This window comes from Micromonospora sp. C97 (assembly GCF_018070385.1).
Taxonomy (GTDB): domain Bacteria; phylum Actinomycetota; class Actinomycetes; order Mycobacteriales; family Micromonosporaceae; genus Micromonospora; species Micromonospora parva.
Genome location: NZ_JAGPXU010000023.1, coordinates 57,098 through 99,031 on the forward strand (window position 1 = coordinate 57,098; position 41,934 = coordinate 99,031).

38 protein-coding genes (1 of these 38 running past the window's edge) are annotated in these 41,934 nt (G+C 70.7%); 7 read left to right on the plus strand and 31 right to left on the minus strand.

Annotated features, from left to right (window positions below; translation table 11 throughout):
* Nucleotides 1-826, plus strand: the 3' portion of a protein-coding gene (locus tag KBX26_RS24520; protein ID WP_030329343.1) for an NAD(P)-dependent oxidoreductase. It extends 167 nt beyond the left edge of the window; the window shows 826 of its 993 coding nt (coding positions 168-993); its start codon lies beyond the left edge, outside the window; the stop codon is at nucleotides 824-826.
* Between the two features lie 86 nt (nucleotides 827-912).
* Here KBX26_RS24520 and KBX26_RS24525 read toward each other — a convergent pair whose 3' ends face one another.
* Both KBX26_RS24525 and KBX26_RS24530 read right to left on the minus strand, forming a co-directional pair.
* Nucleotides 913-2,298 (minus strand): glycoside hydrolase family 6 protein, encoded by a 1,386-nt coding sequence (locus KBX26_RS24525; protein WP_030329344.1) that lies wholly within the window; start codon nucleotides 2,296-2,298, stop codon nucleotides 913-915.
* 207 nt (nucleotides 2,299-2,505) lie between these two features.
* Nucleotides 2,506-3,900 carry a PLP-dependent aminotransferase family protein gene (locus KBX26_RS24530; protein WP_030329345.1) on the minus strand — a complete coding sequence of 465 codons (1,395 nt, stop codon included), beginning with the start codon at nucleotides 3,898-3,900 and terminating at the stop codon, nucleotides 2,506-2,508.
* Between KBX26_RS24530 and KBX26_RS24535 the strand changes: the two genes are divergently transcribed.
* Nucleotides 3,899-4,852: a DMT family transporter gene (locus KBX26_RS24535; RefSeq protein ID WP_210866519.1), complete on the plus strand. Its 954-nt coding sequence runs from the start codon at nucleotides 3,899-3,901 to the stop codon at nucleotides 4,850-4,852. The two genes, KBX26_RS24530 and KBX26_RS24535, sit on opposite strands and share 2 nt — an antisense overlap.
* A 57-nt stretch (nucleotides 4,853-4,909) precedes the next feature.
* Here KBX26_RS24535 and KBX26_RS24540 read toward each other — a convergent pair whose 3' ends face one another.
* The 17 genes from KBX26_RS24540 to KBX26_RS24620 form a co-directional block, all read right to left on the minus strand.
* Nucleotides 4,910-5,887, minus strand: coding sequence for a carbohydrate kinase family protein (locus tag KBX26_RS24540; RefSeq protein ID WP_210866520.1), 978 nt, complete (start codon nucleotides 5,885-5,887; stop codon nucleotides 4,910-4,912).
* Nucleotides 5,888-5,901: 14 nt separating this feature from the next.
* On the minus strand, nucleotides 5,902-7,347 hold the full coding sequence (ahcY, locus tag KBX26_RS24545; protein WP_210866521.1) for an adenosylhomocysteinase: 1,446 nt from the start codon (nucleotides 7,345-7,347) through the stop codon (nucleotides 5,902-5,904).
* Between the two features lie 105 nt (nucleotides 7,348-7,452).
* Nucleotides 7,453-8,988 carry a peroxidase family protein gene (locus tag KBX26_RS24550; RefSeq protein ID WP_210866522.1) on the minus strand — a complete coding sequence of 512 codons (1,536 nt, stop codon included), beginning with the start codon at nucleotides 8,986-8,988 and terminating at the stop codon, nucleotides 7,453-7,455.
* An 82-nt stretch (nucleotides 8,989-9,070) separates the two neighbouring features.
* On the minus strand, nucleotides 9,071-10,456 hold the full coding sequence (locus KBX26_RS24555) for an acetyl/propionyl/methylcrotonyl-CoA carboxylase subunit alpha (protein WP_030329350.1): 1,386 nt from the start codon (nucleotides 10,454-10,456) through the stop codon (nucleotides 9,071-9,073).
* A gap of 2 nt (nucleotides 10,457-10,458) precedes the next feature.
* On the minus strand, nucleotides 10,459-10,896 hold the full coding sequence (locus KBX26_RS24560; protein ID WP_210866523.1) for a biotin/lipoyl-containing protein: 438 nt from the start codon (nucleotides 10,894-10,896) through the stop codon (nucleotides 10,459-10,461).
* The gene (locus tag KBX26_RS24565; protein WP_210857531.1) at nucleotides 10,883-12,544 is read right to left on the minus strand and encodes an acetyl-CoA carboxylase carboxyltransferase subunit alpha; all 1,662 of its coding nucleotides are present in this window, start codon (nucleotides 12,542-12,544) and stop codon (nucleotides 10,883-10,885) included. The genes KBX26_RS24560 and KBX26_RS24565 overlap by 14 nt, the downstream gene beginning before the upstream one ends.
* Nucleotides 12,541-13,011 carry an SRPBCC family protein gene (locus KBX26_RS24570; protein WP_210866524.1) on the minus strand — a complete coding sequence of 157 codons (471 nt, stop codon included), beginning with the start codon at nucleotides 13,009-13,011 and terminating at the stop codon, nucleotides 12,541-12,543. Before KBX26_RS24570 ends, KBX26_RS24565 begins: the two co-directional genes overlap by 4 nt.
* Before the next feature lie 4 nt (nucleotides 13,012-13,015).
* Nucleotides 13,016-13,273 (minus strand): acyl carrier protein, encoded by a 258-nt coding sequence (locus KBX26_RS24575; protein WP_030329356.1) that lies wholly within the window; start codon nucleotides 13,271-13,273, stop codon nucleotides 13,016-13,018.
* On the minus strand, nucleotides 13,270-13,731 hold the full coding sequence (locus KBX26_RS24580) for a cupin domain-containing protein (protein ID WP_081883721.1): 462 nt from the start codon (nucleotides 13,729-13,731) through the stop codon (nucleotides 13,270-13,272). Before KBX26_RS24580 ends, KBX26_RS24575 begins: the two co-directional genes overlap by 4 nt.
* Before the next feature lie 2 nt (nucleotides 13,732-13,733).
* Entirely contained in the window at nucleotides 13,734-14,741 is a 1,008-nt protein-coding gene (locus tag KBX26_RS24585; protein WP_030329359.1) for a class I SAM-dependent methyltransferase, read from the minus strand.
* The gene (locus KBX26_RS24590) at nucleotides 14,738-15,079 is read right to left on the minus strand and encodes a TcmI family type II polyketide cyclase (RefSeq protein ID WP_124861433.1); all 342 of its coding nucleotides are present in this window, start codon (nucleotides 15,077-15,079) and stop codon (nucleotides 14,738-14,740) included. Before KBX26_RS24590 ends, KBX26_RS24585 begins: the two co-directional genes overlap by 4 nt.
* Before the next feature lie 4 nt (nucleotides 15,080-15,083).
* On the minus strand, nucleotides 15,084-16,706 hold the full coding sequence (locus tag KBX26_RS24595) for an FAD-dependent oxidoreductase (protein ID WP_210866525.1): 1,623 nt from the start codon (nucleotides 16,704-16,706) through the stop codon (nucleotides 15,084-15,086).
* A complete protein-coding gene (locus tag KBX26_RS24600; protein WP_030329365.1) occupies nucleotides 16,699-17,025 on the minus strand; it encodes an antibiotic biosynthesis monooxygenase in 327 nt (108 codons plus the stop codon). The genes KBX26_RS24595 and KBX26_RS24600 overlap by 8 nt, the downstream gene beginning before the upstream one ends.
* Nucleotides 17,026-17,040: 15 nt before the next feature.
* Entirely contained in the window at nucleotides 17,041-18,099 is a 1,059-nt protein-coding gene (locus KBX26_RS24605; protein ID WP_210866526.1) for a methyltransferase, read from the minus strand.
* Nucleotides 18,096-19,316, minus strand: coding sequence for a ketosynthase chain-length factor (locus tag KBX26_RS24610; RefSeq protein ID WP_210866527.1), 1,221 nt, complete (start codon nucleotides 19,314-19,316; stop codon nucleotides 18,096-18,098). Before KBX26_RS24610 ends, KBX26_RS24605 begins: the two co-directional genes overlap by 4 nt.
* Nucleotides 19,313-20,575 carry a beta-ketoacyl synthase gene (locus KBX26_RS24615; RefSeq protein WP_210866528.1) on the minus strand — a complete coding sequence of 421 codons (1,263 nt, stop codon included), beginning with the start codon at nucleotides 20,573-20,575 and terminating at the stop codon, nucleotides 19,313-19,315. The genes KBX26_RS24610 and KBX26_RS24615 overlap by 4 nt, the downstream gene beginning before the upstream one ends.
* An 81-nt stretch (nucleotides 20,576-20,656) precedes the next feature.
* A complete protein-coding gene (locus tag KBX26_RS24620) occupies nucleotides 20,657-21,445 on the minus strand; it encodes an AfsR/SARP family transcriptional regulator (protein ID WP_051708209.1) in 789 nt (262 codons plus the stop codon).
* Between the two features lie 233 nt (nucleotides 21,446-21,678).
* Here KBX26_RS24620 and metK point away from each other — a divergent pair, with 233 nt between their 5' ends.
* Entirely contained in the window at nucleotides 21,679-22,866 is a 1,188-nt protein-coding gene (gene metK / locus KBX26_RS24625; protein WP_030329373.1) for a methionine adenosyltransferase, read from the plus strand.
* Between the two features lie 16 nt (nucleotides 22,867-22,882).
* On the opposite strand, the gene KBX26_RS24630 is transcribed toward metK, so the two are convergent.
* From KBX26_RS24630 to KBX26_RS24655, 6 genes are all read right to left on the minus strand, one after another.
* The gene (locus tag KBX26_RS24630; RefSeq protein ID WP_051708210.1) at nucleotides 22,883-23,581 is read right to left on the minus strand and encodes a response regulator transcription factor; all 699 of its coding nucleotides are present in this window, start codon (nucleotides 23,579-23,581) and stop codon (nucleotides 22,883-22,885) included.
* Nucleotides 23,582-23,711: 130 nt separating this feature from the next.
* Nucleotides 23,712-24,833, minus strand: a complete 1,122-nt coding sequence (locus KBX26_RS24635) for a ScyD/ScyE family protein (protein ID WP_051708211.1) — start codon at nucleotides 24,831-24,833, stop codon at nucleotides 23,712-23,714.
* Nucleotides 24,834-24,921: 88 nt separating this feature from the next.
* On the minus strand, nucleotides 24,922-26,997 hold the full coding sequence (locus KBX26_RS24640; RefSeq protein ID WP_210866529.1) for a multicopper oxidase family protein: 2,076 nt from the start codon (nucleotides 26,995-26,997) through the stop codon (nucleotides 24,922-24,924).
* A 109-nt stretch (nucleotides 26,998-27,106) separates the two neighbouring features.
* Entirely contained in the window at nucleotides 27,107-27,766 is a 660-nt protein-coding gene (locus KBX26_RS24645; RefSeq protein ID WP_030329380.1) for a response regulator transcription factor, read from the minus strand.
* Nucleotides 27,763-28,881: a sensor histidine kinase gene (locus KBX26_RS24650; protein WP_030329382.1), complete on the minus strand. Its 1,119-nt coding sequence runs from the start codon at nucleotides 28,879-28,881 to the stop codon at nucleotides 27,763-27,765. The genes KBX26_RS24645 and KBX26_RS24650 overlap by 4 nt, the downstream gene beginning before the upstream one ends.
* A gap of 84 nt (nucleotides 28,882-28,965) precedes the next feature.
* A complete protein-coding gene (locus KBX26_RS24655; protein ID WP_030329384.1) occupies nucleotides 28,966-29,991 on the minus strand; it encodes a methyltransferase in 1,026 nt (341 codons plus the stop codon).
* Nucleotides 29,992-30,118: 127 nt separating this feature from the next.
* Between KBX26_RS24655 and KBX26_RS24660 the strand changes: the two genes are divergently transcribed.
* Entirely contained in the window at nucleotides 30,119-31,657 is a 1,539-nt protein-coding gene (locus KBX26_RS24660) for an aminotransferase class III-fold pyridoxal phosphate-dependent enzyme (RefSeq protein WP_210861268.1), read from the plus strand.
* Between the two features lie 163 nt (nucleotides 31,658-31,820).
* Nucleotides 31,821-33,518, plus strand: a complete 1,698-nt coding sequence (locus KBX26_RS24665) for an MFS transporter (protein ID WP_051708214.1) — start codon at nucleotides 31,821-31,823, stop codon at nucleotides 33,516-33,518.
* Nucleotides 33,519-33,570: 52 nt separating this feature from the next.
* Here KBX26_RS24665 and KBX26_RS24670 read toward each other — a convergent pair whose 3' ends face one another.
* The 3 genes from KBX26_RS24670 to KBX26_RS24680 all read right to left on the minus strand — a co-directional run bounded on the left by KBX26_RS24670 (nucleotide 33,571) and on the right by KBX26_RS24680 (nucleotide 35,956).
* Nucleotides 33,571-34,137 carry a PadR family transcriptional regulator gene (locus tag KBX26_RS24670; RefSeq protein ID WP_210859445.1) on the minus strand — a complete coding sequence of 189 codons (567 nt, stop codon included), beginning with the start codon at nucleotides 34,135-34,137 and terminating at the stop codon, nucleotides 33,571-33,573.
* Nucleotides 34,138-34,202: 65 nt separating this feature from the next.
* Nucleotides 34,203-34,883, minus strand: coding sequence for a response regulator transcription factor (locus KBX26_RS24675; protein ID WP_245233539.1), 681 nt, complete (start codon nucleotides 34,881-34,883; stop codon nucleotides 34,203-34,205).
* Entirely contained in the window at nucleotides 34,880-35,956 is a 1,077-nt protein-coding gene (locus KBX26_RS24680; protein WP_030329395.1) for a sensor histidine kinase, read from the minus strand. Before KBX26_RS24680 ends, KBX26_RS24675 begins: the two co-directional genes overlap by 4 nt.
* A gap of 336 nt (nucleotides 35,957-36,292) precedes the next feature.
* Between KBX26_RS24680 and KBX26_RS24685 the strand changes: the two genes are divergently transcribed.
* A complete protein-coding gene (locus KBX26_RS24685; RefSeq protein ID WP_210859442.1) occupies nucleotides 36,293-37,756 on the plus strand; it encodes a multicopper oxidase family protein in 1,464 nt (487 codons plus the stop codon).
* Nucleotides 37,757-37,774: 18 nt separating this feature from the next.
* Complete coding sequence (locus KBX26_RS24690) at nucleotides 37,775-38,209, plus strand: SRPBCC family protein (protein ID WP_307857897.1); 435 nt, start codon at nucleotides 37,775-37,777, stop codon at nucleotides 38,207-38,209.
* Between the two features lie 78 nt (nucleotides 38,210-38,287).
* On the opposite strand, the gene KBX26_RS24695 is transcribed toward KBX26_RS24690, so the two are convergent.
* The 3 genes from KBX26_RS24695 to KBX26_RS24705 all read right to left on the minus strand — a co-directional run.
* Nucleotides 38,288-39,577, minus strand: coding sequence for a cellulose binding domain-containing protein (locus KBX26_RS24695; protein WP_030329401.1), 1,290 nt, complete (start codon nucleotides 39,575-39,577; stop codon nucleotides 38,288-38,290).
* Nucleotides 39,578-39,902: 325 nt separating this feature from the next.
* Nucleotides 39,903-41,048 carry an alanine racemase gene (locus KBX26_RS24700; protein WP_210866530.1) on the minus strand — a complete coding sequence of 382 codons (1,146 nt, stop codon included), beginning with the start codon at nucleotides 41,046-41,048 and terminating at the stop codon, nucleotides 39,903-39,905.
* The coding region (locus KBX26_RS24705) for an IucA/IucC family C-terminal-domain containing protein (protein ID WP_282102249.1) at nucleotides 41,045-41,934 on the minus strand (890 nt) is incomplete at its 5' end. The genes KBX26_RS24700 and KBX26_RS24705, both read right to left, overlap by 4 nt.

The window sequence follows — 41,934 nt, forward strand, 5'->3', positions numbered from 1 at the left end:
GATCCTCGACCGGGACCTGGTGAACGAGTGCGTCCGCGGCAAGGATCTGGTCTTCCATCTCGCCGCCGCCGTCGGCGTGCGAACCATCGTCGACAGTCCCCTGCACTCACTGCGGGTCAACCTGTACGGCACGGAGAACGTCGTCGAGGCGGCGGTCACGCACGGCGTGCCGTTCGGCGTCACGTCGACCAGCGAGGTGTACGGCAAGAACGACGCCGACGGGCTCCGCGAGGACGCCGACCGGATCCTGGGGTCCCCGCTGCTCAGCCGGTGGTCGTACGCGGCGGCCAAGGGTCTCGACGAGTTGGTGGCGCACATCCGCGCGTCCGAGACGGGCACCCCCTGCGTGAGTTACCGACTGTTCAACGTCGTCGGGCCGCGGCAGACCGGTCGGTACGGCATGGTCCTGCCGCGGTTCGTCACGCAGGCGCTCAACCACGAACCGATCACCGTGTACGGCGACGGCACGCAGCGCCGGTGCTTCGGGTCGGTCTACGACGTGGTGCCCGCGATCGTCAAGCTGCTGCAGACCCCGGCAGCGCACGGTAGGGCGGTGAACCTCGGCGGGCGTGAGGAGGTCTCCATCCGCGGACTGGCCGAGAAGATCAAGGACTTCACCGGCTCGACCAGCGACATCCAGACGGTGCCGTACGAGGTCGCCTACGGTAGCGGCTTCGAGGACATGGCCCGCCGCATGCCGGATCTGTCACTGGCCCACGAACTCATCGGCTACACCGCCCGCTACGACCTCGACGACATCGTGCGGTCAGTCGTCACCGACATGCAGCGCGCAGGCGAACGCGAGTCGCTGCTGGCCGCCCCGTAACTCCGGACTCCCGGTCGCGTCGCCACGGCAGGGACCGGCCCGGCGCGGAGAGTGTCCTCCGCGCCGGGCCGTGACATCGGATCGGGTCAGGCGGTCACACACTCCGCCAGCACACCCGGGCCGGTGCCGGTGCCCTGGAAGCCGAAGTTGGTCGACTGCCGGCCGGCGACCCGGCCGTTGTAGCTCACGTTGGTGAACTCGACAGTGCCGCTGGAGCCGCTGGCCTGGGCGTTCCAGGTGCCGGTGACTCCGGCGCCGCCGGGCAGCACGATGGTCACGGTCCAGCCGTTGATGTCCGACTTGCCGGCGGTGACCGTCACGCTCGCGGTGAAGCCCTCGGCCCACTGGTTGATCGCCACCGACGCGTAGCAGCCGTCACCGGCCGGCGGCGTCGTGTTCGGCGGGGTGACCGGCGGCGTGGTCGGCGGGGTCGTGGTCGGCGGCGTGGTGGTCGGCGGCGTCGTGGTGGGCGGGGTGGTGGTCGGCGGGTTCGGCGCGCCGTTGGCCAGGCTGAAGGCCAGATCGGGCTGGAACGAACCGGCAGTGAAGCGGCAGCCGTCCGCCTCACCCGGCGGCTTCACCCAGAGGTACGCGTCGATGTTGTTGTCGCCGGTGTTGGTCGTCGGGTACTGACCGATGCGCCGGTCGGTGTTGTCGTCGCCGCACCAGTCCCCGCTGGCGCCCCCGTTACGGCTGGTGTCGATGACCTGGCGCTTGCCCGAGATCCCCATGCCGTTGAGGGAGGAGATGACCGCCCGGCCGAAGTTCGCCTCGTTGGAGGTGGAGTTGTAGTTCGACACGTTGGTGAAGAAGCCGTCGGCGTACTGCACGCCGGCCGCCCGGAGCCGGTTGGCCGTCTCACCGGCGCTGTTCCAGGTGGAGTGGCCGCCGTCGAGGTACACCTTGGCGTTGGGGTTGCCCGACTTGATGGTGCGGGTGGCCGTCGAGATCGCCTGGTTGCGCGCGTTGATCTCACTGGTGTTCAGGCAGGTCAGCAGGGCGAGCGAGTCGGTTTCCAGGATGATGATGACGGTCTGGTTGCCGAGTCCCCTGGCGAAGTTGGACACCCACGTCTGGTACTGGTTGAGGTCCGGCGCCCCACCGGCGCTGGCCCCGCCGCAGTCCCGGTTGGTGATCTCGTAGACCGCCAGCACCGGGATCTGCTGCGCCGCGTTGGCGGCGCCGATGAAACCGGAGACCTCGGACTGCACCGTCGAGGGGTTGAAGTTGGCGAACCAGCGCGCCTGCGGCTGACTCGCGATCTTGTCGCGGATGACGGCGGCACGCGAGTCACCGGGGTTGGCGGCGACCCAGCGGACGACGGCCGAGCTCGGGTCGCGGTAGAGCGACCCGGACAGTGTGCCAGCGGATGCGCTGCTGACGGCGAGGCAGACGCCGACAGCGGTGGCGCCCGCGACGGCCGCCACACCGATGGCCGCCGATCTGCGGCGGAGCGAGGAGAGGATGGCCACGTCGTGTTGCCTCCAGATCACATAGATGTGTCCAAGTTCATGGGAGCGTTCCCAGGACGGTAGCGGAGGCGCGCGCCGCTGCCAAGACGTGGACGCCCGTCGATGGGGCAATTGCCCGCGTTTGTAGGTCAAAGGCTCATGCGGCTCAACGCGACGCGGCTGTCGCCGGACATCCAGGCAGTGGTCAGTGCGAGGTCGGGGCGAGCGCTATGACCGGCCGAGTGCGACAGCGAGTCGGCGGACCGCTTCGTCCATCAACTCCGCCGGGGCAGCCGCGTACGTGAGGCGCAGGTGGGGCGCTGGAGCCTCGGCTGCGTACCAGGGCCGGCCGGGGAAGACGATGACGCCCGCGGCGGCAGCGGCGGCGGACAACGCCACGTCGTCAGTGCCGTCGGGAAGCCGGACCCACAGGTGCAGCCCACCGCGCGGAACGCCCTGCGGGGTCAGCGACGGCACGTGCCGCGCCAGCGCGGACAGCAGCGCCTCGCGCCGGGAGCGCAGCTCGTTTCGCAGGTTACGACGATGCCGGGCCCAGGCAGGTGCGGTGACGAACTCCAACGTGGCCTGTTGCAGCGGCCCGGCGACGAAGAAGTCGTCGAGCAGCCGGGCAGCCCGCAGTCGGGTGCCAGCCGGACCGCGCGCACCGATCGCGGCGACCCGGAGGCCGGGTGCGGCGGATTTGGTCAGCGAGCGTAGGTAGATGACGTGCCCGTCCGGGTCGTCGGCGGCCAGTGGCGGCGGCGGGTCGCCGTCGATGGCCAGGTCGCGGGCGTAGTCGTCCTCGATCAGGAACGCCCCGGCGGCGCGAACCTCGGCCGCGACCGCCGCTCGGCGCTGGACGGCGAGCGTCGCGCCGTGCGGGTTGGCGTAGAGCGGCTGGCAGTAGAACAGCCGGGCGCCGGTACGGGCGAACGCGACGGCGAGCTGGTCGGGCCGTACGCCATCGACGTCGGCGGGCACGGGCACCAGTCGCAGGCCCGCTGCGCGGGCGGCGGCCAGCGCGCCCAGGTAGGTCGGGGACTCCACGAGCAGGGTGTCGCCGGGCGTGGTCAGCGCGCGCAGCGTCGACGACAGTGCGGCCTGCCCGCCGGGGCAGATCACCATGTCGTCGGGGCGCAGCCCCGTGCCGGCCTCGCGGGTGAACCAGGCGCGCAGATCCCCGCGCCCCTCGGCCGGTCCGCGCTCCCAGGAGGACGGCTGCCGGGCCGCGCGGGCCAACGCCGCGCCGAGCGGGCCGGCGGGCTGAAGATTCGGCTCCAGATAACCACCGGACAGCGGAATCGCACCTGCGGGCGGTAACGCGAGTAACGCCTGCATCTCCTCCTCGCCCGGCCGGCGGGGGCCGAGCGCCACCGTCTGCCACGACAGGTCGGGCGCGCTCCGCTGGGCTGGCCGACCGGCCACAAAGGTGCCCCGGCCCGATCGGGTCTCGATCAGGCCCTCCGCAACAAGCTGCCGGATCGCCGCTGCCACCGTCACCGGGGAGGCGTGGTGGCGGGCGGTCAGCTCGCGTACCGAGGGCAGGCGCGTGCCTGCTGCCGCCGCGTCCACCAGGCTCCGCAGATCTTGAACAACAGAATCAACAGCGTTACCGTTGCCCATGACGGTACAGAGTAGCGCTACTGCCCCGGTGACGATAACAGCGGGACGCGGCGCCGGCCTCGCCCTCGGCGCACTGGGGGTGCTCGCCTTCAGCATGTCGCTGCCGGCCACCCGCCTCGCGGTGCAGGATCTCGACCCGTGGTTCGTCGCCTTCGGCCGGGCGGTCGGCGCGGCGCTGCTGGCGTACGCGTACCTGCGGTTCACCAGAGCGCCGCGACCCACCCGGGGCCAGTGGCAGCGGCTCTCGATCGTCGCGCTCGGTGTCGTCGTCGGCTTTCCACTGTTCACGTCGCTCGCGCTCACCACGCAGACCTCCGCGCACGGCGCGGTGGTCATCACGGTGCTGCCCGCCATGACGGCCGTCTTCGCGGTGCTGCGGTCGAACGAGCGCCCGCCCCCGTTGTTCTGGATCGCCACTGTCGCTGGACTGCTGTCGGTGCTCACGTTCCTCGCCGCCAGCGGCGCGGTGCACGGCGCCCTCTCCCTCGCCGACCTGTTCCTGCTGGCAGCGGTCGTGCTCTGCGGCCTCGGGTACGCCGAGGGCGGCGCGCTCGCCCGCGAGCTCGGCGGGGCCCGGACGATCTGCTGGGCGTTGCTGATCTCCCTGCCTGCCACGGTGCCCATCACGGCCGTGGCGGCCGTCGCCCGTCCCCCACAGGCGGACGCCGTCGTCTGGTCGGCGTTCGGTTACCTCACCGTCGTCTCGATGTTCCTCGGCTTCTTCGCCTGGTACGCGGGTCTCGCCCGGGGTGGCATCGCCAAGGTCGGCCAGATTCAGCTGGCCCAGCCCGTACTGACCCTGATCTGGTCGGCGCTGCTGCTCGGCGAGACCGTCACACCCGCCTCGATCGGGGCGGCGGTGGTGGTGCTGGCCTGCGTCGTGCTGATCCAGCGAACCCGGGCCAGCACCCAGGTGACAGTGCCCGCGTCGGCGACACAGCCCGGTCGCTGACCGTCACGACGGCGGATCCTGCTCCTCGCCGGAGGCCAGCGCCGCCGGCCGGCCCGGTCAGACCGGCGCCAGGCCCAACGCGCGCACGTCGACCGCGACCTCACTGCCGTACGACTCGACGATGCGGCGCTCGAAAACGTCGGCGTCGACGGTGTATTCCTGCGGGCCCTCGACCTCCAGCACGTGCGCCGCCAGCACGCAGCCCACCTGTGCCGCCCGTTCGATGGGCAGGTCCGCGGCGAGCGCGGCGAAGAAGCCGGCCCGGAAGCCGTCGCCGACGCCGGTCGGGTCGACGATGGCGCCCACCCGCGCCGCCGGGACCAGGAACTTGCCGTCGCGCCCGGTGATCCGTACCCCGTTGGCGCCCAGGGTCACGACCCGCACGCCCACCCGGCGCAGGATGTCGTCCTCGCTCAGGCCGGTCTTCGACTCCAGCAGCGCCGCCTCGTACTCGTTCGTCAACAGATAGCGCGCACCGGTGATCATCGCCTCGATGTCGGCCGACGGCATCCGGGCCAGCTGCTGCGACGGGTCGGCGGCGAAGGGCAGGCCCAGTCGGCGGCAGGCGGCGGCACGGGCGAGCATGGTGTCCGGATTCTCCGCGGCGACGATGACGAGCCGGAGGCCACCAGCCCGGGCGGCGACACCGTCGAGGCTGATCCGGTCGGGCTCGCCCATCGCACCCGGATAGAACGACGCGATCTGGCAGAGGTCGGTGTCGGTGGTGCAGATGAACCGCGCGGTGTGTGCGATGGAGCTGACCTGCACCTCCGAGCAGTCGACCCCGTTGCGCTCCAGCCAGCTGCGGTAGTCGCCGAAGTCGCCACCGACCGCGCCGAGCAGCACCGGCCGGTGCCCGAGTTGAGCGAGCCCGAAGGCGATGTTGGCAGCGACCCCGCCGCGACGGACGACGAGGTCGTCGACGAGGAACGAGAGCGAGACGGTGTCGAGGCTGCCGGCGACGAGTTGCTCGGCGAACCGCCCCGGGAAGCGCATCAGATGGTCGGTTGCGATCGAACCGGATACGGCGATCATGCGGACGGGCCCTCTCAGTAGCGGTAGTGGTCGGGCTTGTAGGGCCCCTCGACCGGGACACCGAGGTAGTTGGCTTGTTCCTTGGTCAGCTCGGTGAGGCGCACACCCAACGCGGCGAGGTGGAGTCGGGCGACCTTCTCGTCCAGGTGCTTGGGGAGGGTGTGGACACCGACCGGGTACTGGTCGGTGCGGGTGAACAGCTCGATCTGCGCGATGGTCTGATTGGCGAAGCTGTTCGACATCACGAAGCTCGGATGTCCGGTGGCGTTGCCGAGGTTCAACAGCCGCCCCTCGGACAACACGATGATCGAGTGGCCGTCCGCGAACCGCCACTCGTCCACCTGCGGCTTCACCGTGATCCGCTCGACGTCCCCGCGTTTCGCGAGACCGGCCATGTCGATCTCGTTGTCGAAGTGACCGATGTTCCCCACTATCGCCTGGTGCTTCATGCGGGCCATGTGCTCGTTGGTGATCACACTGAAGCAGCCCGTCGCGGTCACGAAGATGTCAGCGGTCTCGACAACGTCATCGATGGTCGCGACCTGGTAGCCGTCCATCGCCGCCTGCAGGGCGCAGATCGGGTCCACCTCGGTCACGATGACCCGCGCGCCCTGACCGCGCAGACTCTCGGCGCAGCCCTTACCAACGTCGCCGTAACCGAACACGACGGCGACCTTCCCGCCGATCAGCACATCGGTGGCCCGGTTGATGCCGTCGATGAGCGAGTGCCGGCAGCCGTACTTGTTGTCGAACTTGCTCTTGGTCACCGAGTCGTTGACGTTGATCGCCGGGAACAGCAGGTTCCCCGCCTGCTGCATCTCGTACAGCCGGTGCACACCGGTGGTGGTCTCCTCGGTCACGCCCCTGATCCCGGCGGCGACCCGCGTCCAGCGACGGTTGTCCTCCCGCAGCGACCGGGTCAACACACCGAGGATGACCTCGTACTCCTCGGAGTCCGCGCTCTCCGGCGACGGCACCGCCCCGATCGCCTCGAACTCGGCACCCTTGTGCACCAGCAACGTGGCGTCACCACCGTCGTCGAGGATCATGTTCGGGCCCTGCCCGTCCGGCCAGAGCAGCACCTGCTGGGTGCACCACCAGTACTCGTCGAGGGTCTCGCCCTTCCAGGCGTAGACCGGGACGCCCGCCGGGGCGTCCGGGGTGCCGGCCGGACCGACCACGATCGCTGCCGCCGCGTGGTCCTGGGTCGAGAAGATGTTGCAGGAAGCCCACCTGACCTGCGCGCCGAGCGCCACCAGCGTCTCGATCAGCACCGCCGTCTGAATCGTCATGTGCAGCGAGCCGGTGATCCGCGCACCCTTCAGCGGCTGCCGCGAGGCGAACTCCCTCCGGATCGACATCAACCCCGGCATCTCGTGCTCGGCCAGCTCGATCTCCTTACGCCCGAAGGCCGCCAACGACAGGTCCGCCACCTTGAAATCGCTGAAGTTGCCAGTCATGCCCGCACCCTCCCCCAGCGGCGTCGAGGACCGTTGGAGTCCGGTTCAACGGTGCTCATGCGCCGCACCCGGGCCGCCTGGAGCCCGGGTGCGGCGCAGGAGCTGTCAGGAGTTGCGGCTGGCCGGGTCGACCCGGGCGTACGTGAGCAGGTCCGCCATCGTGAACTGGCCGGAGAAGCGGGCGGGCAGGGTCGGGCGCCAGCTGGGCTGCACGGTCAGGTAGCTCGCCGGGTCGAGTTGGGCGACGCCGATGAGCACCTCCGCCACGATCCGCCCACCCACCGCGCCCAACGAGCCGCCGCCGGCCTGGAGCTGCGCCTCCTTGAGGATGTAGTAGAAGAGCGGGGTGTCGGCGTCCAGGCCGAGGCCGTACCCACTGAGCTCGGGGAAGTTGAAGCTGCCGAGCGCGGGCGCCCCGATGTGCGCGGCGATCCGCTGGCCCGACGGGATGCCGAAGGTCAACTGCCGGAGCAGGTCGCGGCCGAGCAGGTTGGCCGACGGCGAGCCGGACGGCGGCGGTGGCAGCGGGAAACCGAACAGCGGTGTCGAGTTGCGCACGTCGATCCACTTGCTCCAGCGCACCTGGCCGTCGAAGAACTGGAACCAGAACTGGTAGTCGAGGTAGCGGCGGGCGGCCCGCTTCCCGCCGCGCAGGTCGGCCGGGTCGGCGCCGCCCAGCGCCGAGTCGAAGAGCATGGCGTAGAACTCGTCGCCGCCGTTGCCGGTGCGGTTGACCAGGTAGGCCGGTCGCGGCTGGCTGTGGCCGAAGCGGAACGCCGCGGCGGTGAACTCGACCGGGATGAACGTCGCGTTCGGCTCCGGACGGTAGAAGCGCCGGCCTCCGCTGAGCACCGTGGAGACCGCGCCCGGGCCGGCGATCAGCGGGAGGAACTCGTTGAGCACGATCCACTGGTAGTGCCAGGTGACGAGCCTGCGGGCGGCGGCGAAGACCTGCGACTCCGCTGTGCCCTGGGCGCGCACCAGGTCGACCACCCGGTTGTGGAAGAGGATGAACGCGGCAGTGATCTGCGCGATCGGCAGGTTCTCGTCGTTGCGGGGGTCGAAGACGATCGCCCTACCGCTGGAGTTGCGCGGCAGGTCCTCGAAGCGCCCGCCCGACTCGATCCTGAGTTTGGCGGGGTCGGATGAGGTGTACAGCTCCGGGTTCCCGGTCGGTCCGGCACCGTAGAGCGAGTCGAGGTCGAGGGCCGGCGTCCGGGGATTGGGCACCGTGGTCGGGTCGACCGGCGTGCCCAGCGGCGCCGTCGTCTCGAAGGCCAGGTCGTGGTCGACGAACTGCCCGAAGTACGTCATGCCCTGCGGGACCGAGAAGTTGTCGGGGTTGTTGATGCTGTGTTGCTGCAGGTCGGAGAGGGCCTCGGCGCCGACACCGAGCGGGTCGCGGGCGTCCATCGGGCCACCGACGCGGGACAGGTCATTCAGCGCGTTCCGCATCTGGGTCGTCGCCGACCCGAACGCCGGTAACGACGGGAACATCCGACCGAACCGGTTGGAGAACGCGGCCGCCGCCGGCGCCGCGTCGAGCAGGACTCCCCCGGTGCCGGCGAGGAGCGCGCCCGCGCCGACTCCGGCCAATAGTCGCCGTCGGCTGACACCTGGAGAAGCGTTGCCAATTGCCATGTCGGCCACCTTCCGTCCGCGGGCGCCCGCGTGGACGCACGGGCGGTAAACCCGCGAACCGGCAGCAGTGTGAACCCTTCCCTTAGTGGCGCTCTGGAGCTTCGGTGGTGTCCGGCTGGAGACCGGTGAGCATGGTGTCGACAAGCGAGGTGTCGTGTTTGGCGGCGCGGAACAGCGGATGGTCGAGCGTCGATCGGAGGAAGTCGCGGGTGGTGGCCACACCCGGCCCTTCGACGGCGCACTCGTCGAGGGCGCGGGCCATCCGGGCCAGGGCCTGGGTCCGGTCAGGCGCCCAGACGACCACCTTCGCGAGGAGGGAGTCGTAGTCGGCCGGAACCCGGTAGCCGGCGTACCCGTGCGTGTCGACCCGGACGAACGGGCCGGCGGGCAGGTCGAAGCGGGTCAGCTCACCCGGTGTCGGTACGAAGCCGCGCGCCGGGTCCTCGACGTTGAGGCGACACTCGATCGCGGTACCGCGCGGCGTCACGTCAGCCTGGGTCAGTGCGAGCCGTTCGCCGCCCGCGACGAGGATCTGTTGCCGCACCAGGTCGACGCCGGTCACCAACTCGGAGACCGGGTGTTCGACCTGCAGGCGGCAGTTGACCTCCATGAGGTGGAAGTCGTCCCCGCCGCCGACCAGGAACTCGAAGGTGCCCGCGCCCACGTAGCCGACGCCGAGCGCGCCGGTGACCGCGGCGGCGGTCATCCGGTCGACAAGGTGTTGCGGCAACCCGGGCGCGGGTGACTCCTCGATCAGTTTCTGGTGACGCCGCTGCACCGAGCAGTCGCGCTCGCCGAGGTGGACGCCGTTGCCGTAACGGTCGGTGAGCACCTGCACCTCGACGTGGCGCGCCGATTCGAGGTAACGCTCGATGTAGACCCGGTTGTCGCCGAAGAGCAGCTGCGCCTCGGCCCGCGCGGTGGCGAACTCGCCCAGGAACGAGGCCGGGTCGCGGACCACCCGAACGCCCCGGCCGCCACCACCGGCGACCGCCTTGATGATCAGCGGAAAGCCGATCTCCTCCGCCACCGCGCGGGCGTGGGCCGCCGACTCGACGGCGTCGGTGGTGCCGGGAAGCACCGGCAGGCCGAGGCCCGCCATGATGCCCCGCGTCCGGGCCTTGTCGCCCAGCGCGGCCATCACGGCGGGCGGCGGCCCGATGAACGTGATCCCGTCGGCCGCACAGATCTCGGCGAAGTCCGGGTCCTCGGAGAGGAAGCCGTAACCCGGGTGGATCGCGTCGGCCCCCGTGCGACGGGCCGCCTCGATGATGGCCGGGGCGCTCAGGTAGCTGCGCCGGCTCGGGCCCGGCCCGATCTGGACGGCCTCGTCCGCCAACCGCACCACCGCCGAGTCGCGGTCGACTGTCGAGTAGACAGCAACTGTCCGCAGCCCCATCTCCCGGCAGGTCCGCGCGATGCGGACCGCGATCTCGCCCCGGTTGGCGATCAGCACCGACTCGAACACCGTCAGTCCTCCGACACAGCTAAGGCGATCAGCCGCTCGCCGTACTCGACCGGAGTCGCGTTGGGCACCAGTAGCTTCACGACCTCGCCCGCACGGTCGGCCTCAACCGGGATCATCATCTTCATCGCTTCCAGGATCGCGACCTGCTGGCCGGCCACGACCTGGTCGCCCTCCCGAACGAACGGGTCGGCGCCGGGCGACGGCGCGAGGTAGAGCGTCGCGACCATCGGCGCGCACACGTAGTGCAGCCCGGCGTCGGCCTCCACCGGCGGGGCCGCCGGGGCTGCCGCCACCACAGCCGCGCCGTCTGGCCACTCCACCTCGACCACCAGGTCGCCGTGCTGGAGTCGGGCGCGACGGACCGGGCCTGGCGTCGATCCGATCAGCCGCGCGAGGCTGCGGACCGCGGCGTCCAGCGGGTCGGCGTTACCCTCCGGCATTCGTCACACCTCCGATCTGTCGGAAGCGGGCCCGGCGATGGACCCGCACCTCCTCGCGGTGCAGACCGGCCAGCTCCGCCAACGCGTCGACGACCGCCCGGTGTACGGCCGACGCGGTCGCACCGGGATCGGCCGGCGCCCCGCCGGGCGGTTCGGGAACCACCCCGTCGACGATGCCGAGCGCGAGCAGGTCGCCGGCCTGGAGTTTGAGCTGTGCGGCTGCCTCGTCGGCCCGGCCGGAGTCGTTCCAGAGGATCGCGGCGCAACCCTCCGGGCTGATCACCGAGTACGTCGCGTTCTCGAGCATCAGCACCCGGTTGCCGACGCCGAGGGCGAGCGCACCCCCGCTGCCGCCCTCGCCGGTCACCACCGCGACGACCGGCACCGTCAGCCCGGCCATCAGTCGGATGTTGTCGGCGATGGCGAGGGCCTGCCCGTTCTCCTCCGCCGAGATGCCGTGGTAGGCCCCGGGTGTGTCGATCAGCGTCACGATCGGCGCGCCGAGCTTCTCGGCCAGGCGCATCAGCCGGGCCGCCTTGCGGTAGCCGGCCGGTGTCGCCATGCCGAAGTTGCGGCTGGCCACCTCGGCGACCGTGTGGCCCTTCTGGTGGCCGATCACCACGACCGGCCGCCCGTCGATCAGGCCGACGCCGCCGACGATCGCCGGGCAGTCACTCGCGAGCCGGTCGCCGTGCAGCTCCACGAAGCCGTCCACGAAGTGGCCGATGTAGTCGAGCGTGGAGGGGCGACCGAGAGCACGGGACCGTGCCACGACCGTCCACGGGTCCGCCGGGTCGGCGGGCGCGGTCGCCCGTACCCGGGAGTGCTCCGGGGTGAACGGCCCGGCCGCCGCGAAGGCCAGCAGCCGGGCGATGGTCGGCCGCAGGTTCGACCGGGGTACCAGGTCGTCGAGCATGCCGCGGGCAAAGAGGTACTCGGCGGTCTGGAAGCCGGCCGGCAGTGGCTGGCGCAGCGTCTGCTGGATCACCCTCGGCCCGGCGAAGCCGAGGCGGGCCCCCGGCTCGGCGAGGATGACGTCGCAGAGGGTCGCGAACGATGCCGCGACGCCACCGTAGGTCGGGTCGCTGACCAGCGAGATCGTCAGGACCCCCGCCTCGTCGAGAGCACCGAGCGCCGCGCTGGTCTTGGCCATCTGCATGAGCGACAGGGCGCCCTCCTGCATCCGGGCACCGCCGGAGGCGCTGACGATCAACAGCGGCGTACGGGTCTCCAGCGCCAACTCGGCGGCCCGGGTGATCCGCTCACCGACACCCGCGCCGAGGCTGCCGCCGAGGAACCGGAAGTCCATCACCGCGGCGATCAGCGGCTGCCCCTCGACAGTGCCCCGGACACAGACGACTGCCTCGTCCAGCCCGGTACGACGACGGGCGGCTTCGAGCCGCTGCGGGTAGGGCTTGGTGTCGACGAACCCGAGCGGATCACCGAACGCGCCGACCGGGGGCAGCTCCTCGACCGAGTCGAGGTCGAAGAGCTGCTCGATCCGCTGGTGCGCGGTGACCTGGTCGTGGTGGTCGCACTCCGGGCAGACGCCCAGGTTGCGCTCGACACGGCGCTGGTAGAGCAGCGCCCGGCAACCCGGGCAGACCAGCCAGCTCTTACCGACGGGCGTGTTGACGGTGGCGGTCATGACTGCCCGCGTTCGGCCGCGGCCTTCTCCACGATCTCCCGGATGCGTGCCTGCTGCTCACGTGTGGTCCGGTTGAGGTGGGCCGTCATGCCCTCGTCGTCGGCGTGCCCGCCCGGGCGCATCTCGAAGTCCTGCACCCACCGCATCCGCACGCCGCCGTCCGGGATCTCGGTGTACTCCCAGAACAGGTTCATGTACTTGAACGCGCCGGTCTCCAGCCGTCGGGCCCGCACCACCCGGTCGACGCGGTCGGGCACCCGCTCGGAGACCCAGCTCCAGACCCGACCGGCCGGGTCGGGGTGCATCGTCAGGCGGAAGACGACGGCCCCGTCGGCGGACGTCGAGAGCACTTCCGTGCTGGCGTACTCGCTGAACAGGGAGGGCCAGTTGGGGATGTCGTTGGTCAGGTCCCAGACGAGGTCGAACGGTGCGTTGATGACGACCGCGTTGTCAGTGTGTCCGGCCATGGGTTCACCGATCCGCGAGTCGTTGGTTGACGTAGTCGACGGCGAGCCGGGGCGTCTGCATGATCGACACGGCGTCGTCGGGGATGCGCACCTCGTACTCCTGCTGCACCCGCGCCGCCAGTTCCAGCAGCGCGAGCGAGTCGTAGCCGAGGTCTTCGAACGGCGCGTCGAGCGTCGCCGGGTCGGCCCAGTCGGTCTGCTCGACCACGCCGGAGCTGCTCTCCAGGATCCGGCGCAGGTCGTCGAGGGTCAGCTGGCTCATGAGTTTCCTCCCGTCGGTCGCTGCCACCCGTCGCGGACGCCGCCGACCTGCGGCACCGGCGACTCGGGGTGCGGGACCTCCTCGGTGTCGACGTGGCCCAGTTCGGGGCGGGGTGCGAGCGGACTGATCTGGAACACGATCAGCGCGGTCTCACCACCGGCATTGACGATGCGGTGCCGCTGGCCGCGACGGACCATGAGAGCTTCGTCGGCCGCGAGCTTGACCTCCGTGCCGTCGACCCGGATCACGACCTCGCCGCGCACCAGATAACAGAACTTGTCCGAGTACGGGTTGTACTGCTCCGCCAGGAACTCGCCCGGCTCCAGCCGGACCGTGCCCATGAAGCCCTCCGTCGCGTCGACGGTCTTCGGGCTGAGCAGGATCCGCACCTCGCCGCCGATCCGGTTGATGCCGGGCACGTCGGTGGCGGCGACCTTCACTACCGGTTGCCGATGCATGGTCATCCCTTCTCTGCGACGAGCACGCGGAACGGCAGGTCCGTCGGGTGGACGGTGGCCGGGCCGAAGCCCGCCGCGGCGAGGGCCCGGTTGTAGGCGGCGACGGAGTGCGACTCCCCCTCGAAGGTCCAGACCAACATCAGCACCGAGAAGAGGTACGGCGCCGGGTCCAGCGCCGGCGACTCGTCGCCGGTGGTGAAGCCGACGATGACCAGCCGGCCACCCTGCTTGACCACGGAACCGAGCCGTTTCACCAGCTCGTGCACCCGCTCCTCGGAGAAGTGGTGGGTGACGTTGGTGAGCAGCGCGACGTCGTAGGGGCCACCGAGATCGGTGGTGAACATGTCACCGGGCAGGAACGACGCCCGGTCGCGTACGCCGAGCCGCTCGGCGTGCTTCTCGGTCACGGCGAGCACGTTGGGCCAGTCCAGCGAGGTCACCGTCGCCTGCGGGTTGTGCTGCGCGAGCGTGTAACCGTAGACGCCGTGGCCGCAGGCGACGTCGAGGATGTCGAGCTCGGCGCGCTCCTTCGCCCACGGCGCGAGCGCCTCGGCCATCACCTCGGCGGTCGGCTGGGCGACCTTCGTCGCGTACGCGGCGAAGTCCTCCCAGTAGCTGTACTCCGGGGTTTCGGCGTGCACGTCCAGGACGGTGCCGCCCTCCCGTACGGCGGCGCTGAGGTCGCGCAGCGCGTCCCACTCCCAGTCGCTCGACATCACCTTGACCATCCCGCCCAGGTAGTCGGGACGGGTGCTGACCAGGTGGTCGGCGGCCGCCGGGGTGAGCGAGAAGTGCTCGCCGGTCCGGTCGGTGAGGCGGATCGCGGTGAGCGCGTCGAGCAGGATGCGCGCGCCGCGCGGGTGGATGCCGAGCTTCGGGGCGAGCCCACCGGCCGTCGCCGGGCCCGCGGCCAGGGCGTCGAAGACGCCCAGCTCGACGCCGGTACGCAGCAGGCTCGTCTTCTTGTATGCCTGCATCATGTCGTTGATGTCGCGGCGGGTCAGCGTCACGTGATGCTCCCTGTCTCGGGGCTCCAGGTGTAGAAGGGCGTGGCCAACGAGTCCTGCAGCTCGGTCATGCTGTCCGGCGCGTAGCGCTGCAGGTAGGCCGAGAGGCGGCGGTTGACCTCCTGGAAGTCCGCGCGGGCACGGGCCGCGAGGAGCTTGTCGAAGACGTCGGTGTCCGCCTCGAGCAGGTGCATGTAGAGGTCCTGGTAGCGGAAGAGGGTGCGCCGCGAGATGCCGACGACGTGGGGCATGTCGCCCTTGTCGTGTTCGGCGAAGAGCTCGGCGACGGCGTCGGCGTGACCGGGGGCCATCCGCATGACCATGAGGGCGCGGTAGGACATCTGCTCACGCTCCCCGCAGGATCGTGGCCAGGGCGGCGGCCAGGGTCTGCGCCTTGTCGTCCACCGGGCCGCCACTGCGCCAGGCGACGATGCCGTCGGGGCGTACCAGCAGCGCGCCGCCGGGGCCGACGCCACAGCTGGCGAGCCACGAGCCGTCGTCGGCGAGGTCGCCGTCGGGGCCGGCGGTCAGTGCCCGGATCGGGACGCCGGTCTGCGAGGCGACGGTCTCGGCCGCCGCGAGCCACGTGTCGTCGCCGGGTGCGGTGGCCAGCGTCCAGCCCTCGGTCAGCACGTCGATCGTGGAGACCCGACTGCCGTGGTGGTCGACCCAGCCGTGCGGCGCGCGCGATCCGGGTTGGCCGGTGAAGCTCAGCTCGCGGGGCAGCAGCTCGGTGTCGGCGGGCGCGTCGACGATCGCGTTCGAGGTGTAGCGGTAGCCCATCGTCACGATGACGAAGTCCCGATAGGCGGCCTTGTCCTCGTCGGCGAGCTGCCCCCGGGTGCGGAACAGCATCCACGCCTGGTCGGCGGTGGCCGCGCCGACCGGACGACGCTCGGCCTCGTAGGAGTCGAGCAGGCTCTCGTCGGCGTGCCCCTGGAGCACCTCGGCGAGCTTCCACGCCAGGTTGTGCGCGTCCTGGATGCCGGCGTTGACGCCGAAGCCACCGGCCGGGGGATGCGCGTGACAGGCGTCGCCGGCGAGGAAGACCCGCCCCGACCGGTACGCGTCGGCGACCATGTGCCGCGCGTCCCAGGGCTGGGCCGACTCGACCTCCACCTCCAGCTCGGGGTCGCCGGCGGCGATCCGGGCCAGCTCGACGCAGCGCTCCGGCGTGAAGTCGGCCGGCGACTGCCCCCGCTCGGGGTAGTAGTTGACGCCGAACATCCACCGCCCCGGCTCGATGAAGAGCAGCAGGCCCTGGGCCAGCTGGTTCATCAGGTAGATCAGGGTGAACCGTGGTGCGGTGTCGGGCAGGTCGACCTTGGCGCGGAAGATGATGCTGACGAAGTTCCCGGCGACACCGTTGCTGCGGTTTCCGATCTGGAGCATGTCGCGGACGGGGCTCTTCACGCCGTCGGCCGCGACGACGTAACGCGCCCGGATCGTGCGGGTGGTGCCGTTGTCGTTGACTGTCGCTGTCACGCCGTCGGAGTCCTGGACCAGCCCGACCAGCTCGTTCTGGAAGCGGATCTCCGCGCCCGCTTCGACGGCGGCGTCGAAGAGCAGCGGCTCGTAGTGGTCCTGGCCGCACCAGATCGGCCAGCTCGGGGTGAACGCGTCGTAGTCGACGTCGTGGGCCTCCATGACGAACGACTTGTGGAGGTCGGCCAGCGACTGGGCGCCGAGCATGACCAGTGGCGTGGCGCGGCCGGCGCGGACGAGGTCGAGTTCGACGCCCGGCCCGACGATCTTCATGCCGGCCTCCTGCACGGCCGGCTCCAGGCCGACGGTGCGGAAGATCTCCACCGTGCGGGCGTGCAGACCGGTCGCGCGGGGGATCGTCGACAGCCGGGGCCGACGTTCGACCAGGATCGGCCGGATCCCCTTACGGGCCAGGAAGAGCGCGGTCGACAGGCCGACCGGGCCACCGCCGACGATCAGGACGTCGGTGCTTCCGTCAGACATGAGCGTCCTCCGTGTAGACGACTTTGTAGAGGTGGCGTTCCGGCGTGGCGATCGCGCGTACCTCGCCGAAGTGCGGATGGACCTCGGGGTTCTGCAGCATCGCGGTGAAGTGCTCCTCGCTCTTCCACTGCGCGTAGTTGACGACCCGGGTGCCGTCGAGGCTGGCGTGGATGTTCGCCGACACGAACCCGTCCACCTTGGACATCACCGTGTCGGTCGCTTCGATCAGGATGTCGACGAGCTTCTGCTGGTTGGCCGGCTCGACGGTGAAGACGTTGACCATCGTCACGACCGGCTGGTCGATGCCGATGTGTGCCATTGCGGGCTTCCTTTCCTAGATCGGACGCGCTTCGAGCAGGGCCCAGCCGCGGGACGCGGGGGTGTTGACCAGCTCGAAACCGGACGCGGTGAACAGCGCCTGCCACTCGCGGAGGTCGCGCTCCTTGCCGCCGAAGAGCACCAGCATGTCGATGTCGATGATCTTGGCGTGGTCCCACTGGTTGCGGGGCGGCACGATCTGGTCGATCGCGATCAGGCGGGAGTCGGCGTCGCCGATCGCCGCCCGGATCCGACGCAGCAGCGTGACGCAGGTGTCGTCCGGCCAGTTGTGGACGATCGACTTCAGGATGTACGCGTCGGCGCCGGCCGGCAGCTCGTCGGTGAAGAAGTCGCCGCCGCGCACCTCGACCCGCTCGGTGACACCGTGCTCCTTGAGCAACGGTTCGGCGTCGGCCACCACCTCGGGCAGGTCGAAGAGGACGCCGGTGCCCTCGGGGTGGCGCTGGAGCATCTTGGCCAGGAAGTAACCGTTGCTGCCGCCGATGTCGGCGATCCGGCCGAACCGCTCGGGCGCCAACTCCGCCGCGAACCGGTCGGCGAGCCGCCGGCTCCAGTGCGCCATGAAGCCCTCGAAGAACCGGTTGGCCTCCGGGTGGGCCTGCAGGTAGTCGTAGAAGCCCATGCCGAAGACCTTGTTGAAGGCCGGCTCGCCGGTCCGGACACTGTGCAGGATCTCCGCGTACGGGAGGCGGTTGAAGTCGGCGCCGCTGAACTGCACCATCGGCCGCAGCCCGCCGATCCGGGCCGACGTCAGCCCCTCGCCGAGCGGCGTCAGCGCGAACGACCCGTCCTCCTGCTCGTCGAAGATGCCGACCGCCGCGGCGGCGCGGAGGATGCGGCGCAGCGCGTCCTCGTGTGACTCGGTCGCCGCCGCCAGTTGGGCGACCGGCACCGGCCCGTTGACGAGCAGGTCGGCGACGCCCAGCTCGGTGACCACGTAGATCACGTTGGCGATCTGTTTGGCGCTTCCCAGCACCGCGATCTGCCGTTCACGCAGGTCAAGTGCCTGCTGCTCGTCGAAGTTGGCGACGGCGGCGAGGCTGGCGTCGGTCATCGTCCATTCCTTTCGTCGGTCACGACCATGGCCGCGTTGAACCCGCCGTAGCCCCTGGCGAGCACGAGCGCCGCGCGTACGGGTGTCTCCCGCGCGACGTCGCGTACCAGGTCGAGTCGCATGCCCTCGGCCGGCTGGCGGATGTTGGTGGTGGGCGGGATGACGCCGTGTCGGATCGACAACAGCGCGGAGACCAGGTCGAGCGCCGCCCCGCCCGAGTAGAGCCGGCCGGTCATCGTCTTGGGCGCGGTCACCGGCACCCCTCGGGGGCCGAAGACGGCGCTGATCGCCTCGGCCTCGACGCGGTCGAGCTCCGCGACCCCGGCGCCGTCGGCGAAGACGACGTCGATGTCGGCTGGCGTGAGACCGGCGTCGGACACTGCCATCTCGGCCGCCCGACGCAGACCCGGCGGGCGGCCGGAGCCGGGCCGGGGGTCGAACGTCGCGCCGTACCCGGCGATCACCCCGTAGACGGCGGCTCCGCGCCGGGCCGCCGCGTCCGCGTCCTCCAGCACGAGGATCGCCCCGCCCTCGCCGGGCACGTAACCCGACGCGTTGGCATCGAACGGCAGGAACGCCGTGGCCGGATCCCGCCCGGTGCTGAGCAGGCCGTTGGCGAGCTGGGCCGTCCAACCCCACGGGCAGAGCGACGCGTCGACCCCACCGGTCATCACGAGCTGCACGCCCTTGCGCACCTGTCGCCGGGCCTGCGCCACCGCGTCGAGCCCACCCGCCTGCTCGGTGACGAGCACCCCGGTCGGCCCCCGCATCCCGTGACGGATCGAGATCTGACCGGTGTTGACGGCGTAGAACCAGGCGAACGACTGGTAGGCGCTGACGTGCTCGGAGCCCTTGCTCCAGAGCTTCTCCAGCTCACGGTGGCCGAACTCGAAACCACCCGACGCGCTGGCCGTGACCACACCCATGCCGAACTCGGGCAGCGCCGACGGGTCGACGGACGCGTCGGCCAGGGCCCACTGCGCCGCCGTCAGCGACAACCGCGTCATGTGATCGGTCTGCGCCATCAACCGGCTCGGGATGTGCTCGGCCGCCTCGTATCCGGGAACCTCGCCGGCCAGCTGCGCCGGGTAACCCGAGGGGTCGAAACGGCTGATCGGCCCGATGCCACCCACCCCGGCGACGGTGGCCGCCCAGAAGGCGTCGCGTCCCAACCCGTTGGGCGCGGCCACCCCGACTCCGGTGACGACAGTGGTCATGCCACACGCGCCAGGAGCATCGCGCTCTGGAAGCCGCCGAACCCGCTGCCCACGCTCAACACCACGTCGGTCTGCTGCTCGCGCGCGGTCAGCGGCACGTAGTCGAGGTCGCACTCCGGATCGCGTTCGTGCAGGTTGGCTGTCGGCGGCACCACGCCGTGCTTGATCGCCAGGGCCGACGCCGCGATCTCGATGGAGCCGATCGCACCGAGCGAGTGGCCGATCATCGACTTGATCGAGCTGACCGGCGTGCGGTACGCGTGGTCGCCGAGGCTCCGTTTGAACGCCGCCGTCTCGTGCCGGTCGTTCTGCTTCGTACCCGAGCCGTGCGCGTTGATGTAGTCGACGGCGTCGCCGGACAGCCGGGCGTCGGCGAGCGCGACCCGGATCGCCTCGGCCATCTCCCGTCCGTCGGGTCGCAGGCCGGTCATGTGGAACGCGTTGGAGCGCGAGGCGAACCCGACCAGCTCGGCGTAGACCTGCGCACCCCGTCGGCGGGCGTGCTCCAACTCTTCGAGGACGAACATCGCCGAACCCTCACCGAGCACGAAGCCGTCGCGGCTGTTGTCGAAGGGCCGCGACGCGTGCGTCGGGTCGTCGTTGCGGGCCGTGGTCGCCTTGATGGCGTCGAAACAGGCCACCGTGATCGGCGAGATCGGGGCGTCGGTCGCGCCGGCGATCATCACGTCGGCCGAGCCCTCGCGGATCAACTCCCGGGCGTGACCGACGGAGTCGAGACCGGACGTGCAGCCGGTGGAGATCACCGTCGCCGGACCTTCCGCGCCGACCGACCACGCCACCTCCCGGGCGAACGAGCTCGGCACCAGGTAGTCGTAGAGGTGCGGAGTGGCGTACCGGTGGTCGGTCAGCCATTTCCGGCCGCCGTCGCTGACCACGACGTACTCCTCTTCGAGGCTCATCGTGGCCCCGACCGCCGTGCCGACGCTGACCCCGACCCGGGTCGGGTCGGCGGCCTCGAAGCCGCTGTCGGCGAGCGCCTCGCGGGTGCAGACCACTGCCATCTGCGCGGCCCGGTCCATCCGGCGGACCTCCTGCGGCGACAGGCCCTCGGCGACCGGGTCGAAGTCGGCCTCCGCGGCCACCCGCGACCGGAACGGGGTCGCATCGAAGAACGACAGGGTACGGGTGGCCGTACGGCCAGCGGTCAACAGTTCCCAGAACGCCTTGGTGCCCAGTCCGCCGGGGGCGATGACGCCTGTCCCGGTGATGACCACCCGACGGTCGGATGTGCTCGTCATGGAAGACCTCCTGGCCGCGATGTCCGTGTGAAAGCTAGGGACGGCCGGTCGAACGGCGCTGGAGCGTCGGTCGAGGGCCTGTCACGAGGCCCTGGCGAGCCCCGGGCGCAGTGGCCCGCCGGCGGCCAACACCTCCCGCTGGAGCCGCTGGAGGTCAGGCGAAGGGTCCAGGCCCAACTCCTCACTGAGCACCCGGCGCAGGTGGTGGTACGCCTGCAACGCCTCGCCACGGCGTCCGGACCGGCTGAGCGCCACGATGAGCTGGCGGTGGAACCACTCGTTGAGCGGGTACGTGCCCACCAGATAGCGCAGCTCGCCGATCAGCTCGCGGTGCCGGCCGAGCGTGATGTCGGCCTGGATGCGCAGCTCCAACGCCCGGATCCACTGCTCCTGCAGGTGGATCGCGTGCGCCTCAAGCGCCGGCCCGAACGTCACGTTGGCGCCCACCGGCCCCGTCCACATGGCCAGCGCCCGCCGCAGCACCTCGGCGCCCTCCTCGGGGCGGTCCGACTCGATGTGCGTACGGCCCTGGTCGAGCAACGTCTCGAACACCTCGGCGTCGAGTTGACCCGGCTCCACCCGCAACAGGTAGCCGCGGGCGCGGCTCTCCAGCACGGTCCGGTCCGGGGTCTCTATGCCCTCTTTCGCGAAGAGCTTGCGCAGGTGGTAGATGTAGGTCTGCACAGTGGTGACAGCGCTCCGCGCCGGATCGTCACCCCACAGCTCCCGGATGATCGAGTCGACCAGCACGACCCGGTTGGCCCGCATCACCAGTAGCGCCAACACGGTCCGCACCTTCGGCGGCGTCGGCGTGCAGATCCGGCCCTCGTGGATCACTTCCAGCGACCCGAGGATCTCGTACCTGACCACAGTGGTTCCCCCATTTCGCAGAGCACTCGTCGAGACGCTCTCAAGCTATGGAGGTGGCGGAGTGGGTCGGAACGACCGCGCGTAGCGACATCGCGGGTTCTTCCGAGGATCGATGCGTGTCGAAAGTTGTACGGCGGATACCCCTTTGATCGCTCGATGCTTCCTCCAGGCAACCTCCACCGCAGGAGGGAAGACTCGCCGGGCCCGCACGCTCCCTGGGTTAGGAGTCACACATGTCGCGCCGCCTCTTCACCTCCGAGTCGGTCACCGAAGGTCACCCCGACAAGATCGCCGATCAGATCAGCGACGGCATCCTCGACGCGCTACTGGCGCAGGACCCGCACAGCCGGGTCGCCGTCGAGAGCCTGATCACCACCGGTCAGGTCCACGTCGCGGGCGAGGTCACCACGCAGGCCTACGCCGACATCCCGCGCATCGTGCGGGAAACCGTCCTGGGTATCGGCTACGACTCGTCGAAGAAGGGCTTCGACGGCGGCTCCTGCGGCGTCAGCATCTCGATCGGCGCCCAGTCCCCCGACATCGCGCAGGGCGTCGACACGGCGATCGAGCTGCGCGACGGCTCGTCCGGCGGCGGGCTCGACGCCCAGGGCGCCGGCGACCAGGGCATGATGTTCGGCTTCGCCTGCTCGGAGACGCCGGAGCTGATGCCGCTGCCGATCGCGCTGGCCCACCGGCTGGCCCGTCGCCTGGCCGCCGTCCGCAAGGACGGGACGGTGCCCTACCTGCGGCCCGACGGCAAGACCCAGGTCACCGTCGAGTACGACGGCCTGCGCCCGGTACGGCTCGACACCATCGTCGTCTCCACGCAGCACGCGGCCCACATCTCCCTCGACGAACTGCTCACCCCCGACATCCGCGACCACGTGATCACGCCGGAGTTGGAGGCGCTCGACCTCGACACCGAGGGCTACCGGCTGCTCGTCAACCCCACCGGCCGGTTCGAGATCGGTGGCCCGATGGGCGACGCGGGCCTGACCGGACGAAAGATCATCGTCGACACCTACGGCGGGTACGCCCGCCACGGTGGCGGCGCGTTCTCGGGGAAGGACCCGTCGAAGGTCGACCGGTCGGCGGCGTACGCGATGCGGTGGGTGGCGAAGAACGTGGTCGCCGCTGGCCTGGCGGAACGGTGTGAGGCGCAGGTGGCCTACGCGATCGGCAAGGCCCACCCGGTGAGCCTGTTCGTGGAGACGTTCGGTACGGAGACGGTGCCGCTCGACCGGATCGAGAAGGCGATCGGTGAGGTCTTCGACCTGCGCCCCGCGGCGATCATCCGGGACCTGGACCTGCTCCGCCCGATCTACCAGCAGACGGCGGCCTACGGTCACTTCGGCCGGGAACTCCCGGACCTGACCTGGGAACGCACGGACCGCGCCGCGGACCTCAAGGCCGCCTGTTGAGGGATTTCCCCGGTCACTAGCGCGACGGCCGACGAGGGCGCGGCACCAACCGGTCGTGTGGCAGCGTCACCAGTGACGCTGCCACCGCCTTGTTGACCGCGTCGATGCGGGAGACCGCGCCCAGCTTGGCGAAGATGCGACGCAGGTGGCTCTTCACAGTGGCCTCGGTCAGGTCGAGCCGGCGCGCGATCTGGGCGTTGGTCATCGCCTCGGCCGCGAGTTGGAGGATCTCCAACTCGACGGCGGACAGCATGGCGGACTCCGCGCTCTGCACCTGCACCAGGCTCTGGCCGGAGACCGAGAGCAGCACCGAGCCGCTGCGGTCCCGCGCCTTGTGGATCGCGGCCACCAGCTCCTCACGACCCACGCTCTTGAGCAGGTAGGCGCGCACCCCGGCGGCGATCAGACGGCGCAGCAGGTCGGGGCTGTCGTACATGCTGAGGATGACGACGGCGCTGTCGGGCGACACCTCCCGGATGCGGCGCACCGTGACCACCGGGTCGTCACCGGGGATCTCCACGTCGAGCAACACCACGTCGGGGCGCTCGGACGCCGCCTTGGCGACCGCGGTGGCGGAGTCGCCCGCCTCGTCGACCACGTCGAGGTCGGCGTGGACCTCGAGCACCCAGCGCAACCCCTCGCGGACGAGAGCATGGTCGTCGACTATCAGGATGGTGGTGGCGCCGGTGGGAGACCCGTCGTCGGACCGCGTCAACCTAACCCCCAGACCCCGTCCCCCGCCGCCAACGTGCCCATGATGTCGCACCGTATCGCGGGCGTGTGACGCCGCAGCTATCGTGGCGCCCTCCCGACACGAAGAACGCCACGATCGCCGCGCGACTCTGTCAGTCTCGGATGGACAGACGGACCAACTCACCGATGCCGAGGCCCTTGTTGGCGATGTAGAAGCTGCCGTCGCCGGCGATGGCGAACGACATCGGGGAGTCGAGACCGGTGCTCGCCAACTCCCGGTGGCTACCGTCGCGCTCCACCCGGATCAACGCACCGGTGGAGTCTCCCGAGCTGAGCCCGTTCTTCGCGATCTCCAGCACGACCAGCCGGCCCCGCTTGTCGAACGCGAGATCGATGATGTTGGTGAAGCCGGTCGCGTAGATCGTCGGCTCCTGCCCCGGCACCAGACGCCACACCCGCGCGCCGCCGTTCGGGAACGGGTGCCCGGTCAACTGTCCGATGTAGAGCGCGCCGTCCGGCCCCTTGGCGATGGTCACCGGCACGAACTGGATCGGCGTCGTCGAGCCGGGCGGCAGACCCCACTCCGGCGGCGCCGGAACCTGCTCCTGCGGCCAGACGTGTTCGGTGGTGACCACGCCGCGCCTGTCGATCCGGAGCACGTCGTTGGCGGCCGCGTCGAGCGCGTAGATGTCACGCCCGTCGGCGACGACGGCGTAGGGCTGGCTCTCCGGGATGACGCCGTCGGGGTTGTGCTGCCCCTCGTAGGCGGAGAGGTCGCCGAGGACCGACCAGCGGTGCTTCCCCTCCACCCGCAGGATCGTTCCCATCGCGGCTCCGGCCGCACCGAGCAGGTCGCGCGAGACCGGGTCGGTGCTGTAGCCCATCGCCACCAGCAGTTTGCCCTGCCGATCGAAGGCCAGGTCGTGCGCCCCGTAGACGGAGAAGCCGGCGCCGGTGCTGCGCAGCGACGGCAGGCCCGTCACGACCCGCTTCTGCCAGCCGTGACGGACCGCCGTGATCGCACCGGTCGAGCCGTAGCAGAGGTTGGTGCCGAACGTGCCGGGGATGCAGACGTCGTCGCCGCCGAGGCCGGCCTCGGCGACGAGGACGGTGCCGGCGCGGTCGATGGCGACACCGCGGGGGTTGTCGAGGTTGCGGGCGACAACTGTCAGTCGCCCGGTGGTCGAGGTGGCCGCTGTGGCGGGCGCGGCAATGCCGGCCACCAGTACCAGCGGCACGGCCAGCGACAGCGTTCGTCGCATCGCGTCGAGCATGGGTTCTCCTCAGCAAGAGGGGTTCGGATGCGTTCGACGCTGCCGGCGTTGCCTCGAGGCCCGGTGGAGGGAGGCTCGACAGGCCCGCCTACTCCGGCTGATTCGGGGTGCCACGCCCCAGCTCGTAGGGGGAGTTCACGCCCTCGTAGGCGAGGTGCATGACCATGCCGTTGGCCGCGTGGTCGAGGTTGTGGCAGTGGTCCATCCAGAGCCCCGGATTGTCCGCCTTGAAGCCGATCTCGTAGATCTCACCGGGGATGATGTCGAGACTGTCGATCCACCACGGCGACCCGGTCGCGGCGACCCCGTTGCGGGACAACACCAACGCGTGATGGCCGTGCAGGTGCATCGGATGGTTCTGGTGGCTGCGGTTGACGATCCGCACCTTGACCACGTCGCCCATCCGGACCATCAGCGTCGGCGTGTGCGGGAAGCTGTGCCCGTTGATGATCGGCACGAGGTGGAGGCCGCCGTTGTAGAAGGACAACCGGTCGTCGAGGAGCTGGGTGAACGAGCGGTCGTACGACGAGCCCGTGTCGAAGGGCCGCGAGCCGCCGGAGCCGTACGAGAGCGGGTCGAACGGGTCGCCGTCGTCGACGATCTTCGGCGTCGAGGTGTCACCGGGAGGCGCCAGGACCAGCCCGGCGTCGCGGTTGGCGAGGTCGGTCAGCCGCACCGCGCCCGCCGGCATCGTGAAGGTCACGTCGTAGCGTCCACCGGTCGCCAACCCGAATCTCGGGTTGGTCAGCGGGGTCGGACCGTTGACGTCGACGCCGTCGATCGCGGCGACCCGCACCGGCGTGCCGTTGACCGTCAACGACCGTGGGCGGCTGTCGGTCGACGGGTTGTTGTCGGTGTTGATCAGGCGCAGTCGCACCGGTGTGCCCGGCGCGATCTCCTGCCGATGCACTGTGTCGCTGGTGCCGAACGAGACGATGTTGTCGTCCGGCGTACGCCACTCGTGTGCCATCACCACGACGTCGCGCTCGCCCGGCGGTGGGCCGTCGCGCGGCTCGACGATCAGCGCGCCGAACAGTCCCCTCCGGATCGCCTCAAGGGGGTTCTGGTGGGTGTGGTACCAGAACGTGCCGACCTGCTCGGCGAGGAACCGGTAGGTGAAGGTGCCGCCCGGCTCCACCGCGTTCTGCGTCGCGCCGGCGACGCCGTCCTCACCGTTGGGCACGTCGAGCCCGTGCCAGTGGATGGTCACGTTCTCGTCGGGAATCTCGTTGTGCAGCGTCACCTCGACCAGGTCGCCCTCACGGACCCGCAGCTCCGGCCCGGGCGACTGCCCGTTGTACGTCAGGGCGTCGATCTCGGTGCCCGACGACAGCCGTACCGTGGCGTTCTTCGCGGTCAGGGTGAAGGCCTTGTTGGGCTTGCCGGTCCGCGGCCCCCGCAGGTCGTCGACGGAGACCCCGCCGTGACCGCCGTGACCGAACGACGGGCCACCGCCGTAGTCGACGTTGTCGTGGGACATCATGCTCATCCGGTCGGGCAGCCTGCTGCTCTGCGCCACGTAGGTGATGCCGGCGGCCACGACGAGCACCACGACGGCGGCCTGCGCGGTGGCACGCAGGGCGCCGGCCCGCCGGCCACGGCGCGCGAAGTCGGTGGCGGTGACAACCCGCAGACGGTGCCCCTGCCAGAGCCACAGCACCACCACCGACAACAGGATCGGCGCCGCGTGGGTCGCGATGTCGTCGAGGTAGGAGGGGACCGGACGGGACACGTACGCGAAGTAGACGCCGACGACAGTCGCCACAGCCGTCACCTGGACCGGCACCACGAATCTGGGGTTGGCGACGGCGGCGCGCGTCTCGGCGTCGATCGGTGCGTCGTCGCGGTTGGCCAGGGCGCGCAGGCCCGGCACGGTCCACACGGCGACGGCAAGCATCGGCAGCAGCAGGAGCGGCATCTGCACGATCACCCGGTTGTCCGCGAAGATCCAGTCCACGGCGAGCATCAGCCCGATCGCGACGCACTTGAGGACCAGCACCACCAGCGCGGCGACGAGCAGGCGCAGCAGCCGACGGGCGCTGGTCCGCAGCGCCGCGGGCGTCGGCCGCCAGGCCAACCGCGTGGCGAGGATCGCCGCGGGCAGCCAGATCAGGAACAGGACCCCGGCCAGGATCCCGTCGGCGTTCTCTCCGACCTCAAACATGACGCCAACATACGGAGCGGGCGGACCACCCGACATCCGTTGACGAACGGCCGGGGGGTACGGCGATCACCGTAGCCGCAAGCCGCTGCGAAACAGCTGCCGTAGTCAGCTAGCTGCCCGGCGCGACGAGCCCGGTCTGGTAGGCGAGCACGACGAGTTGCGCCCGGTCGCGGACGCGGAGCTTCACCATGGCCCGGTGCACATGGGTACGGGCCGTGGCGGGGCTCATCGACAGCCGGCGCCCGATCTCCTCGTTCGTCAGCCCACTGGCCACCAGGCTCATCACCTCGCGCTCGCGGTCGGTCAACACCGCCAGCCGGCCACCGTCGACCGGCGCCGGGGCGACCTTGCTGACGAACGCGCTCACCAGCCGGCTCGTCACCCGCGGCGAGATCAGCATGTCGCCGCCAGCCACCACCCGGACCGCCTGACGCAGCTCGTCGGGCTCGATGTCCTTGAGCAGGAACCCGCTCGCGCCGGCCCGCAGCGCCTCGAAGACGTACTCGTCGAGCTCGAAGGTGGTCAGGACGATGACCCGCACGGCCGGAAACCGCTCGACGATCGCGGCCGTGGCCTTCACCCCGTCGAGCACGGGCATCCGCACGTCCATCAGCACGATGTCGGGCCGGGTCGCGGCGACCATCTCGACGGCCTGGGCGCCGTTGGACGCCTCACCGACCACCTCCAGGTCGTCGCTGTGGTCGAGCAGGCCCCGGAAGCCGGCCCGCACGAGCGTCTGGTCGTCCGCCAGCACCATCCGGATCGTCACGCTGTCTCCTCCACCTCGACCGGCAGCCGCGCTGCCACTCGGAACCCCCCGCCCTCCGGCCGGGGGCCGGCATCGAGGGATCCGCCCGCGGCCGTGGCCCGTTCCCGCATGCCGGCCACCCCGTGCCCCCGCCGGCTCGCCGCGGCCCCGACCCCGTCGTCGACGACCTCGACCGTTACGGCGTCACCGGCGTAGGTGATGGTGACGTCGACAGTGGTCGCCTCGGCGTGCTTGACCGTGTTGGTGATCGACTCCTGCACGATCCGGTAGACCGAGAGCGCCACCTCCGGCGGGATGGGGCGCGGGATGCCGGCGACCCCCGAGCGCACCTTCACGCCGGCCTGCTCGGCGACCGCGAAGACGCGAGCCAGATCGGGCACCTCCCCGGCGTCGCGGAGCATGCCGATCGCCGAGCGGACCTCGTGCATCGCGTCGCGCGCCGCGCCCCGGATGCTCCGCAGCGCGGCCCGCGCCTCGGCCGGCTTGCTGTCGAAGATGTCGTCGGCGAGGCTCGCCTGCACGCTGATCGCGGCGATCGTGTGGCCGAGCACGTCGTGGACCTCGCGGGCGATGCGGAGCCGCTCCTGGGCCACCTCGTGCTGACGCTCCTGGCGCATCACGGCGAGGCGCTGCTGTGCCTCGGCCAGCCGGATCCGGCGGGTGCGGATCGTCTCGGCGAGCAGCACCACGGCCGCGAGCAGCGAGCCCTCTTCGAGGGTCGCCGACAGGGCGGGGAAGAAGCCCTCGCCGAGCAGCGTGTAACGCATGATCAGCTCAAGGACGACGAAGAACCCGGCGACGACGAGCGCCCAGGTGAACCGGCCGGCGGCCGCGACGGAGAAGAGGGCGGCGGCCAGCGGGAGGGCGGGCGGGATGCCCGGGTACTCGAGCGCGTAGTAGATCATCAGTGCGGTGACCGAACCGACGAGCACCAGCAGCGGCCAGCGGCGCCGGAAGACCAGCAGCAGCCCGATCACCGCGCCGATCGCGTAGGCGCGGGCGTCCGGCGGCCGGGCGCCGGGCTCGTCGGCGACGCGGATCGCCACCGCCACGACGGCCGCGACGACGACCGCGATGAGGGCATCGATCGCGATCCGTCGGATGGCCGGGGTCATGTCCGCAACGGTACGACGCGCGCACGGTCCGTTAACGCGGGCCCCTTCCTAACCGGAATCCGTCAGCAAGGGGCCCGTGCCCCTTCAGCCGCGACGGAGGGTCAACAGGGTCTGCCCGGTGGGGATCACCGTGCTGCCGTCCACCCGGAGCCCGGCCTTCTCGCCCAGTTCGGCGTACTCGCGCCAGGTCCTCGCCTTGCCGGCCATCAGCGAGAGCAGGCGCAGGTCCATCTGGGTGATGAACATCAGCCGGGCCGGGTCCTCGGGGAAGTTGTCGTTCTCGTCCTTCACCAGGATCTGCACGATCAGCACCTTCCCGGTCGTGCCGATCGCGTCCGCCGCCCGCTGGAGGATCTTCTCGGCGGCGCTGTCGTTCCAGTCGTGCAGCACGTTCGACAGGATGTAGATGTCGGCGCCGGCCGGGAGCGGGTCGAAGATGCTCCCGCTGACCACCTCCGCGCGGTCGGCGATGCCCGCCGCCTCGAACCGGGCCCGGCCCTGCTCGACGACGCCCGGCAGGTCGACCACGGTGCCGCGCAGGTGCGGTTGGGCCTTGAGGATCTCGGTGAGCAGGGCGCCGGTGCCGCCGCCGACGTCGACGACGTGGTTGACGGTGCTCCAGTCGTAGCCCTGGACGACCTGGTCGAAGTAGCTCGCGTGGGTGGCCATCAGCGCGCCGAACGACGTGGCCCGGTCGGGGTTGGTGGCCAGGTCGTCCCAGAACTCGATGCCGTAACGCACCGGGTACGCCGCGTCGCCGGTGCGGATCGAGTGGGTCAGCGAGCTGAACGTGCCCTCGATCCGGCCGGCCATCGAGTCGACGTCGAGCCAGGGGCGCTGGGCGGCGGGGTGGTCGGTCTTGAGGAACTCGGCCGCTTCCGTCAGGGCGTACACCCGGGGTTCGGTCTCCTTGAAGACGCCGCGCACGGAGAGGTAGCGCAGCAGCCGGTGCAGCGCGTCGGGGTTGGCCTTCGTCGCCGCGGCGAGCTCGTCGAGCGTGGTGGTGCCCGCGGCGATCAGGTCGGCGAGGCCGAGCGTCGCCGCGGCCCGCACTGCCCACGGCGTGATCGTGTCGGTCAGCGAGTAGAGATTGACCCGATTTTCCGTCATGGCGGCGAGCTTCGACGATGGCGCTCGAGACCGGCTCGAAACCACGTCGATCGACCCGTTCTCCAGTCAGGTTCGAGTGGGCGGGCGCAGGCTGCGCCTGTCACGGCCGCCATGCGAAGGGGACACGATGGGCGCCAGCCACCAGGAGCGCGGAGCGATCGAGGTCATTCAGGACCTCATGCAGCAGAAGTGGGTCTACGAGCTGTTCGGCGAGATCGGCGCGCGCCAGGGTGCCTCGGCCGCGCACGTCGAGCAACTGCGGGCGGTCGACGCCGCCGCGCACGTGTTCTGGCCGTTCCAGGCGCCGCCCTTTCCGATCATCGCGGCCACCGCGAGCGGTTCGACGTTGACCGACGTCGACGGCAACGACTACCTCGACTGTCACATGGGGTACGGGGCTCAGGCGCTGCACGGTCACAACCCGGCCCCGGTCGTCGACTTCGTCCGCGAGCGCCTCGGCAAGGGCACCGGCAACGGCTACACCAACGAGCTGGAGCTGGAGCTCGCGACGCTGCTGCGGGAGATCCTCCCGCACAACGAGAAGTTCGCCTTCCAACACTCGGGTACGGGTGCCACCCAGTCGGCGATCCGGCTCTGCCGTGCGTTCACCGGGCGGCGGATGGTCGCCAAGTTCGAGGGCACCCTGCACGGGTCCCACGACCTGGCCGTCCACAACACCGCACCCTGGTATCACGGGCATCCGGCGGTGCCGTTCCCGGAGATCGGCAAGGACGGCATCCCGCTGGTCTCGGCGTTCGCCGGTGTCACCCCGGCGGAGCCGCGCGACCTGCTGATCCTGCCCAACGACACCGCGCTCGCCGTGGAATTGATCGAGCGCCACGCGGGCGAGTTGGCCTGCATCCTCGCCGAGCCGGCCGCTTCGTCGTTCCCGTTCGAGGAGACGACGATCCCGATGATCCGTGAGGTGGCGGTGGCCGCCCGGCGGCTCGGGGTGCCGTTCATCCTGGACGAGGTGCTGACGGGTTTCCGGTCAGGGATCGGCGGCGCCGCGCAGAAGTTCGACATTCCGACCGACCTCGTCACCTACGGCAAGGTGATCAGCGGGCTCGGGCTGCCGCTGTCGGCGATCGGCGGTCGGGCCGACATCCTCGACATCTCGCAGACCAGCGGGCAGTCGTGGACCGACTTCGGCCAGAAGACCGGTCTGCAGGGCAGCCACACCGGCAACTACCTGTCGGTGGCGGCGTCGCTGGCCACGCTCCAGTTGCTCCGGGACAAGGGGCCCGCCTACTACACGGACCTCAGCGCCAGGATCGACCGGGTCCAGGCGCGGCTGGCCGCGTTCCGGGCGGCCGAGGGGATTCCGCTGCGGATGGTGGGGTTCGGCGACTACATCGGGTGTTTCCAGTTCCTCCCGGAGGACTCCTACACCGACTACCGGGTCTACTCGCGGGCGCTCAACCCCGCGACGTTCATCCTCACGCTGCTGTTGCGCAAGCGCGGCATCTACACGCTCGGCATGCCGATGTTCTTCGCCGGCGGCGCGCACAGCGACGCCGACGTCGACCGGCTGACCGACGCCGTGCTGGAGAGCACGCTGGAGCTGCGCGCCAACGACTTCCCCTTCGGCCTGGCGTGGCCGGCGACGTCCCAATGGGGTTCGGGTTCCACCGAGTGGGGCTCGGGTTCCTCCGACTGGTCGTAACCGCACCCTGCGTCACCGGGCCCGGGTCAGTTTCTGACCCGGGCCCTCCTCATGTGCCGTACAGGTCATACGCAAATAGCCGTACTTGACTAATCGTACGCGACGGCGTGTAGTCGGAAGGTGGGTCCGCTGTCGACCCCCGTCCGACTTCAGGAGGAACGCGATGACGGAGAGCTGGACCGACGAACACAGCGCCGCGCCACCCAATCCGCGCCGATGGCTGATCCTGGCCGTCGTTCTGGCCGGGGCGTTCATGATCCTGCTGGCCACGACGATCGTCAATGTCGCGGTCGCCCCGATCCAGCGCGACCTCCGCTCGACCTACACGGCGATGGAGTGGGTCATCGCCGGCTACGCGCTCGGATACGGCCTGCTACTCATCCCCGCCGGCCGGATCGGCGACCGCTTCGGCCACCGCAAGCTGTTCCTCATCGGCGTCGCGGGGTTCACGCTCGCGTCGGCGGCGTCGGCGCTCGCGGCCACACCCAACCAGCTGATCGCCTTCCAGGTGGTGCAGGGCATGATGGCCGGCATCCTCAACCCGCCGGTGCTGGCGCTCATCCAGACCACGTTTCCGGCAAAGGAGACGGGTAAGGCCTACGGGATCTACGGCGCGATCGGCGGCATCGCGACCGCCAGCGGCCCACTCCTCGGTGGCCTGCTGATCGCGTGGGACCTCGGCGGCTGGGACTGGCGGCCGGTGTTCCTGCTCAACGTGCCGATCGGCCTGGCCACGTTCGTCGCCGCGCTGATCCTGGTGCCCGAGTCGCGAGGCCGCCGCGGCGGGCTCGACGTGATCGGCATGCTGCTCGTCTCGGCCGCCGTCCTGCTGCTGGCCGTTCCGCTGGTCGAGGGCCAGCGCCTGGGTTGGCCGGCCTGGACGTTCGTCTCGATGGCAGCAGCGCTGCCCGCGCTGGCCGCCTTCGCGGCATGGGAGTTGCGCCGCGCCCGGCGCGCCCAGGTTCCGCTGGTGAGCATGCGCCTGTTCGCCCACCGCTCGTTCTCCGCCGGCGTCGGCATCAGCCTCTGCTACTTCGCGGGCTTCATCGGCCTGCTCTTCGCACTCTCGCTGCACCTGCAGATCGGTCTGGAGAAGTCCGCCCTGACGACCGGCCTGATCCTGCTGCCGTTCTCGTTCGGCACGCTCGTCGGCGCGGCCATCTCCGACAACGTCGCCCGTGCCCTCGGCCGGGGCGTCCTGATGCTGGGCGCGGGCATCGTGATCGTGGGCATGGTGGGCATCATCGCCACGATCCACTGGTGGGGCTCCGGCCTCGAACTGCTGCCGGCCCTGCTCCTCGCCGGCTTCGGCTCGGGCCTGGTGATCGCGCCGAGCGTCGAGATCGTGCTGGCCGGCGTGCCCTGGCAGGACGCGGGAGCGGCCAGTGGCGTGCTCGGCACCGCCCAGCGTCTCGGCCAGGCCGTCGGCGTCGCGGTGGCGGGCGTGGTCCTCTTCGGAACGCTCGGCTCCTACTCGGCCACGGCCGCGGAGAAGGCCAGCCCGGAGCTTCAGGCATCGCTTGTCGCCGCAGGGCTGCCACCGGCGGAGGCGAGCGCGGCGACGACCGCCTTCGCCGACTGCTTCATCCGCCAGTCCCGCGCGTCGGATCCGACGGCCACGCCGCCCGGCTGTGCGGACTCGGCGCCGGGTCCGGTCGGCGCGGCCTTCGACAGCGCTGCCTCATCGGCGCTGGAGACCAACTTCAACCGGGCGGTCCAGTTCACGGTGGGCGCCGTCCTGGTCGGCGTGATCCTCACGTTCCTTCTCGTCTACCTGCTGCCGCGCCGGCCCGAAGAGCCCTGGGCCGAGGCGAGCAAGCCCGACTGGAACGTGACCACCACCCGGCAGCCCGCTCGGTGACGTGCCGCCAGCCCCGGCCCCGCAGATGCCCCCGGGGCCGGGGCTGGCACCGTCACGACGTGGTCATCGACGTCGGTTGGTTGGCCATCAGCTCGGGCAGTTGGTCGAGCAGCTCGTCGTGCCAGGCGAGTTCGGTACGGAGTCGGAGCTCGGTATGACGGAAGGTCGTCCACTCCAGACCACGGATGTGTGGCGCCGCGATCTCCCGGAGCGCCAGCCACGAGTCGAGCTGCGCGGCGAGGGCCTGCCGCCGCGCCACGATGATGGCCCGGAGCGCGTCTTCGCCGAGGTCGATCACATTTTGCAGGGCCAGGTCGACCGGGTCGTGGCGGAGCTTGGTGTCACGCAACGCCTCGTCGCGGTGGTCGATCAGCTCCGCCGCGCCGGCCGCGGTGAGCGCGTAGATCGTGCGGGCGGGCCGGTTGCCCTCCTGCTCGGTCCGGACCGCCTCGATGACGCCCTCGACCTGCATCCGGTGCAGCGCGCCGTAGAGCGACCCCGGTTTGACGTCGCTCCACAGCTCGGTACGGTCGACCTGGGCCGCCCGGCGGATCTGGTGCCCATGCATGGGGCCGCCACGCGCGAGCGCTCCGAGCACGAACAGGCGAGTGCTATTCACGGCATTAGTCCAACACGAGTGCCCGTTTGCGGGCAAGTTGCGCAGAGCAATCCTTGAGTAACCTGCTATCCGCCGTGAAACGTCGGGTCGACGCACAGCCTCGGCAGGACGATCAGCGAAGCCGCGATGGCCCGGTTGACCGCGTCGATGCGCGACACCGCACCGAGTTTGGCGAAGATGTTGCGCAGGTGGCGCTTGACCGTCGCCTCCGACAGGCAGAGCCGCCCGGCGATCTGGGCGTTGCTCATCGCCTGACCGACCAACTGCAGCACCTCGCGCTCACGGTCCGACAGTGTGCTGTGCACCGGCCCCTGCACCTGGGTCAGGCTCTCGCGCGACACCGCCAGCATCACCGGAGCGTCATCGGCGCGGGCGCGGCGAATCGCCGCCACCAACTCCTGGCGCGTCGAGTTCTTCAGCAGGTAGCCGCAGATGCCAAGGGTCAACAACTCACGCAGCAGCGTCGGACCGTCGAACATGCTGAGGATGATGACCCGGCTCGCCGGGGCGACATCACGGATCCGGCGCACCGTCGTGGTCACCCCGTCGCCGGGGATCTGCACGTCGAGCAGCACGATGTCGGGCTGGCGGACGCGGATCTCGTTGACCGCCGCACAGCTGTCGCCGGCCTCGCCGACGACAACGAGATCGCGCTGGGCGTCGAGGATCTCCCGGAGGCCGTCGCGAACCACGACGTGATCGTCGACGAGCACGATGCGGGTCGGCTCGACCATCGTCGCGGTCACCGGCCGGCCCCCGCCCCGACGGCGAGCAGCGGCACGACGAGTTCGACGGACACGCCCTGGCGGCCCGCCGCTCGCACCGCGAGGCGACCGCCCACGGCGGCCGCGCGCTCAGCCATCGCGCGCAGGCCGGAACCGTCGCGCTCCGCGGCGAGGTCGAAGCCCACCCCGTCGTCGACGACAGTCGCCCGCAGCTCGTGCGGGGTGATGTCGACGACCGCATGGATCACTCGGGCACCGGCGTGGGCGACCGCGTTGCGCAACGCTTCGCGGACGACCAGGAACACCTCGTCGAGCACCTCGGGCGGCACCCACGACTCGTCGCCGTTGATCTCGGTGTGCAGACGCGTCTCGCCCGTCTCGACCGTCGACAGGAAGTTGGCGAGCGCCTCGTCGAGGGACCCGAGCGGCTGGGAGAGGCGAAGATCGGCGATGAGCACCCGCAGGTAGCCGACCGCGTCGTGGAGCGACTCCCGGGCGATGACCACCCGGCGGTCGACGTCGCCTCCGTGTCGTTCCTGGGCGAGCTCGTGCGCCTCCAGGTTGCGGTACGCCGCGCTGAGGCTGTGGCCCAGTCGGTCGTGCAACTCGCGCGCGATCAGCGAGCGTTCCGCGATCTGCGCCTGGTGGACCTCGTTCATCAGGCCGGCGGCGTAGCGCGAACTCGCGTCGAGCAGCCGGGTCAGTGTCGTGCGGGTGAGCGCGTCGGCGACCAGGGCCAGGATCGCGCCCTGGTCGGGCCGGCCACACAACTGCTCCAGCGCGTCGGCCAGCAGGATGTCGGCCAGCGCGACGACAGCGCGGAAGCACTCGCGTGGGTGAAGGTCGACGCCCTCGGCGGGCGCCGTCGGCGGCGGTGCCGACAGCGGGTCGGTCGTCTCGCGACCAATCTCGACGACCGTCTCCCGGACCAGGACGTCGGCCTGCGTCGTGTAACTGTCGACCAGGTCAGCGACCCCGCCGAGATCGTCAGTCGCAGCGGCGAGACGCTGACGGTAGGCGGCGAGAATCGGTTGACGCCTGCGTTCGAGAACCTCGGCAGCGGTCCTCCGCAGCGCATCGTTTCCATACACCATCGCGGATCCCCCGGTGTGTGCCCTTGTTGCTCCCCAGGTGCGGGCACGAACGGCTCTCCCCAGCGCCGGCTGCCCGCCGTGTCGCCCGGCTCCCCCGTGCGCGGACGACAAAGCACTCAGATCGGATCGGCCTTCTACGAGTTGTCACGGCCGACTACTCGCACGAGTCTACGGTCTCACCGCACACCGTTGGAAGGATCGAAGCTTAGCTTTTGGTAGTCACACCAAAACTTAAGGTGAAATCCACGCTTCGCCGCTATCAGCTTTCGACGCCGCGTTGAGGGACCTCCGCGACAGTTCCCCCGAGACCTCGACCCATCAGGAGCGGAGCGACCAATGGTGAGCAGACGCAACGTCATGAAGGCCGGCGCCACCGCGGGCGCAGCCGCGCTGGTCACGACCACCGCGGCGGCAGCGGCGCGCGGATCCACCCCGCCCGCGACGCCGGCCCACGGCGCCCACACCGGTCACGGGGGGACGGCGCACGTCGCGGCCGCCGCCGCCCCGTTCACTGTCCGGATGCCGATACCGCCCGTGCAGCAGCCGATCGCCTCGGTAGGCAACACCGACTTCTACGTCGTTTCCACCCGTAAGGCTCAGGCCGAGATCCTGCCCGGGACGCGTACCGAGGTGTTGACCTATGACGGGCTGTTCCCCGGCCCGACGTTCCGGGTCAAGACGGGCCGGCTCGCGGTCATCGCCCACAGCAACCACCTCGACATGCCGACCGCGGTACACGTGCACGGAGGCCAGACCCCGTCGAGCAGCGACGGGTTCCCGACCGATGTGCTCGACCCGGGCAGGAGCCGGATCTACAGCTATCCCAACAAGCAGCGGGCCGCCACGCTCTGGTACCACGACCACGCCCATCACATGGAGGCGGAGCACGTGTTCCGCGGGCTCGCCGGCTTCTTCCTGATCGACGACCCGGCCCAGGCCGACCTCCGGCTGCCGTCCGGCAACTACGACGTCCCGATCATGTTGCGCGACGCGCGGTTCGCCGACGACGCGAGCCTGGTCTTCGAGCACGACGACTTTCAGTTCCGCAACACGATCCTCGCCAACGGCAAGCCGCAGCCCTACTTCCAGGTGGCCGCCCGCAAGTACCGGCTGCGCTTCGTCAACGCGTCGAACCTCCGCACGTTCACCCTGCGGCTCGGCAACGACGCCGAGGTCACCCAGATCGCGAGCGACGGCGGGCTGCTCGCCGGGCCGACGCCGATCCGCTCGTGGAGCCTGACGCCCGGCGAGCGGATCGAGATCGTCGTCGACTTCGGCGCGTTCCCGGTCGGCAGCCGGGTCTTCCTCGACGACGCGGTGGCCGGGCCGGTGCTGCGCTTCGACGTCAACCGAACCGCCACCGACACCAGCCGGGTGCCCGACCGGCTGAGCACCATTCCCGCGCTGCCGGCGGCCACGAAGGAACGGGCGTTCACGCTCAACCTCAACCCGGCGACCGGCCAGTTCCTCATCAACGGGCAGCAGTTCGACGCCGACCGGGTCGACACCGAGATCAAACGCAACACCACCGAGGTGTGGACGGTGACCAACGGCGACACGCTCTTCGGCATCCCCCACAACTTCCACCCGCACCTGGTCCAGTTCCGGGTGCTCAGCCGCAACGGTCAGCCGCCCGCCCCGGGCGAGGCCGGGCTGAAGGACACCATCTCGGTGGGGCCGGGTGAGACTGTCCGGCTCCAGGCGACATTCGGGCCGTACCTTGGCCGGTATGTCTACCATTGCCACATGATCGACCATTCCGCGAGTGGGATGATGGCACAGATGAAGATCGTTCCCTGACCCTGAGAAAGGTTTCTTGTGCCCTCTGCAGAGAAGACTGTGCAGATCGGACGGACTCCCGAGGTCGTCTTCGCCTTCCTCGCCCGGGGCGAGAACGACGCACGCTGGCGTCCCAACGTGCTCGACGTCGCTCGAGTCTCGGGCGAAGGGGTCGGCGCTCGCTACCGACAGGGGCTCAAGGGCCCCGGCGGGAGCCGCATCCCGGCCGACTACGAGGTGACCGGGTTCGAGCCGGGACGGCGACTGGCCTTCCAGGCCACCGGCAGTGTGGTACGCACCCAGGGCGAGTACACGCTCACGCCCGCCGACGGCGGCGGGACGAAACTCACGCTGAAGTTGGCGTGGCAGCCGAGCGGGCTGTCGCGCTTCCTCGGGCCGGTCGTCGGCAGGACCTTCGAGGAGGAGATCGCCGCCCTCGACGCCCTGCGCGACCTGCTGGAGAGCGAAGCGTGAGCCGGTAGTCCTGGCGGCAGCCGCCAACGGATGTCGGGCCCGGAGCCGGTCGGCTCCGGGCCCTCATCCTGCCCTCGATCAGGGGCTGGTGCAGGTGACGCTGCTGGGTGCGGTGGCCCCGTTACCGGTGGCGGTGAAGCCGAAGTTGGTCGAGGCGTTCGGACCCACAGTGCCGTTGTAGGGGGCGTTCCGGACGGTGACACTGCCGGTGGTGCCCGTGTTGACGCCGCTCCACAGGCTGCTGATGGCCTGACCACTGGCCAGGGTCAGGCCCACGGTCCACCCGGTCAGGGCAGCCGTGGAGTTGTTGGCCACTGTCACCTCGGCCTGGTAGCCGCCGGGCCAGGTGTTCAACGTCCGGTAGGTGGCAGTGCAGGTGCCCGGCTCGCCGGTGGGCGGCGGAGTCGTCGGCGGCGGGTCGGTGGGCGGCGGGTCGGTCGGCGGCGGGGTGGTCGGCGGCGTGGTCGACTCGAACTGGCTGAAGAACCTCCAGATCTCACCCGAGGTCCAGGTCCGCGAGTCGTTGGGGCTGCCCGACCCGTCGACCGGGCTGGGGGTGTGATCCCCGTCGAACGCCGCCCACTGCACCGGGTAGCCGGCCCGGCAACCCGAGTAGGCGGTGGTGATGTGGGTGAGGCTGCCCCGACTCGGCTCGCGCGGACTCTGCGCGGTGCACCCGTTGTTCCGGACGAACGTGTCGCGCAGTTGTCGGCCCTGCGAGATGTTCAGCACGCTGTCGTAGATGCCATGGATGCCGAAGTAGGCGACGGGTTGGGTGCCCCCGTTGCAACCGCTGAGGTTGGCACCGGAGATCACGGTGACCGCGCGGATGACGGTGGGCCGGGCGCAGGCCACCGCGTAACTCATCGCCCCGCCGTAGCTCCAGCCCAGGGCGAAGCGCTGGGTGGTGTCCACGCAGAGGTCGTTCTCGATCTGCCGGGAGATGTCGTCGAAGAGGGTCAGGTCCCGACCGTTGGTGTTGGCCCAGCCGGCGTTGATGCCCTGCGGGGCGACGAAGATCGCGCTGTTGTTCGACAACGGCTGGAGGCCGTAGTAGCCGGCCGAGGTGACGTTGTTCGCCGAGCCGTTCAACCAGTGGAAGCCGAAGATCAGACGGTACGGGCGGTTCCGGTCGTACCCGTCCGGGATCCGCAGGTTGTACGTACGGCTCTGTCCGCTGCTCTGGATCGTCCGGGTCCCGCTGGCGAGTGTGGGGGCCTTGCCGCAGCCGGCGGTCGCCGCGAGGGTGCCGTTGGTGGCGGCAACTGCCGTCGCACCGAGGCCGCCGCTCAACACGCCGCCGGTGGTGGCCGCGAGGAGAAGCGCCGCGGCCGCGATGGATGGGAGGAAGAACCTACGTCTCAGCATTGTCTGGGCTCCTTGCCGTTCGGCGTCTCGTGCTCGTGGCTCGGCGGCGGCACCGGGGGTGTGCGGCCGCCACCCGTCGAGGCCGGGGCTGCCTACGGTGGAGCGTCGGAAGCTGGGCATGCGGCCGGCGCGACATCGTCCGACGACCAACAGTGGTCGCCTGGCATCGACGGGGCCCGGACTGGTCACCGACCGGGAGGCGGGAGGGGAGTGCCCTCGGCGCGTCTTCGCCGGCTGGCTCGGGTGACCGGGAGCGTGCCCTTCACTCCCGGATGAAAGATAGCATGTTATCGATAACACACCGAGCGGTTCGTGGCGCTCGGGCTCACGTCCCGAACGGCCGGGACGCCCACTCGGCGGCCACTTCCCGCAGGTCACCGGTGCGGAAGAGCGGCGGCTCGTGCAGCAGGAAGTCACGGTGGCTGATGTTCCAGGCGTACGCGCCGGCCATGGCGAAGGCCAGCACGTCGCCCACGCCGATCGGCCCGGCGGTGCTGGAGAAGGACAGCACGTCCTTCGGGGTGCAGAGCTGCCCGACCACGGTGACCGGCCCGCCATCGGTACGGGGACCGGCGGCACCGAGCCGCGGGTGCACGGTGAACGGCTGCGCGTGCCCCTTCGCGGCCGGTGTCCGCAGGTGGTGCGTCCCGCCGGCCACCACCACGAACCACTCGCCGTAGGAGCGCTTCACGTCGATGACCTCGGTCAGGTACGCCCCGCAGTGGGCGGTGACCGACCGGCCCGGCTCGATGCGCAAGCGCACTCCCGGATAGCTGTCCAGGACGTCCGCCAGGGCCCGGCCGTAGCCCTCCCAGTCGAACCGCGCGTCGGGGTCGGTGTAGTCGACTGTCATGCCGCCGCCGACGTCGACCTCGGCGGCGTCGACCTCGGCCACCGCCCAGTCGACCACCGCGGCGGCAACCGTCGCGGCGAGCGGTGCGTCCAACCCACTGGCCAGGTGGGCGTGGATTCCGCGGACGTCGATGCCGGCGGGCGGGCGGCGGGCACACCCGACGGCGTCGGCCGGGTCCATGCCGAACGGGCTGGGCCCACCGCCCATGACCAGGCTCGCGCCCGGCGCGTCGACCGGCAGGTTCACCCGCAGCAGCACCTGAGCCGACCGGCCCGTGGCGGTGGCGAGCGCGCCGAGCCGGGCCAGCTCGGTGGGCGACTCGACGTGGATGCGGTGCACCCCGGCGTCGAGCGCGGCGGCGAGGTCGGCGTCGGTCTTGCCCGGCCCGGCGTACGCGGCCGGCGCCCGTCCCGGCAGCACCTCGGCCAGCCTGCGCAGCTCGCCCCGGCTCGCGGCCTCGAACCCGTCGACGATCGGGGCGAGGGTTCGCAGCACACCGGGGTCCGGGTTGGCCTTGACCGCGTAGAGCAGCTCGACCGGCGGGGGCAGCGCCGCCCGGACGGCTCGGGCCTGCCCGGCCAGCGCGTCGAGGTCGTGGACGTAGACCGGTCGGGTCATCGTGGCCCACCCATCGGGTTCGGAACCGGCACGAACGGCGCGGCCCGGTCGGCGTCGCGCCGCCAGCGGACCAGCAGGTTCGCCTTGGCCAAGAACGGCTCCCCGTCGAGCAGCACGCGCAGCTCGGCGGGATCACCGAGGTCGGCGGCGACCGCCTCGACGACGCCCCGCAGCTCCTGCCACAGCCGCTTCTCGATTCCCGGCCGCGCGTCGGCGAGAGCCCCGCTGATCCCACCGAGATGGTTGACGAACAGGCAGTAGACGATCCGGCGGTGGGCGGCGCGGGGACCGTAACGGACCTGCGCCGGGACGCCGTCCGGCCAGGTGGCCCACCGGTCGGCGTCCAGCTTCACCCCCTCCAGGTCGCGCAGCAGCATGCGTACCGGGCGACGGTCCCGGTCGAGCACCACGACCACGTTCTGCAGGTGCGCCTCGTGCACGACGCCGTGGCTGAGCCAGCTGCGCAGCACCGCCGGCACCAGCAGGCCGACGTACGCCCGCCACCAGGCGACCGGATCCGCTGTCACCAGCGGTGCGCCGGCGAGTGCCGCCGCCAGCACCGGGGTGTCGCCGGGACGCAGGTGCGGGCGCAGACCGCTGCGCAGGATCGTCCCGTACGCCTCGTCGGGGCCGGCGACGTCGACGGTGCGGTACGCGGGCTCGGCGAGCAGCCCCACCCCGTCCGGCAGCGGCACCCGGGCCAGCAGGTCGGTCAGCGCCACCGCCCCGGTGAGTTCGTAGCGGGCGTTCTTGCGCAGGCAGTTGGTGATCCGTACGTGCAGGCTGGTCTTCACGAACAGGTCGGCCCCGGGGGCGTAGAGGGTTCGGACGCTCGCCGTCGGCCGGACCGGCACACCGGCCGCCCCCAGGTCGCGCAGCAGTGGGT

Bases quoted from the DNA above. Each gene is read 5' to 3' on its own strand.
- ahcY (WP_210866521.1), bottom strand. From the start codon at position 7,347: ATGACTGGCAACTTCAGCGATTTCAAGGTGGCGGACCTGTCGTTGGCG.
- KBX26_RS24700 (WP_210866530.1), bottom strand. From the start codon at position 41,048: ATGACCCGACCGGTCTACGTCCACGACCTCGACGCGCTGGCCGGGCAG.
- KBX26_RS24570 (WP_210866524.1), bottom strand. From the start codon at position 13,011: ATGGCCGGACACACTGACAACGCGGTCGTCATCAACGCACCGTTCGAC.
- KBX26_RS24635 (WP_051708211.1), bottom strand. From the start codon at position 24,833: ATGCTCGACGCGATGCGACGAACGCTGTCGCTGGCCGTGCCGCTGGTA.
- KBX26_RS24530 (WP_030329345.1), bottom strand. From the start codon at position 3,900: ATGGGCAACGGTAACGCTGTTGATTCTGTTGTTCAAGATCTGCGGAGC.
- KBX26_RS24550 (WP_210866522.1), bottom strand. From the start codon at position 8,988: ATGGCAATTGGCAACGCTTCTCCAGGTGTCAGCCGACGGCGACTATTG.
- KBX26_RS24655 (WP_030329384.1), bottom strand. From the start codon at position 29,991: ATGACGGAAAATCGGGTCAATCTCTACTCGCTGACCGACACGATCACG.
- KBX26_RS24590 (WP_124861433.1), bottom strand. From the start codon at position 15,079: ATGTCCTACCGCGCCCTCATGGTCATGCGGATGGCCCCCGGTCACGCC.
- KBX26_RS24595 (WP_210866525.1), bottom strand. From the start codon at position 16,706: ATGTCTGACGGAAGCACCGACGTCCTGATCGTCGGCGGTGGCCCGGTC.
- KBX26_RS24695 (WP_030329401.1), bottom strand. From the start codon at position 39,577: ATGCTGAGACGTAGGTTCTTCCTCCCATCCATCGCGGCCGCGGCGCTT.
- KBX26_RS24665 (WP_051708214.1), top strand. From the start codon at position 31,821: ATGACGGAGAGCTGGACCGACGAACACAGCGCCGCGCCACCCAATCCG.
- KBX26_RS24640 (WP_210866529.1), bottom strand. From the start codon at position 26,997: ATGTTTGAGGTCGGAGAGAACGCCGACGGGATCCTGGCCGGGGTCCTG.
- KBX26_RS24610 (WP_210866527.1), bottom strand. From the start codon at position 19,316: ATGACCACTGTCGTCACCGGAGTCGGGGTGGCCGCGCCCAACGGGTTG.
- KBX26_RS24660 (WP_210861268.1), top strand. From the start codon at position 30,119: ATGGGCGCCAGCCACCAGGAGCGCGGAGCGATCGAGGTCATTCAGGAC.
- KBX26_RS24600 (WP_030329365.1), bottom strand. From the start codon at position 17,025: ATGGCACACATCGGCATCGACCAGCCGGTCGTGACGATGGTCAACGTC.
- KBX26_RS24575 (WP_030329356.1), bottom strand. From the start codon at position 13,273: ATGAGCCAGCTGACCCTCGACGACCTGCGCCGGATCCTGGAGAGCAGC.
- KBX26_RS24650 (WP_030329382.1), bottom strand. From the start codon at position 28,881: ATGACCCCGGCCATCCGACGGATCGCGATCGATGCCCTCATCGCGGTC.
- KBX26_RS24560 (WP_210866523.1), bottom strand. From the start codon at position 10,896: ATGCCGGAGGGTAACGCCGACCCGCTGGACGCCGCGGTCCGCAGCCTC.
- metK (WP_030329373.1), top strand. From the start codon at position 21,679: ATGTCGCGCCGCCTCTTCACCTCCGAGTCGGTCACCGAAGGTCACCCC.
- KBX26_RS24580 (WP_081883721.1), bottom strand. From the start codon at position 13,731: ATGCATCGGCAACCGGTAGTGAAGGTCGCCGCCACCGACGTGCCCGGC.
- KBX26_RS24605 (WP_210866526.1), bottom strand. From the start codon at position 18,099: ATGACCGACGCCAGCCTCGCCGCCGTCGCCAACTTCGACGAGCAGCAG.
- KBX26_RS24685 (WP_210859442.1), top strand. From the start codon at position 36,293: ATGGTGAGCAGACGCAACGTCATGAAGGCCGGCGCCACCGCGGGCGCA.
- KBX26_RS24540 (WP_210866520.1), bottom strand. From the start codon at position 5,887: ATGATCGCCGTATCCGGTTCGATCGCAACCGACCATCTGATGCGCTTC.
- KBX26_RS24535 (WP_210866519.1), top strand. From the start codon at position 3,899: ATGACGGTACAGAGTAGCGCTACTGCCCCGGTGACGATAACAGCGGGA.
- KBX26_RS24615 (WP_210866528.1), bottom strand. From the start codon at position 20,575: ATGACGAGCACATCCGACCGTCGGGTGGTCATCACCGGGACAGGCGTC.
- KBX26_RS24680 (WP_030329395.1), bottom strand. From the start codon at position 35,956: ATGGTGTATGGAAACGATGCGCTGCGGAGGACCGCTGCCGAGGTTCTC.
- KBX26_RS24565 (WP_210857531.1), bottom strand. From the start codon at position 12,544: ATGACCGCCACCGTCAACACGCCCGTCGGTAAGAGCTGGCTGGTCTGC.